Source organism: Brevundimonas sp. SH203, from assembly GCF_002157625.1.
Taxonomy (GTDB): Bacteria; Pseudomonadota; Alphaproteobacteria; order Caulobacterales; family Caulobacteraceae; genus Brevundimonas.
The window spans coordinates 275,505-333,175 of record NZ_BDMM01000005.1; the positions used below are offsets into that span (position 1 = coordinate 275,505).

Below are 57,671 nucleotides of genomic sequence, written 5' to 3' on the forward strand. Positions count from 1 at the left end.
GCCCCTATGCGGCAACGACCCAGGACTCAGGCCCTTCAAATGTCAGCCGAACGGCACTGGCGACTCCGCCAGCGGCATTCAGAGCTTCGATGAGGTTATGCCGACGCGATGGATCAGCCAGAAGCATGATGAATCCCCCCCCGCCTGCACCAGAGACCTTGCCGCCCCATGCACCATGCTCAATTGCCACCTCAATGATGTCATCGATGGTGCTATTGGTTATCGTCGATGCCGTATTCTTCTTGGATAACCACGCCTTCCGAAGAACATTGGCCGTTTCACGAACCTTCCCCGCAAGAAGAAGAGACTTCATCTCAGCTGCATGATGCTTTATCTCATGCATCGACTGCAATGTCTTCGCATCGAGCGCGTTCAATCCGGACACCTGATTCTTAATGATTTTAGCAGACTCCCGCGACTGACCGCTGAAGCAAATCACAAGCGAGGATTCAAATTCGTTCAAATATTCACGATGCAGACGAAGCGGGTTTACAATCACGCCAACATCATTGGGCAAAAATTCAATATAGTTGAAGCCGCCAAAGGCTGCGGCATACTGATCCTGCTTGCCACCCAACATACCGAGCCGCTCGCGCTCCAAATAATAGGCCAGTTCTGCCACGTCATAGGGACCAAGCGGCACACGCAAGGCTAGGGCGTAGGCTTCGATCAACGCAACCATCAACGCAGACGATGCTCCCAGACCGGAACCGGCCGGCACATCTATGGTGGTCGAAATCGACAACGACATGGGCTTTCCGTCGTTATAGCGTTCCATCATGTGCGCATAAGCCACACGGTGCAGCGAAAGACCCGAGCGAACATCAAAGTCCATGCTGCACGGCAGGTCATCAGCCTGCCCGAGATCGTCTGCCCTGAAACATAGCCGCCCTTCGGGATTCTTTGTCAGATGAGCGTATGCATACCTGTCAATAGTCGCATTCAGCACCGCTCCGCCATGTTCCATATAATAGGAATTAAGGTCAGTGCCTCCCCCGCCGAGCCCCAATCGCAGAGGCGCCCTGGCACGGACGTTATCGTGCTTAAGATTTTCAAACATGATTATATCCGTTCAACAAAGACGCTTTCGTCATAACTTGAGACGAAACAGACGCTTCCAGCCCTTCTTGCGTTTAGCCGGACGATCAGGAGTGGAATCCAGGAAAGGCTGAAGGCCAAACAGTTGCGATCCCTTTGATCGCCCCTCCTCACTCAGCGCCAAGCTTCGAACAACAGCTGGCTTGCCCTTACCCGACCGAAGCAAATTCAGATATGTGGCGAGACCGCCACCATCCGCCTCTCTGAGAAGAATTTTCTTGTAAGCCCTGCGCACGAAGTCCTCGCCGTCCAGCGCAAAAAGCTGCTCCAGAGAGGAGATGTCACCATCGGCATGCGCCTGAAGCTGAACATCAGGAACCTTGGCGGCCCCCTCATCCTTACCATTTTCGACACAGGCATCCGGTTCAGACCTCACAGTTCGGAACACCTGCCCGAACCGACGCGGCGCGGCTGCTTCCAGCGCAACCGACAAACGCTCGATCGCTTCCACCTCCGCCACCACCATAGCGGCCTCGTCGGCAACAGTACGCAGAGCCTCAGAGATATCCGCCAGTTCGCCAAGCCTAGCCCCCGTGACCAGAACCGCCAGACGCTTGACGCGGACATCCAACCCCTCGCCCTGCTCGGACAACACCAGAAGCTCTTCCGACGTCGCGGAACGGCCAAAGGCTGCGCGGAACTGTTCTGTCGAGCTTGCCGTCAAAAGGAGAGTCAAAGAACTCTTATCGCCAGCAGGACTATTCAACTGAGCGCCCGCCCAGTTCAACAAAGCCTCATTCCACTCCGCGCGCCCCGAAGCCATCAGCCAGAGCGTTGCAAATGCCACTGCCTGATCACGCTTGTCCTGCCGCTCAATCAAACGGCCAATACCGCCATCCCGTCCGACATCTCCGTCGTCAATCAGCATCCCCAGATCAAAGGGTTCGGATGACACTGAAGAACTCAACGCCCTGACCACATGGCCAGCCAACTGCAGCGCCGTCATCTTCTGGCGCGAAGCCAGGCCCGCTCGGCGAGCGACGTCATGCACCAATTCAAGATGAACCTGAGCGTCAATCACCTTTAAGAGGCAGGCGCGCGAGGTGAGCATTCCCAGCAACACACGGTAGCGCCCCTGCTGTGTGCTTGCCCACCCACGCCAAAGCAGCACCTGCTCTTGCGACGGCAACTGCGCCATCAAATCCAGACTCGCCGTCTCAATAAAGCTAAAATCATCTTCGATCAGCAGCGCACGATCCACCGCCACCTCATTCGCCAGTGACGTTAAGGCCCCCTTCATCCAAACGGTCGACTGCACTTCAACCCTGTCAAAATACCCATCTGGCGCGCGTTCCTGCGCCAAATGCGCCTGCCGGGTGGCGTACTCCTTACTGCCCAGGGCCTCCATCAGGGCCCGAAGTCGCGTCTGGGACATTTCGCTGTCTGGCAACTGGGCTTCCAACTCAGCGGCATCAGCGCTTCTTCCATGCAGGTCCGAGAAAATCCGCCCGACATAGAGTCGATACTCCGGCTCCCTGAGCAGACCTCTGAACCACGACTGCAGGCTGCGCCAATGATCCGGACGAAGCCCCTGTACAGCCAAATTAGATTGAACAGCCGCCTGAACAAATGCAGCCGGCATGGTTCCAGCCGGCATTTGGGCCGCCAGATTCAGAACGACATCGACATTCGTCCAGCCTACAGCCCTCGCCTCATCCTGGACGCGAGCGACCTGGATCCATCCGACATCAGGCTTCACAGCCTTCAAAATCGCTTTAATCAACCGATCACGAGAGATTTCCCTCATTTGTCCCAAAGCGCAAAGCAGGCTCAATGACTGTGCATAGCTCAGCGGCTGCTGATCATCACGAAGCGGCGCCCGCTCCTCAATCATTGCCACTATGCCATCGACAAATCCCTGCCATCGCGGCAGCGGTAGAGTTTCAATCTCTTTCTGCAGCGTCAGAACCGACGCATCATCAAGCAGCCCGCGCACGGCATCCACCAGAGCAGCGCCATCCTCAGGTTTTATGCGGACCTGACCATTCGCAGGCATGTCCAAAACGCTGGGAATAACTGCAGACACGATGCACGGCACGCCAAGCGCCAAACTTTCCACGGGCGGAGAGCCAAATCCTTCCGCCAGGGACAGATAGATGGTCGCACGACTGTTCTGCATCAGACTGCGCAAGGCTTCATCATCAGGTCCGTCGACCCAGCGCAGCCAAGGATAGGTTTCGAAAGCCTTCAGCAAACGCCGCCGGTCTTCCGCCGCCAACCACCCCATGCGCCCAGCAAAGCACAGGCTGGCGATATGGCCGTCCGAGTTCACTCTTTCGAACGCCTCCAGAATCTGGATCGGCTGCTTTCGCGGTTCAAGCGTGCCGACCACCACGAATTCGTCAGAAACCGGAACCTGTTGTCGATAGCTGCGTCCCAATCCGTCGGCACCTGGCGGAATAACATAATAATCCCGCCCATCTCCACGGTTTATGCGTGTGATATATTGTTCACGCATAGCAGTGGAAGTGAAAAAATTATTCCTATACCGACGTCTATTCTCTAAAGAGATAACAACATTGTCGGCATGATCCCATTTTATATTGAAGTGCTGCGCATGCGTCCAGGAAAGGAAATCATGGCAAAGATTGAAAATCTTTTCCGGCCTATACCGCGCAGCGAACGAATAAAAATCGAGATTAAGGGACTCCTCGAGCGAAATCACCGCCCGACAGACATCAAGCGCTATGTCCGCATCCACCTCGAACGCGATCCGGTTTTTGGCCGAAATCAACCCCAACCAACCGACATTCGGCTCCATTCCCAGAGTCGGACTTTCCGCCTGAACCCGTCGCAAAACCGGATCATCATGCTCGAACATGTTTCGGATATCCTCAAAGACATCCGGCGTCAGAATTCCAATTCTATCTGGGCCTAGCTCAACAAACGGAACCGTATTCCCAATATGCGGCCAGCGGGTGCAAAACTCGTAGCAAACTCGCTGAATCCCCGTACGCGCTGGCCATGCTACGAAGTTGTTGACATTGATGAGAAAACGCCCGTCAAGAAGCGCTTTTGCAAAGGCCCGGGCATTATTACCCGACATCTCAGCGACCCTCACGAGCCGGACCAAAAATCATGGCCAGAAGGTTGCGCGCATAGGCGCCGAAGTCATGCTTCACCGCAAACTCGCCCCACCCCAGCCCCGGCCGATCCTCATAGGCCCCAGAAGCAATCAGTTCTGCAAGTTGCTCCGCATAGATTGTCGGCGATGAGCCATCCGCCACACGCCGGATAAACTGCGGAGCCTCAATGGATCGAGCCAGATTTTCTGAAGCAACACCATGCATACCGGCAGAAACAGCATCAAGAAGCGCGCCAGAAACCTGCCCAAAAGGTATCTGCCTGATTTGAAGCACAATATCACCCGCCACCAAGTACCTAGCGTACTGTTCTTCAGAGACAGATCCTACAATTTTTACAAATTCATTCAGATCAAAGCGCTCAATATAACTATCCAACTCCGCCCTCAATTCAGGTCGAATAGGCCCGACGAACAGAAACTGGAAAGCTACCCCCCACGATTTCAACTCACTCAGGGCGAACAGACACTGTTTCGCTCCCTTCTGGAGATGGACCTCACCAAAAGAAATTATGCACGGAATCTGAGGATCGATTCCCGAACTGTATTTTGCGCTCAGCCGCTTATCGGCTGAGAGTTCTTCTTTTTTGAATGAATAAGGCATACCAACCGGAAAATATTCCACATGGCTATCATAGATTTCATCGATTACAGAGCACGCAATAGGACTATGAACGATTACGCCATCCGCCACCTCAACTATTGGGGACAGAAGAGGCCTGCCGAACTCAGACAAACGACCGATGAGCACCCCCACTTCATGCGCGGGATACAACTTACCAAGTTCCCGCTTCAGCAGTTGCTCCAATTCCTCGCGCCCTAGCAATACGTAAAGGAAGTCCAACATGTGGGCGTCATGCTGGATCACGACACCGCCATGACGACGCAACAGCATATAAATCGGCAAGTATAGTGGATGGTTGCCCAGTACGTAGACAATCTCATCATAACGATCCGCCGGGAATGAATCGCTGAGACGATACACGCCATGAACACGCTTGCGGTGCAGGGGCAGCATGTCGCTGTTGGTCCAGATATCCAACTCGCACAACTCGGTCAGCGCCATCGCCAGATCAAGCGACGAGTGCGGCGGCCCGCCCAGATCCGGGAACATCGGCGTCACCAAGGCGATTTTCGGTCTTGTCGGAACCGGCGGCGCTTCCTGATCAGACAATTCCTCCAGCGCCGTCAAAAACGCCTCTGGAACAGCCTCGCCGTCATCCCGATCCGCCTTGACCGCTCGCTCACAGAGCTCAGCCAGACTCTTGACGACATCGCCTGCCGCAATCTCCAACCAGGCGCCGCCCCAAGCTTCGACCTCCCAAGCGGCAACCACCGTCGGCTCTCCTCTTGGCAAGAGCACAAGTCCGGATCTGGAGACGAGTTCACGAACCCCCCCTTCATCCAGAAGGACATTCAGTACCTCTGGAGCCTCAACAACACTGCCCCCGTTCAGAGTGACAATGCGCGCATCAGTCCCCCTTACAGCCGCCACCAAATCCCGCATGACATCCTTGTTGGAGGCAACAGCACCATCAACAAGAACCAGCGATTTCGACACATTCTCGACCAGTTCAAGCTGAAGCTGATCCAGCTCTGAGACAACCACCACTGAACTCGCTTGGCGGCCCAGCGGAATTTCGGCAAGGCCCGCCCCACAGACTGCATAACCCGCACCAGATCCCACATCGTCCCGCCACACGACCGACAGGAGGCGCACGAATGGACGCATCTGGGGACGCAGATTTGTCGCCAAGTCCGTCGCATAGCACCCGGCCGAGATCAAGGTGAACGACCTGCGCTTCACCGGCAGAGCATAAACTACACGACCCGCCCTTTGCGACAGTCCCGCAGGAAGAGGTGATCCACGAGTGGCCAGCAACGTCACAGACCGGGTCTGCACCAGTTGCTGCGTCAACCCCAGCAGCGCACGCGCCAAGGGAGTTGAACGGCCAACCCGCTGCACCAGCCGCACGTCAATAATCAAATTGGCGATTTTCATTCTCAGAGCGCAACACGATTAAAGGAAGAAAGCCAAGCTCAGAAACGCTCTGAACGACAACAATTCTGGTCAAATGCTATAGCACCTACAACAGCAAGCGCCCCAGATCAAAGTGGCGGAACCCCGCCACACCAAACTCACCTCCTCGTCTTTCGGTCGCCGCTCTAGCCTGTTTTTCGCATGATCCCCCGAGTTCACAGCCACAATGCATTTGAAGGCTAGCGCCTTGCTCGCCCGCGACATACTCACACAATGTTGCAGCCACAATCATGAGGAGATCAGATCGAATCGCTAGATTTCTGAGTCTTTGATGCGAAACCGTGACGAATAGGCAAGCAGCCCCATTAAAAGGCTACCCCCACCCAAGACAGGCCTGAAATATGCCCCCCAATAATCTTATTTCTCATCGATTTTAAGAAATTTTCGCAAAAGCAAAAAATTCTGGAACCATCTATCAAAAATCTGATTTCACAGATAATTTTTTACCGCTTTCTCAATACAACACCTTTCTCATACTCGGAACCACCGCTATATAGCATTATTCATCAACCTGATCCAGAAAATTGACAGAAAGACTCACAATACCGATTCAAAAATTCAAATCCGAATTTTAGGTTTACTAATAAATGAACTATACACCAATGATAAGTGACAACTTCCAAGAGACCAAATCATGAAATGGCAAGACCTTTTCGACTTTGACCGACACGATATCAAATCTAATAATTGCCTTGTTGCGACATCTGGAATGTCGATATCAGAGGCATGGAGTCGATGGAGTTGTGAAACGAAAGTCAATCTTTCAATACCCAGAAACAAATTAGGTAGCCATGACGTGGCCATCATCATGGAACTAGTTCCACATATCGACAATCAATATCTGAAAAATCAAAAAGCAACCATATCACACAATGGCATTGTTATTGCCGACTGGGACATTTCCTACAATTGGTATAGATTACGAGGAATAACAATTGCAGAAAACCGCCTTTCCAACGAAAGAAGCACAGACCTTCACATAAATATTCCAAACGCAACAAGCCCGAAAGAACTAGGCGTAAACGAGGATTCTCGAAAACTATGGATCGGAATTAACAGAATCTGGGTCGCTAATATAAATGAATACTCTAGTGTCGCAGACAAGATCAATGAACTCGGCTCCCGCTTTGTAGGCGCAGAATCTAGAAAGACATGGGATATCAAACAGCTAAACGGCTTCTGAGATCAATTTATAACCGGCCCTAACGTTCTCGACATTGGTTTTTCCAGCTACGGCGACGCACGCGTCGTTCCTATAGTGCATGGCGCCATCGGAGTAGATATCGACTACCCTGGATATGATGGAAAGCACCTGCCATTTGACGATGATAGTCAAGACACAGTTTACTCTAGTCACTGCCTTGAACATATTTCAGACCCGCTGAGCGTTATTCAGGACTGGCACCGGGTCACCAAAATCGGCGGCCACATCATTATCGCCGTACCCAGCCGTGATCTTTTCGAACGACGCCGACGCCCCCATCATTATGGAACAAAGAATACCTCAGAATGTATATCTGCGCCTCGCTACTGACAGAAATAGAATTTGCACTAAGACCAAACAGCTTCAAAGTTCGATACCTATCATAGAAGGACTATTTGTTTGACTACACTCGCCGCCCTGAATTATCTCCTTACGGAAACTATAAAATTACAGTAGTAATAAAAAAATTAGCCCTCCAGAATGGTGCCTGATCGATTGATCTGATAGAAAGCGCCCTGAAATTCGATCACTCTGCAGGAATCCGTCGTATCCAATTCCTGCAGAGTGATCATGAATGACGCCTGAGGGGTTTTAGTGGGCATCTGGACGAGAATACGAAACGCCCTTGAACGGCGCCCCTCACCGTTGTGGCTGGAACGTGCGAAAATCCGGTGGAGTCGCACCGCAATCGCGTCCGGGCGTCGAGCACCACACGTCACGGGCTCGCGACGCCTGTTTATAGACGTCTCTGTCATTGCCAAGAATGACGCTGGCACTGGCATTCAACGCGTCGTACGTGGCATAGCTCTGCGCGAGGAACAGTTTCGTCGCGCCGGTTGGGACGTCTGGTTTGTATGCGCGACGCGAAAACGGCCTTACCATCGCATATCCTGGCCACACCCGGCTGAAAATGATCGCACACCGATTGAGGGCGGTCAGGGCGATGTTTTTCTGGGACTGGACTATGCGCTTGATACAGTGCGCTTCCAGGAACGGCAGTTACGAGATCTGGCGAAAAAAGGTGTACTTCAATGGTATCTGGTGCACGACCTACTACCCGTGCAAAGACCAGACTGGTTTCCATCAAGCGCAGGCCTGCGTTTTCATAAATGGCTTCGTGTTCTGGCGTCCGTAAGTGACGGTTATCTCTGCAATTCCCGGCAAACCGAGACTGACGTCAAACGCTGCCTTGGCGACCTTTTCGACGTCAATGACGGCTATGCCACACACGTCCTGCCCATGGGCACCGACATCAGGAACAGCCTGCACACCACTGGCTTGCCAGACGATTTCGAAGCATGGCTTCAAAGTCTCGACGCCCCCCTGATATTGACCGTTGGCACCATTGAACCGCGCAAAGGGCACGACGACCTTCTTGACGCATTCTCCAACTTATGGGCGCGCGGATATGGGGCCAAGCTTGTTCTGGTCGGTCGAGAAGGATGGAACGTTGAAGTCCTGATGGCCCGAATCCACTCCCATCCCGAGCTTGGGCGCAGATTATTCCACTTCAGTCAAGCCAGCGATGAAGCTCTCATACTGCTATACGAGACCTGTCAAGGCGTCATCATTCCCTCGCTCGCCGAAGGCTACGGCCTGCCGCTCATCGAGGCTCTGGGCTATCGCAAACCCGTCCTGGCGCGAGACATCGAAGTCTTCCGCGTTCACGAAAAATCTGGTGTTCGCTATTTCCCCGCAACCGCTTCGCCTCAAGTTCTGGCTGACAACATCCTGACATGGATGGCCGACGTCGCAGCGGGATTTGCCGAAGTCACCAGCGCCGACCCCGTCACTTGGGAAGACAGCGTCACTGCCCTTCTTGAAGTTCTTCAGTCTCAAGCGTCTTCGGTGAAACCGCACCCAGATACGTGACTACAGCGCCAGAGAACCTTACCTTGCCTTGAAAATGCGGCCTGGCGGATGTGATTGTCGCGATCATATGTCCGCCAGGCTGCCATTCAACAGACTGTACGATTGAATACAGTCCAGGCTGATTTATGGACTTCATAAAATCTTGCCCGCCCCACTGAAACAGAAGCTCGACAAAGCCGTCTTCCGGATCGACTTCAATCAGCCACTCAATCGACCACTGCCCCGAAAACAATGACATTGCCGGATCTGCAGCGACAGGCATCACACGGCCCGTAAGGTCCTGCCATCCCGAGGCAGAAATGCTCCGATCCTGCCCGTCGGCAAACAACGCGGCCCCCCAGTACGCCCGTCCGCCTGCAGCGAGATCGCTCCGGTACACTCCCAGGGCGGGATCAGCCGCCCGTAGTTCTCCAAGATCACCGGGCCGCTTCAAGGCTGCGAGACCAGCGACCTCAATCACGGTCGTTTCAGCATCAACTAAGCGCACCATTGATGAAGAAGCAGCAGCCTTGGACGCATTGACAAAAGCACTGGCGAACCACCGCGTTCCGTCAGGACTGGGCACCTCCTGTCCGTGAAACCGTTCAGACAACTGCACCGCGTCTAATCGTCCGAGATCAGCGGCAACAAAATCCGGACCCAAAACGAGCACATCCATGTCGCCAGCGGGGTCAGCGCTATCCGACGATAAAAGCCAGTCCGCTCGACCCGCGCTCGTCATTTCCGTTTCATCGCGTTCTACGACGCGCCAACCGTTCGATAACGCCTGTGCGACAATCTGATTAGCCCAGGCCCAGGCCGCAGATGTGGGTCCAGCGTGCAAAGCGAGCAGCATTGTTAGGCCGCTCGGAGCCAGGAATAGATATCGATCGCTTCTTCAATGTCATCAAAGCACTTCACCTTGCCCGACTCGATAATAAGCGCGCGATCACAGTGTTGAGAAATCAGGTGCATGTCGTGCGACGCCATAAGATATGCACGCCCCGAACGATGCTGGAACAGTTCTTCCTCGCACTTTCTTTGAAAACGCGCATCGCCCACAGCCACAAGTTCATCGATCAGATAACAGTCAAACTCGATGGCGAGAGAAAGGCCAAACGCCAGACGCGCCCGCATCCCCGATGAATAGTGTTTGACAGGGCGTTTCAGAGCCTCACCCAACTCAGCGAATTCATCGACCCGCAAAAGAACGTCGTGGTAGTCCCGGTCATAGAGGCGGGATAGGAAACGAACATTGTCCAGCCCGGACAGGCTGCCCTGAAACCCGCCGCCAAAACCGATAGGCCATGACGAAGTCATCCGCCAGTCTATGCTCCCGGCCGATGGCTTTAAGATTCCGCCAAGCATCTTGATGAGCGTCGACTTCCCTTGGCCGTTTCGCCCCAGAATCGCCAACCGCCCATTACGTGCAACATCGAATGACAACCCCCTGAAAAGAGGGGCCGATGCCGAGGCATAGGTTTTGCTTAGCTCCCTGACACGGAGCCCGATGCCATCATCCATTAGAACTGCTTATGTTCCCGGATACCTGCGTAAACCAACCAGCCGAGACCATAGGCTAACAGGCTCGAAAGCAGCACGCTGAAAATCCCAAACCAACGACGCGGCAGAATAGGCTGATCCGCCAGATTGGGATTCACAATCCGTTCCAGATAAAGATTCTGACGACGCGCCTCATTACGAGCCGAAATCACAGCGGCGGTGGACTGAGCCAGACGCTTGTCGGCTATCTCCTGCTCAACGAGAAGCTGTTGATAACCGGCGACTGACGACGCCAACGAGCCTGCAGCGCCTGCCATTCTCGCCCGCTCTGCGGTCAACTGACGCTCAAGCGCTGCAATGCGACCATTCATGCTGGCGAGTTGAGGGCTTTGAGGAGCGCCCGCCTGCAATTGGTCACGTTCGGCCTTCAAGCGGGCGATAGCCACCAGCAAATCTGACGAAACAGCAGAGCTTTCACGCGCAGAAAGCTCCGGGTCGACATAGCCTTGAGAATTGCGGAAAGCCGTCAGACGCTGGCGCACCAGAACAAGATCCGCCCGCGCCTCTTCTTCAGCCCGCTCTGCACCCTGGACCGCATCTCTAGCCGCCCGTTCATTAAGACGGTTCACCAGAGCCTCGCCTCCAGACAAGAGGGCGTTTGCAATAGCTTGCGCATCCTCTCCGCTGAAAGCCTTGACGCGCAGCGTGCTGATGCCCGTGCGGCCCTCGTAGCCAACGGTCACAAAGCGCTTATAGCCCTTGTACAGCCCTTCCACGCTGTCATCCTCGCCTAGACGCGGATAGCGCGTCCAGAAATCCGCCCCCGAACGCCCGATTTTTTTCCGCACATCCACGGTATTTTGGACGTAGGCTAGACCATCGCGAGACGTGACATATTCATGCACGGCGAAAGAATCATTCATCGCGCTCTGAATCCCTACGCCTTGCAGGGCTAAGCCCAGATTCGAAGGCTGCTGCTGATTGGGACTGCGCACGACGAAGCGCGCTTCAGATACATAAAGCGGCGACGCGATGACAAGATAGTAGAGCATCGCCAAGGCAGTCGGCAAAACGACCACTAAAAGAAATCCCAGAGGCAGACGAGACCACCACTGCCGATCAGAAGCTTCCCCTCCTGCCTTTTCCTTAAGGGCGCCTAGATACTTAAACTGCGTATCGTTCATATCAGCACGAACCAGAAACCGTCGATCAAAACATCAAGCATACTATTCGACCTCAATGCGATCTAATGAAGAATAAACCATCAACAACCCAACGATATTCATGATCGCACCCACAATGAGCGCGTATCCGAAATCGTAGTGTGTCTCAACAAACTCGCCGAAAATCGCCCCCCGAATAGCCTCTGTTCCATGAACAAAGGGGATGTACAGCATCACCTTCTGGGCTGACGGCGGCAGCCAGGCCACCATGAAGAACGCACCGGACACAGGCATAAGCAAATAGCTGATCAGGCCAACAACGCGCTCAACAATCTCATATCTCATCACCAGGCCAGTCATGATGAGCCCCAGTCCTGTAGCGCAGAATGCGATCAATCCCCAACCGGCATAAAGCAAAAGATAGTTTTCAGGAGGCTGAACCTGCTGAATGAACGCCAGGACGGCGTACAGAATGGCGAAAGACAGCGTCCCACCTGCGACTTCCAAGAGGACTCGCGTCGCCAGTATGTGCGCGGGGGTTACAAAGCGGTGATATAATAAGCCGACATTGGACTGAACCGCAGGTGTAAGGAGGCCGATAAGGCGCCGCATCAGAATAAGGCACATATAACCGGTCATTACGAAAGGAGCGAGACGAAGCCCGTGCTCACTGGCGAAGGTCGGCTTGACGACGCTCCACAAGGCTATGACGCCGACACAGAACAGCAGCGGTTCACCGACCAACCATAAAAAGCCGATCCCTTCGCGACCAAACCGCGTGGTCATCTCGCGCATCAGAAGCGCGCCGATAACTCGACTATGCTGCCGAAACTCCGCGACGATCATCGACATCCTTACTAAATGCAAGAAACACCGCGAACTTCCAACCTGTTCAGGTTCTGGCCGCGACGATTTGGTATGACATATGGCGCGTAACTAGCCTCAAGAAAACAACCTTCTCGTGGCCTCGCTGCGCGCCACCCTCATAAGCTCACAAATTCAACAGCGCCGGATCCCCGCCCTGCGCGGCGATGTTCACGCTGATCGCCTTCTCTGCGGCATAGCGGATCAGGCTGTTGGGACCGCCGGCTTTGGGCCCCGTTCCCGACAGGCCTTCGCCGCCGAAGGGCTGGACCCCAACCACCGCGCCGGTGATGGAGCGGTTGACGTAAACGTTGCCGGCCGGGACCAGGGAGACGACCTCGTCAGCGAAGGCTTCGATGCGGCTGTGGACGCCGAGCGTCAGGCCGTAGCCGCGCGCGGCCAGCTTGCCGGCGACCGTCTTCAGGTCGGACGGGGCGTAGCGGTGGATGTGCAGGATGGGGCCGAAGACCTCGCGTTCCAGGAAGTCGGGCGTGGGGATTTCGGCGATGGTGGGGGCGAACAGGTCGCCCTTTTCGGCGCCCATCGGCAAGGCGGCGCGGGCGATGATCTTCGCCTCTTTTGACAGGCGCTCGACGTGGGCTTCCAGGGCGCGGCGGGATTCCAGGTCGATGACGGGGCCGATGTCCGTCCCGGGGTCGGCGGGGTCGGCGACGGTCTGGACGGCCAGAGCGCCCTTCAGCCCCTCGATCAGGGCGTCGGCCGAATCCCTGGGCACATAGAGGACGCGCAGGGCCGAGCAGCGTTGCCCGGCCGAGCCGAAGGCCGACTGGATAACGTCGTCGATCACCTGTTCCTTCAGGGCCGTGGTGTCGATGAACATGCCGTTCAGGCCGCCGGTTTCGGCGATGAAGGGGATGATGGCGCCGGGGCGGGCGGCGATCGAACGGTTGATGGAGGCGGCCGTGTCGGTTCCGCCCGTGAAGGCGACGCCGTCGACGCCCGGATGCGTGACCAGGGCCGCGCCGACCGTCTCGCCGCGTCCGGGGACCAGCGCCAGCAGGTCGGGGTTCAGGCCCGCCTTGTGATACAGGCGCACGGCCTCGGCGGCGATCAGGGGCGTCTGTTCGGCGGGCTTGGCCAGGACGGCGTTGCCGGCGGCGAGGGCCGCGGCGATCTGGCCGGTGAAGATGGCCAGGGGGAAGTTCCACGGGCTGATGCAGGCGAAGACGCCGCGTCCGTGCAGGATCAACTGGTTGGTCTCGCCCGTCGGCCCCTTCAGGGTTTCGGGCGCCGAGAAGTCGCGTTCGGCCAACAGCGCGTAATAGCGGCAGAAGTCGGCGGCCTCGCGCACCTCGGCGACGCCGTCGTTCAAGGTCTTGCCCGCCTCGCGGCTGAGCAGGGCGACCAGACGGTCCATGTCCGCCTCAAGCGCATCGGCCATGGCGCGCAGGGTCACGGCGCGTTTGGCGCCCCCCTGACGGTCCCACTGAACCTGGGCGTTGGCGGCGGCTTCGACGGCGGCGTCGATGTCCGCGGCCTCAGCCTCGGACACATGACCCAGCACCTGCGAGCGGTCGAACGGATTGGTCACGTCCTGAGGATTGATCCCGGCGCGCAGCTTGCCGCCGACGATGGGGCCTGAGGTCAGCTTCTCGCGGTCGACTCCTTCGAGGGCCTTGGCGTGGGCTTCGCGGTCGGCGCTTTGCGAATAGTCGCGGCCGAGGGAGTTCTGACGATCGCCGTACATGTCTTTCGGAACCGGAATCTTGGGGTGACGGTCGGGCGCCTGCTCGACCAGGGAGATGGGATCGGCCGCGACCGCCGAGGCGGGCACGCGCTCGTCCAGCAGGGCGTGGACGAAGGAGGAATTGGCGCCGTTTTCCAAGAGGCGACGCACCAGATAGGGCAGCAGTTCCTCGTGGCCTCCGACGGGGGCATAGGCGCGCACGATCACCGTCTCGTCGGACCATTTGTCGATGGCGGCGTCGTACAAGGCCTCGCCCATGCCGTGCAGGCGCTGATGCTCGACCGTGACGCCGCGATCACGCGCCATGCGGCGCACGGCGGCAAGGGTGTGGGCGTTGTGGCTGGCGAACTGGCTGTAGATCGCAGGCGACTCCTCGATCATGGCCCTGGCGCAGACGAGGTAGTTCAGGTCGGTCGCCGCCTTGGTCGTGAAGACCGGATAGTCGGTGCGGCCGAAGACCTGGGCGCGCTTGATCTCCGTGTCCCAATAGGCGCCCTTGACCAGACGCACCATCAGGCGACGGCCCGAACGGCGGGCCAGGTCGGCGACCCGCTGGATCGTCTCCAGCCCCCGCTTCTGATAGGCCTGAACCGCCAGACCCAGCCCGGTCCAGCCGCCCAGCGACGGTTCGTGCGCCAGCCGGTCCAGCAGCTTCAACGACAGGGCCAGACGGTCCGCCTCCTCGGCGTCCATCGTGAAGTTGATGTCGTGTTTCGCCGCGATCCGGGCCAGCCGCAGGATGCGCGGATACAGATTGTCCCACACCCCGTCCTCGTGCGTCGCCTCATAGCGGGGCGACAGGGCCGACAGTTTCACCGAAACGCCGTGGCCGTGTTCCGGCCCCTGGCCCTTTGACGTCTTGCCCACCGCCTCAATGGCGTCGGCGTAGATGGTCTCGTAGCGATCCGCGTCGGCCAGGGTCCGGGCGCCCTCGCCCAGCATGTCGAAGCTGCACAGCCAGCCTTCCTTGTTCGACCGCTTCAGCGCCGCCTGGATGGTGCGGCCGACGACGAACTGTTCGCCCATGATCTTGACGGCGGTGGCCACGGCCTGACGGATCACCGGCTCGCCGATCCGGCCCGCGATCCGCTTCAGGAAGCCGGACAGGTCGGTTTTGGCCTCTTCATCGACGTCGATCAACTTGCCGGTCAGCATCAGGCCCCAGGTCGAGGCGTTGACAAACAAACTGTCGGACTGGCCCAGATGGCTGGCCCAGTCGGCGGAACCGATCTTTTCGGCGATCAGGCGGTCGCGCGTCTCCTCGTCCGGCACGCGCAGCAGGGCTTCGGCCAGACACATCAGGGCCAGGCCCTCGCGGGTGCCCAGCGAGAACTGCTGCAGGAAGCTTTCGACCACCCCCTGTTTCTTCTGGCTGCGGCGGGCGTGTTCGACCAGGGCCGTGGCCTCGTCCACCACGGCGCGGCGTTCGTCCGCGCTCAGGGGAATGCGGGCCAGGTTGGCGGCGACGGCCGCACGCTCGTCGCGGAACTTGTCGTGGTCCAGCCCGTCCCAGGCGGCCAGGCTAGAAGGCGTGAAGGCTGAAGCGGTCATGGCGGACAAATCCTGTGGATTCACCCCCTATATGTCGGAGTTCATCGAAGGTGCTTCGTATGATAGATCATCAAGCCGAAGATCATTCGTATTCAAGGCCTATTTTCCGATGATCGAAATTGACGCCATCGACCGTCGCATCCTGCGGGTTCTGCAGACCGACGCCCGCATCTCCAACGCCGAACTGGCCCGTCGATGCAACCTCTCGCCCGCGGCCTGTTTCGAACGGGTCAAACGGCTGCGGGAAAAGAACGTCATCACCGGCTACGCCGCCATGATCGACCCGGCCCAGGTCGGGCGCGACCTGTTGATCTTCGTCGAGGTGCTGCTGGACCGCACCACCGGCGACGTGTTCGACGGCTTCGCCGAGGCCGTCCGCACCCAGCCCGAAGTCCTGGAATGCCACATGGTCGCCGGCGGCTTCGACTATCTGATCAAGGCCCGCGTCGCCGACATGGACGCCTATCGCGCCTTTCTGGGCGACGTGCTGGTGCGGATGCCGGGTGTGCGGGAAACCCGAACCTATGCGGTGCTTGAAGAGGTGAAATCGACGACGGTGTTGCCGTTGTAAGCTACATCCAATCACCTCGGATTGCCTGATCTGCAGCTTCGACTTTCATGCCAGGTGACGAACGCATCCAGTTCGCCTAAGCGTCATGTCCCAATACACCGAGGGTCATCACCGCGCCGATGTCGGTCATCTTTCCTGTCATCATGTGCGGCGGCTCCGGCACGCGGCTGTGGCCCGCCTCGCGCCCTTCACGGCCCAAGCAGTTCATTCCCTTGGCGGGAAATCGGTCGCCGTTTCAGGAAACGGTCGAGCGTGTTGCCGACCTGGCCGGCGCCCAGGGACGCCTGATCGTCATCGGCGGCGTGGCGCATCGGCAGGCGATCTGTGAACAGCTGAAAGAACTGGGACGTGACGCCGTCGTCCTCTTGGAACCGCAGGCGCGCGATTCCGCCGCCGCCATGGCCGCCGCCGCCATCTGGACCAAGCGCCAGGACCCCGAGGCGGTGAATCTGTTCGTGGCGTCCGACCATCACATTCCAGATGGCGCGGCCTTCCGCGACGCCGTTTGCACCGCCGGCTTGGCCGCGTCGGCCGGCCGCATCGTGACATTCGGCGTCGTGCCTTCCGGTCCCTCGTCGGCCTATGGCTATATCGCGCCGCGCGGCGAGGGTCTGGCCGAGGTCGAGGCCTTTGTCGAAAAGCCCGACCTCGCCACTTCCGAACGCTATATCGGCGACGGCTATCTGTGGAACAGCGGCAACTTCATCGTCCGCGCCGATGTGCTGAAGGACGAGCTGCGCCAGACGACCGCCGGTTTGATCGAGGCCGTGACGGACGCGCTGGATTCCGCGCTGATGGACGGCGGCGCCCTCATCCTGGGACGCCGGTTCGGTGATGCACCCCGAATCTCGATCGACTACGCCGTCATGGAAAAGACCCGACGCGCCTCGGTGCTTCCGGTCGCCTTCGATTGGTCGGACCTCGGCGCCTGGGACGCTGTTCACAGGTCGGGGGAGGGCGATGTCGGACTGCATGTCTTCGAGGACGCCGAAAACTGTCTGGTGCGTGCTTGCGACGGCGTTCTGGTCGCCGCCGTCGGCGTGTCCGATCTCGCCATCGTGGTCGAGCGGGACGCCGTTCTGGTCACCGATCTGGCGCGAAGCCAGGACGTGCGAAAGGTCGTGAAACGACTGGAGGGCCTGTCGCCTCGCCATCTGGATTTCCCCCAGCCCCAGAAAGAAACGCTTGAGCAAGGCGCGGTCCGTTTCGCGGCATGGATGCGCCAATCGGCGCTGCCGACCTGGTGCACCCTGGGACAGAACGCCGAAGGCGGATTCGAAGAGTTGCTGACGCAGGACGGACGGCGACTTCAGACATCGCGTCGGGCCGTGGTGCAGGCGCGCCAGCTTCAGGTCTATGCCGAGGCAGGCCGCCTCGGCTGGTCAGGCCCGTGGCGTGCGACGATCTCGTCAGGCCTGGACTGGACCCGTCAACGTCTGATGAAGATCGACGGTCGAGTGCGGACCCGACTGTCTTCAGCCGGCGCGCCCGAAGACGAGACGACGGCCGTCTATGATCAGGCCTTCCTCCTGTTCGCCCTGGCCGGCGTCTCGGTCGCTGCGCCAACCGCGGATGTCGAGGATCGGGTGACCCGCCTTCGCGATTCGCTGATGGCGTCGATGGAAGCCGACGGCGGCGTGGTGGAGGTCGGCGCCCATCCCTACCAAGCCAACGCCCACATGCACCTGCTGGAAGCCGCTCTGGCCTGGGAGGACGCTGGCGGCGACGCCTCCTGGACGTCGCTGGCGGATCGGATCGTTCATCTGGCGCGCAGCCGGTTCATCGACACCCAAACCGGCACGATCAGAGAGTTCTTTTCGTCCGACTGGTCCCCGGCAAAGGGATCGGACGGATCGTTGGTCGAGCCGGGTCATCAGTTCGAATGGGCTTGGCTGCTGGCCCGGCACTCCAAATCCCGAGACGATGCCGAGGGATTGAGGGTTGCATGGCGGCTGTTCGAGGCGGGATTGAAAGGCGTCGACCCTGCGCGCGGCGTGGCGATCGACGCGATGGACCTGGACGGCTCGGTCCGCAGCGCCCGCGCCCGCCTGTGGCCCCAGACCGAATGGCTGAAGGCGTCGCTGATCCTGTCGTCCATGACCGACGACTGGCGGCGAGATCTATGTCTGATGCAGGCCGCCAGAGCGCAACGCGCCCTGTGGCGCTACCTGACGCCGGTCGGACTCTGGCATGACAAGATGCTGGAAAGCGGCGACTTCATCGACGAACCCGCGCCCGCCAGTTCCCTGTACCACATCATGGCCGCCTACAGTCAGGTCAGGGCCACGGTCGGGTCGCTTCGCCCTGACCTGGCTTCGGCCCTGGCCTTGTCGTGAGGCGCCACGACATCCGTCTCGCCATCGTCATGCGAACCGTCTAGAAGTTCCGCCCTTACTCAACGGCTCAGGGTCCGCCCGCCTCAATGCGCATCGTTCTGGCCACCGACGCCTGGGAACCTCAGGTCAATGGCGTCGTCCGCACCCTGACCCGCACCGTGGCGGAATGCCGGGCCATGGGGCACGAGGTCGAGGTCATCGAGCCCAGCCTGTTCAAGACCATCCCCTGCCCCACCTATCCGGAAATCCGGCTGGCGCTGGGGGCGGAGGAAGAGATTCGCGAGATGCTGCGCGCCTTCGAGCCGGAGGCGGTGCATATCGCGACCGAAGGCCCTATCGGCATCGCCACGCGCCGCATCTGCGTGGAATGGAAGCTGCCGTTCACGACCAGCTATCACACCAAATTCCCTGAATATGTCTCGGCGCGGTTCCCGATCCCGGTTCAGGTCGGCTACGCCTATATGAAATGGTTCCACAAGCCGTCGGGCCGGCTGATGGTGGCGACGCCGACGCTGCGCGACGAACTGGTCGAACATGGGTTCAAGAACGTCTCGCCCTGGTCGCGCGGCGTGGACACCCAGGTGTTCAACCCCGATCTGGAACGCATCTACGATGAACTGGGCGGTAAAGACTGGCCACGTCCGTTCTTCCTGAACGTCGGCCGGGTGGCGGTCGAAAAGAACATTGAATCCTTCCTGCAGCTGGACCTACCCGGCACCAAAATCGTCGTCGGCGACGGCCCGGCGCGCGCGGAGCTTCAGGAAAAATATCCCGAGGCCAAGTTCCTGGGCGCCAAGTTCGGCGACGACCTGGCCCGCTGTTTCCGCGACGCCGACGTCTTCGTCTTCCCCAGCTGGACCGACACCTTCGGCCTGGTGATCCTGGAGGCGATGGCCACGGGCACCCCCGTCGCGGCCTATCCGGCCCACGGTCCCATCGACATCATTCCGGGGTCGAATGCGGGGGCGATCGACAAGGACCTGCGAACCGCCTGTCTGGCCTGCCTCGATCTGGATCGAAAGGCCGTGCGCGCCTATGCGGAAAAGTTCAGCTGGCGCGCCTCGGCCGAGCAATTCGTCGAGAACCTGCAGCCCTATCCCGAGCCGGAACGTGGACGATTCTGGCGTCGCCTGCGCCGCATCGCCCGCATCCGCAAACGCGCGGCGGCCTGAAGCGCGCCGAATGCCCAAGCCTCGTCAAGATTTGACGCCGAACACGGCGGACTATGAAAATCTGCCCTTCGTGAAGCCGACGGGGTTCCGCGAGTACGATGCGCGCTGGATTCTGGAGAAGGAGATCAATCTCCTCGGCATTCAGGCGCTGGGCCTGGGTCTGGCGACCTATGTGCACGAGATCGGGGTCAAGCCCAGGATCGTCGTCGGTCATGATTTCCGCGGCTATAGCCTCAGCGTCAAACAGGCCCTGATCATCGGCCTGCTGGAAGGCGGGATGGAGGTTCTGGACGTGGGTCTGGCCCTGTCGCCCATGGCCTATTTCGGCCAGTTCGAACTGGACGCCCCCTGCGTCGCCATGGTCACGGCCAGCCATAACGAAAACGGCTGGACCGGGGTGAAGATGGGGGCGAACAAGCCCCTGACCTTCGGCCCCGACGAAATGGGCCGCCTGAAGGAGATCGTGCTGGGCGGCCAGGGCGTCGCCCGCGACGGCGGCAAGCTGGTGCGCATCGACGACTTCCGCGAAACCTATATCGCCGACGTGGCGTCCAAGGTTCAGATCAAACGTCCGCTGAAGGTGGTCTGCGCCTGCGGCAACGGCACGGCCGGCGCCTTCGCGCCCGAGGCCCTGCGCCGCATGGGCGTCGAGGTGATCGAGATGGACACCGACCTCGACTACACCTTCCCCAAATACAATCCGAACCCGGAAGATCACGCCATGCTGGTGCAGATGGCCCAGCGGGTGAAGGAGACGGGCGCCGACCTGGCCCTGGGCTTCGACGGCGACGGCGACCGCTGCGGCGTGGTGGACGACACAGGCGAAGAGATTTTCGCCGACAAGATCGGCTTGATGCTGGCCCGCGACCTGTCCAAGGTTCATCCCGGCTCGACTTTCGTCGTCGATGTGAAGTCGACGGGCCTGTACAAGACCGACGAGGTTCTGAAGGCAAACGGCGCAGAGGTCGTCTATTGGAAGACGGGCCACTCCTACATCAAGCGCAAAACCGCCGAACTGGGCGCCCTGGCCGGGTTCGAGAAGTCGGGCCACTTCTTCATGGCGGGCGATCTGGGCCACGGCTACGACGACGGCCTGGTCGCGGCCGGCGCCGTTCTGGCCATGCTGGACCGCAATCCTGGCAAAAAACTCTCGGAACTGAAGTCCGCCCTGCCCGACGCCTGGACCAGCCTGACCATGTCGCCGCACTGCGACGACGAACTGAAGTACGGCGTGCTGGACCGGATCGTGAAGGAATACTCGGACCTCGCCGCCGCCGGGGGCGAAATCCTGGGCCGCAGTATCGTCGAGGCCATCACCGTCAACGGCGTGCGCGTGCATCTGGACGACGGCTCATGGGTCCTGGTCCGCGCCTCGTCCAACAAGCCCGAACTGGTCGTGGTGGTCGAAAGCATGCGCAGCGAAGACGATATGCGCGACCTGTTCCGCAAGGAGATCAAGCCGCGCCTGGCCGCCTATCCCGAGATCGGCGCCTTCAATCAGGAAATCTGAGAACGATCAGTCCTCTATGCGACTGGGCCGCTGAACCAAACGGCGTCCCGGTCGCTTCCTCCCAAACCTCAAGGCGGGAGGATGGATTGCCACGGTATTTTTTCCATACCCAGAACGGCGACTGCGTTCGCGACGATCAGGGCGAAGACCTCAAGAGCGTGGACGCCGCGCGCGAGGAAGCGGTGGCGGTGCTGGGTGAAATCCTGCGCTATCGCGGGGCGTCCTTCTGGGACACGCGCGCCTTCAGCGTGATCGTCACCGATGCGGACGGGGAGACGGTGATCAGCATCACGGCCTCGGCCTCGGACACGGCGCCGGAGGGGTGGACCTTGCCGCGGGGCCTGCAATGACCACCGCCAGAAAAACCTCTCGCGTCGAAACCCTGGTCGACAAACTGTCCCTGCGCGACCGACTGTCGGCCGAGGAGGTCGCCGCTCTCGAAGCCGTGCTGGACGCGCCCAAAACCGTCGCGCCCGGCGCCGACATTGTGCGCGAACACACACGGCCGATGTACAGCACCCTGCTGATTTCCGGCTTCTCCGCCCGCTATTCGACGCTGGAGGACGGATCGCGCCAGATCACCGAGATCAACGTCTCGGGCGACTTCATCGACCTGCACAGCCTCTTGATGAAACAGATGGACCACGGCGTCGTGGCCCTGAGCGACTGCGTGATCGCAGAGACGCCGCACGCCGCCCTGATCGACATCACCGAACGCCATCCGCATCTGGGGCGGCTATTGTGGCTGGATACGATCATCGACGCGGCGATCCATCGCCAGTGGCTGGTGGCCATGGGGCGTCGCAGCGGCCTGGGCCATCTGGCGCATCTGGTTTGCGAACTCTACCTGCGCCTTCAGGCGGTGGGCCAGACCGGCGAGATGCGGTTCGACCTGCCCCTGACGCAGAGCGTGCTGGGCGACGCCCTGGGCCTGTCGTCGGTCCACGTCAGCCGCCTGATCACCGAGATGAAGAGCGAAGGCCTGGTGAACTGGTCGGGCGGCCGTATCGAGATTCTGGACTGGCGTCGTCTGTGCGAGATCGCCGAGTTCGACCCGACCTATCTCCGTCTGCAATGCGAGCCCGTCTGACGGCTTAACCCATGTTATCGCAGGGTGTGTCGGGCGCGGCCTAAGACGCCTCATGCACCCATCGACCCTTGCGCCCACCCTGTTGTCGTTGCTGGCGGTGCGGGGGGTTGATGCGGGCGATGCGATACCGGCGCAGGCCGGCCAGCGCACCACGGCCGCACGGAACGACGAGCCGCACATCACCCTGATCCTGAACGGCGTCGTGGCGCGGCTGGGCGCGGACCAGAGGCTGTGTAGAGGTCTGGCGGGCGGCGGCGAACTGATCAATCTGGACGCCGCGACAGAACAGACTGCAGACGAGACCGCCCTGTGGTTGACGCCCGGCCAGTTCGTCTCCGTGCCGGCCGCCTGGTTGGTTCGACATCTGGATGCCGAAACCCTCACCGAGGCGGTCCTGACCGATCTTCGCCATCGCAACGCGGCCCTTCAGACCGAGGTGGCTCGCCATGCGACGCTGAAGGTCACGCAGCGCCTGGCGGCCCTTCTGCTCGACATCGCCGAACGCGGCGGCGTCGAGCAGGTGTCCCTGCGCCAGAGCGATCTGGCCGACCTGATGGCCGTGCGTCGCGCCAGCATATCGGTCGCCTCGACGGAGTTGTGCGCCGCCGGCGCGATCCGGCTGCGCCGCGCGGCGATCCAGATCGTCGATGCTTACGCCCTGGCTGTCGCGGCGCAGGCCGTCGTGGCCCGGGCCGTCATTCGACCGTGACGGACTTGGCCAGGTTGCGGGGCTGGTCGACGTCCGTGCCCTTCTGGACGGCGGTGTAGTAGGCTAGCAACTGCACCGGCACCGAATAGATCAGCGGCGCGATCAGGGGGTGGCAGTCGGGGGCGTCGACGCGGCTGATGCCGGCGCCGTGCGGATCGGGCGCGGACTGCGGCGCGATCATGATGACCGGCCCGCCGCGCGCGGCGACCTCCTGCAGGTTGGAGGCGGTCTTTTCGAACACATCGTCCATGGGAGCCAGTGCGATGGTCGGGGTCGCCTCGTCGATCAGGGCGATGGGGCCGTGTTTCAGCTCGCCGGCGGCGTAGCCCTCGGCGTGGATATAGCTGATCTCCTTCAGCTTCAGCGCGCCCTCCATGGCCAGGGGGAACATGGCGCCGCGCCCCAGGAACAGCACGTCGTCGGCCTTTGACAGGTCCTGGACCACGGCGCGGATGCTATCGCCCATGGTCAGGGCCTCGGCGATCAGGCGGGGGCTTTCGAACAACGCCCTGACCAGTTCGGCCTCCTGGGCGGCGTCGATCCGTCCCCGCGCCACGCCGGCCGTCACGGCCAGGGCCAGGAGGGCGGCGACCTGGGCGGTGAAGGCCTTGGTCGAGGCGACGCCGATCTCGGGTCCGGCGTGGGTGGGCCACAGCACCGCCGCCTCGCGCGCCATGGACGAGGAATGGACGTTGACCACCGCCGCCGTCTGCAACCCTTGCGCCTTGCACCAGGTCAGGCTGGCCAGGGTGTCGGCGGTTTCGCCCGACTGGCTGACGGCGACCGCCACGGTGCGCGGCGACACGGCGGGCGAGCGGTAGCGGAACTCCGACGCGATCTCGACGTCGCAGGGCAGGCCCGCCAGCTTCTCGAAGGCGTAGCGGCCGATCTGACCGGCGTAGAAGGCGGTGCCGCAGGCGATGATCTGGATGCGGTCCACGGCGGCGAAATCCACACCCTGCGGCTTGGTCTTGCCCGTCACCAGATCCAGATATTCCGACAGGGTGTGCTGGACGCTGTCGGGCTGTTCGTGGATCTCCTTTTCCATGAAGTGGCGATATTCGCCCTTCTCGACCAGGGCCGAGGAGGCCGCGACCTGGATCACGGCGCGCTCGACCGGCTGGCCGGCGATGTCGAACATCCGGGCGCCGCGATGGGTCACGGCGACATAGTCGCCCTCTTCCAGATAGGAAATCTTCTGGGTGAACGGGCCGACCGCCAGGGCGTCGGAGCCCAGATACATCTCGTCCTCGCCCCAGCCGACGACCAGCGGGCTGCCGCGTCGGGCGCCCAGGATCAGGTCGTCCTCGCCGTCGATCAGCACCGCCAGCGCATAGGCGCCGGTCAGGCGGTCCAGCGTCGCCTTGAACGCCTCCAGCGGCGGGCGGCCGGTCCCGAGTTCGGCGTCCAGCAGGTGGGCGATGACCTCGGTGTCGGTCTGGCTTTCGAACACATGACCTTCGGCGGCCAGTTCGGCCTTCAGCTCGGCGAAGTTCTCGATGATGCCGTTGTGGACCAGGGTGACACGCCCGGCCTTGTGCGGGTGGGCGTTGGCGGTGGTGGGTGCGCCGTGGGTGGCCCAGCGCGTGTGGCCGATGCCGACCGTGGCCTTCATCGGGGCCTCGGCCAGCACGGCCTCCAGATTGCGGATCTTGCCTTGGGCGCGGCGGCGCTCGACATGGCCATCGACCACGGCGGCGACGCCGGCCGAGTCATAGCCGCGATATTCCAGCCGTTTCAGACTGTCGATCAGCCGGGGAACGACAGGTCCGTTGCCGGTGACGCCGATGATGCCGCACATTTGCGAAGGCTCCGAGAGGTCAGACAGGCCCGCCGCTTTGCACTGGCGACGTTCCGAGGCTAAGCCACAGGTCTAGCCCCAACGGCCGTCTATGCAATCTTGATGTGGACTGCATCAAAAATGGGGTTTCGGATCGTTACCCGAACGAAGGATCACGCCTTGGGCGACAGAAAATATTTCGGCACCGACGGGATTCGCGGGCGGGCCAACACCTATCCGATGACGGCCGAGGTCGCGCTGCGCGTCGGTCTGGCGGCCGGCAAGCTGTTTCGCACCGACGACGACCGGCGTCATCTGGTGGTGATCGGCAAGGACACCCGCCTGTCGGGCTATACGATCGAGCCGGCCCTGGTCGCGGGTTTCGCCTCGGTGGGCATGGACGTTCTGACCTTCGGCCCCGTGCCGACGCCCGGCGTGGCCATGCTGACCCGCTCGATGCGGGCGGACCTGGGGGTCATGATCTCGGCCTCGCACAACGATTACGCCGACAACGGGATCAAGCTGTTCGGGCCGGACGGCTACAAGCTGTCCGACGAAATCGAGCTGAAGATCGAGGCCATGATGGACCAGGGCCTGGACCAGGGGCTGGCGCCGTCAAACAAATTGGGCCGGGTCAAGCGGATCGACGACGCCCAGGCGCGCTATATCGAGATCGCCAAACAGGCCTTCCCCAAACGCCTCAGCTTGAAGGGGCTGCGTATCGCCGTCGATTGCGCCAACGGCGCCGGCTACAAGGTCGCGCCCACCGCCCTGTTCGAACTGGGCGCCGAGGTCTTCCCCGTGGGGGTCGAGCCGAACGGCACCAACATCAACGCCGAGTGCGGCTCGACCCACCCCGAGACCCTGTCGGCGGCCGTCAAACGCTATCGCGCCGACATCGGCATCGCCCTGGACGGGGACGCCGACCGTCTGATCGTCTGCGACGAGAAGGGGCAGGTGGTGGACGGCGATCAGATCATGGCCCTGGTCGGCCTCGACTGGGCCAGGCGCGGCCTCCTGACCGGCGGCGGCGTGGTCGCCACCGTCATGTCGAACCTGGGGCTGGAGCGACGCCTGAAGGCCGAGGGCCTGACGCTGGAGCGGACCAAGGTCGGCGACCGCTACGTCATGGAGCGGATGCGCGAGGGCGGCTTCAACATCGGCGGCGAACAGTCGGGCCACATCATCCTGCACGACCACGCCACGACCGGCGACGGCCTGATGGCGGCGCTGCAGGTGCTGGCCGTCCTGGTCGAATCCGCCAAGCCGATGAGCGAACTGGCCCGCCAGTTCGACCCCGTGCCCCAGCTGCTGGAAAACGTCCGCTTCACCGCCGACAAGCCGCTGGAGACCGACAAGGTCAAGGCCGCCATCGCCGAGGCGGAAGCCGCCCTGAACGGTCAGGGCCGGCTGCTGGTCCGCCCCTCGGGCACCGAAAAGCTGATCCGCGTCATGGCCGAGGGCGACGACGAGGCCTTGGTCAAACGGGTGGTGGCCGAGGTTGCGGCGGCGGTGCGAACGGCGGGCTGACGCCTCAGGATTTGCACTCGGCCGGCGGATTTCCGTCGCGCGCCCACAGTTTGCAGGATCGGTCGATCTCGCCCTGGATCAGGTCGCACGGATTGGCGGCGTTGCAGGGCGGATGGGTGGCCGGGCTGACCTGGATGCAGCGTTCCACCAGCCGGGCCGCCGCGCTCGCGCCAATGGCGTCGCGACAGGGAACCTCGCTGACGGGCGTGCGGACCGGCGCCATATCCGGTCCCTCGGGAATGCTCGCCTGCGGGTCTTCTGTCGGCGCCGTCTCTTCCGGCTCGGCCTTGGGCGCGGGGGTCTGGGCTGGCGCAGCGGGTGCGGGCGCATCCGTCGTCAGGGGTGTCGCCTCAATGATGTCGCCGCCGCCCGCCGAACCGCTCGCGGACGCCGGCTCGGCGGGACCGGCGCGCTGACACCCGGCCGCGACCAGGGCGCAGACGACCAGCGAAAGCCAGGGGGATCGACGCATAAGACCTGCTCCATTCAGGATCGACGCGCCGACGATGCCCCAAAGGCGTCGCCCGGCGAAACCCCTTATCGCTTCGCCGCCGCCAGCGCCGCCTTCTGCAGGGCGAACAGTTCGGTGCAGCCGCCCTCGGCCAGCGAGAACAGCCGGTCGAACTCGGCGCGCGAGAAGCCGCGTTTCTCGCCGGTGGCCTGAACCTCGACGATCTGGCCCGATCCGGTCAGGACGAAGTTGGAATCCGCCTCGGCCTCCGAATCCTCCTCATAATCCAGGTCCAGCACCGGTACGCCGTCGCAGACGCCGCAGGACACCGCCGCCACCTGATCCAGGATCGGATCGGCCTTCAGCACGCCCTCTTCGCGCAGATAGTTCAGCGCCAGGCTCATGGCGACCCAGGCGCCGGTGATGGAGGCGGTGCGGGTGCCGCCGTCGGCCTGGATCACGTCGCAGTCGATCAGCACCTGACGCTCGCCCAGGGCCTTCAGGTCGACCACGGCGCGCAGGGACCGGCCGATCAGACGCTGGATCTCCTGGGTGCGGCCCGACTGTTTGCCGGCGGCGGCCTCGCGACGCCCGCGCGTATGGGTGGCGCGCGGCAGCATGCCGTATTCGGCCGTGACCCAGCCCTGGCCCGAGTTGCGCATCCAGCCCGGCACCTTGTCCTCGATCGAGGCCGTCACCAGAACCTTGGTGTTGCCGAAGGTGATCAGGCACGAGCCCTCGGCGTAGCGATTGACGCCGGTCTCGATGGTCACGGGACGCAGTTGGTCGTCGGTGCGTTGCGAATGGCGCATGGAGATTGATCCCTTGGAAGCTGTGGCGGCGGTGCTTATCCTGAAACCGTGAGCCTGTATGCCCCGAAAAGCCCGCCGTTCGACGCGGGCCAGTCCCTCGCCGGGCTGGCCGGGCTGGATGCGCGCGCCCGCGACATCTTTCGGCGCATCGTCGAGAGCTATCTGGAGACCGGCGAGCCGGTCGGGTCGCGCACCCTGTCGCTGGGCGGGGTGGCCCTGTCGCCCGCCTCTATCCGCAACACCATGCAGGATCTGACGCTGGCGGGGTTGCTGGCGGCGCCCCACACCTCGGCGGGGCGGATTCCGACCCATGCGGGCCTGCGCCTGTTCGTGGACGGCCTCCTGGAAGTCGGCGACCTGACCGCCGAGGAGCGGCGCGAGATCGACGGGCGTCTGGCCGGGCGCGGGCGCAACTTCGATTCCGCCCTGGACGAGGCGTCCAACCTGCTGTCGGGCCTGGCGGGCGGCGCGGGCGTGGTGTCCAGCCCCGTGCGGGATGCGGGGGTCAAGCACGTCGAGTTCGTGGCCCTCGGCCAGGATCAGGCCCTGGCGGTCATCGTCGCCGACGACGGCACGGTCGAGAACCGGATCATGGCCCTGTCGGCGGGCGTCACCCCCTCCACCCTGGCCGAGGCCTCAAACTTTCTGAACGCCCGTCTACGCGGCCGACCCTTCGCCGACGCCAGACGCGAAATGACCCGGGAGCTTCAGGCCGCGCGGCGCGAACTGGACCAGACCGCCGCCCGCCTGGTCGAGGATGGTCTGGCCGCCTGGTCCGGCGGCCCGGACCGCGAACGCGCCCTGATCGTGCGCGGCCGCGCCAATCTGTTGCAGGACCGCGAAGGGCTGGCGGATCTGGAGCGTGTGCGCGTCCTGTTCGACGATCTGGAGCAGAAGGAACAGCTGATCGGCCTGTTGGACGGGGTCGATGCGGCGCAGGGCGTGCGCATCTTCATCGGGGCCGAAACACGGTTGTTTTCACTTTCGGGTTCCGCCGTGATCGCGGCGCCCTATATGAGCGGCCGACAGCGGGTTCTGGGCGCCATCGGCGTCATCGGCCCCGCGCGACTGAACTACGCCCGTGTCATTCCGTTGGTGGACTATACCGCCCGGGTGCTGGGCCGGATGCTGGACGGGAACGAGACGTGAGCGACAAGCCCCTTAACGACGACATCAACGCCCTAGACGCCGAGGCGGCCGAAACCAACGCCGAACATGGGCTGGACGCCCATCCTGCCAAGGATGGCGGCGACGACCTGGCCCCGCTTGACGCCGTGATCGCCGAGCGTGACGAGTGGAAGGACCGCGCCCTGCGCGTCGCCGCCGACATGGAGAATCTGAAGCGCCGCGCCGAGACGCAGCAGAACGACGCCCGCGCCTTCGCCATCCAGCGCTTCGCCAAGGACCTGCTGGGCGTCGCCGACAATCTGGAACGCGCCCTGATGGCCGCGCCCAAGGACGCGGACGGCCCTGCCGCCGGCCTGGTGACGGGACTGGAGCTGACCCAGAAGGCCTTGCTGCAGGCGTTCGAGACCAACGGCCTGAAGCGCGTGGCGCCGGAAGCGGGCGAGGCCTTCAATCCGCACCTGCATCAGGCCATGATGGAACAGCCGTCCGACACCGTGCCCGGCGGCACGGTGATCCAGACCATGCAGTCCGGCTTCGAACTGTTCGGCCGCACCGTGCGCCCCGCCATGGTGGTCGTCGCCGCCAAGGGATCGGGCGCCCAGGCCCCCAATCCCTACGGATCGGCCCCCGCCTCGGACGGCCAGGCCTTCGACGGCAAGGCCTGATCCGGCGATCAACGGGCGGCGTCGGTCAGAACCGGCGCCGCCATCCTCCGATCAGGGCGAACTCCGGCGCGGCGTCGGCGACATGGCGCGGCTCGTGGCTTGCCACGGCCTGGAGCGTCACGCTGGAGCCGTCCCACAGATAGCGTTCGCCGCCTATGACGAAGTCGATCTGGCGACCGCTGGGCGCCGCCGAGAAGCTGCGTCGCGAATAGGTCAGCGGGTCGAAATAATCGGCCGGCACATCCGCCAGATAGGCCGAGAAGGCGCCGCTCTCGATCCGCAGCGGCTGGGCCAGGGTGAAGCTGATCCGGTCGCACAGGATCGAACAGCCGGTCAGCAGCCCCAGCCGCCAGTTCGAACTGATCGCCGCCCGGTCCATCGACAGGAACCGCCCCTCGATCCGCGTCGATCCCAGGCCCGCCTCTCCGATCAGGCGCAGGCCCGGCGTCACGGTCCAGTCGCCGCCCAGGGCGTAGAAGGCCGTCCGCGACGGCAGGGCGAAGTCCGATCCGCCGGGCAGGAAGGCGCCCAACGGCCCCAGCCGCTCGTCCAGGGCGCCGACGCTGAACGACAGGCCGCCGTCCGCGCCGCGCCAGCCGATGGAAGCCCGGCTGTAGGTGGAGGCGTCCTGCTCGACCCGCCGCAACGGCATCCGCCGATCCCCGCCCCCGCTTTCGGCCGAGACCGTCACCGCCCCGAAGCGCATGGCGCCGCGCACGGCATGGTCGGCCTGGGCCAGGGCTGAGAAACCGTCGCCGGCCGCGCCGCCGAAGGGCGAAGCCGCCCCACCCCGACCCTGCCAGGCCGAGAAGCTCAGCCGGCCGCTCTCCAGGTTCAGCATGGCCTCCTGGCGCGGTTCGTCGCCCATCCAGGGGGCGTTGTAGAGGTCGTGACGTGGCGCGATGGGCTCCGGCGTCGGGCCCGGCTGGGCCGCTACAAGGTTCAGCCGCCCGCCGCCGGGCAGGGTCAGGCTGGTGGTCGCCGTCTGGTTCTGTTCGAACGGCGCCGGTTGATAGGACCGGCTGGGCGCCGTCGGATAGGCCCCGCCCAGCTGGACGGCGAACATCCGATCATAGGCGTCGTAAAGCACGGTGTTCAGCGCGGTCTGTCGGCCGAAGGCGTCCCCGAAGGCGCCGCCTATGAAGCCGCCCGGCTCGATGGCGGTCTTGATCGCGCCTCCATCCGCCATCGGCGTCGAGGTCGTTCCCGTCGGCCGGAAGGCGTTGGCCAGGTCCAGCAGGCCGCGCCCATAGACGATGTCCGTTCCCGGATCGCCGGCGTCGCGCGCCGTATCGACCAAAATGGCCAGGGCCTGTCGCGCGCTCAGATTGGGAAAGGCCTGCATCAGCAGGGCCAGGGCGCCGGACACGTGCGGGGCCGAAAAGGACGTGCCGCTGACCCGCCAGCACGACGTGCCCTCGCAGCCGGTGACGATCTCCTCGCCCGGCGCGGAGATATAGGCCGTGGCGGTGTCGCCGGCCTTGTTGGAGAAGCTGGACATGACGTCGGTGGAGCCATGCGACCCCACGGCGATGACGCCGCCGGCGAAGCGCGGATCGACGGCGTAGCGCGCCGGCCAGCCCGGATTGGCCTCTCCGTCGTTGCCGGACGACGCCACGATCACCGCGCCCGAACTGACCGCACGCAGCAGGGCGGCCTCGAAGGCCGAGCCCAGCCGCCCGTCCCCGCCCAACGACATATTGATGATCTTCACCCCATTGGCGACGGCGTAGTCGAGCGCCCGCACCAGATCCGAACTGGTGAAACAGACCTTGTCGTCCTTGTCCTTGCAGTCGGAAATGTCGGCGCGGATCGACAGTATGGTCGACTGATAGGCCACCCCGATCGTGCCGAAGCCGTTGAAGTTGGAGGCGATGACGCCCGACACCCGCGTGCCGTGGCTGCTGGACTCCACATAGGGGGTGTTGCGACCCGAGACGACGTCGGTCGAGGCGCTGGAAATCCGCCCTTCAAGCTCGGGCAGGGTGTTGGCGATGCCGGAATCGACCACCGCGACCGTGACCCCCGACCCCGTCGCACCCGACGACCACGCCGACTGAACCTTGATGTCGGCCAGGCCGTAGTTGCGGAGATATTCGCTCGACGAAACAGACGGCGGGGGTGGCGGCGGCGGGGGAGGAGGAGGCGGTGGGGGCGGTGGAGGGGGAGGCGGCGTGATCGTGCCCCCGCCGGTTCCACCACCGCCTCCTCCTCCACCGCCGCCGCACGCGGCCAGCGGCAGCACCATCAGACCCAAGCCCAGAACAAGCGCCGCCCGGCGCCGCAATCCGATCATCGCCCGACCCTCCCGCTCACGGCCGCCCTCCGCAGCCGTCGTCCAGTAACGCCCTAATTCTTTAACGCTTTATCGAAGGTCTCCAGCAGCTTGGACCAGCCGTCGCGGGCGTCCGCCTCGACGTAGCTTGAGCGATAGTCGGCATGGAAACCGTGCGGGGCGTCGGGATAGACCACGATCCGGCTGCCGGTCTGGCCGGCGCGCGTCAGGGCCTGACGCATCCGTTCGACGCTGTCCATCGGGATGCCCTGGTCCTGACCGCCGTACAGGCCCAGCACCGGCGCCTTGAGGTCGTCGGCCAGATCGACCGGCCACGGCTGGCCCGCCGAGACCTGGGCCGGGGTCGCGTCGGGGGCGGGCGCCAATCGACCGTACCAGGCCACGCCCGCGCCGATGACGCTGAACCGCGCCGCCGCCTGCCACACCACCTTGCCGCCCCAGCAGAAGCCGGTGATCCCGACCTTTCCGTCCCTGGCCCAGCCCTGCTGGCTGACCCATTCCAGCGTCGCCGACAGGTCGCCCATCACCTGTTCATAGCCGGCCGCCCCGACGATCTGCATGATCCGCTGCATGTCCGACAGGGGCGCCGGGTCCTCGACCCGGTTGAAGAAGGCGGGCGCGATGGCGGCGTAGCCCTGTCTGGCCAGCCGGCGGCAGATGTCGCGGATGTATTCGTGAACGCCGAAAATCTCGGACACCACCACGACCACGGGGAAGGGCCCCGCCCCTTGCGGCCGCGCGACATAGGCGGGCAGATCGAACCCGTCGGGCGCGGCATAGGTCACGGTTTCCGTGGTCAGGCCCGCCGCATCGGTCGTGATCGGCCTGGCCTCCTTGGCCAGGGCCGCGACCGCATAGCCGGAGAACAGCAGCCCCCCCAGCGCCCCCAGGCTTCGTCGACTCAGCTTCAGATCGTCGGCGGTCTGGCCTTCGGGACGGATCAGGATGGTCATGGGCGGACGCTCCAACGGGAAAGCCGTCAGAGCATCACGACCATGGCCGAGCGTCCAGTCACGTTAAGGCGCGTGGAATCGGCAAGATGGGCGCTCAAGCAGCGAGACGCCGCGCGTCGAGCGGTAGCGCCCCTCTTGCCCGGCGTCAGTGCCGGAAAACGCGCACCCCGGTGAAGGCCATGGCGACGCCCTTCTCGTCGGCGGCGGCGATGACCTCGGCGTCGCGCAGGGAGCCGCCGGGCTGGATCACCGCCGTCGCGCCCGCCGCGACCGCTTCCAGCAGACCATCGGCGAAGGGGAAGAAGGCTTCGGACGCGCAGGCCGACCCTTCGGCCAGCGAATGAGCCAAGCCCTTGGCCTCGCCCGCCTCCTTGGCGCGGATGGCGGCGATGCGGGCGCTGTCGCGGCGGTTCATCTGACCGGCGCCGATGCCCGCCGTCTGGCCGTCCTTGGCATAGACGATGGCGTTTGACTTGACGTGCTTGGCCACGGTGAAGGCGAACAGCATGTCCTGAATTTCGGTCGGCGTCGGCTGGCGCTTCGTCACGATCTTCAGGTCCGAAGGCTTGATCAGGCTTCGGTCGCGCGACTGCACCAGGAAGCCCCCGGCGACCGAACGGAACACCTCGCCCGCGCCGTGCGGATCGGGCAGGCCGTCGGTGATCAGCAGGCGCAGGTTCTTCTTGGCGGCGAAGACCGCCTTGGCCTCCTCGTCCGCGCCAGGCGCGATGACGACCTCGGTGAAGATGCCGGTGATGGCGCGGGCGTCTTCACCGTTCAGCGGACGGTTGACCGCGATCACCCCGCCGAAGGCCGAGACCGCATCGCATTCCAGCGCGCGGGCGTAGGCTTCCGACAGGTCCTTGCCGACCGCGACGCCGCAGGGGTTGGCGTGTTTGACGATGACCACGGCCGGCTGCTCGAACTCGGCGACCAGTTCATAGGCGGCGTCGGCGTCGGCGATGTTGTTGTAACCCAGCTCCTTGCCCTGCACCTGTTCGGCATAGGCCACGCCCGGACGGCGCTCGCCGGTGCGATAGAAGGCGCCCGTCTGGTGCGGGTTCTCGCCATAGCGCAGGGTCTGGGCCAGCGATCCGGCGATGGACTTGCGCGCCGGGGCCGCATCTTCAACCTGACCGGCGAACCAGCCCGAGACGGCGGCGTCATAGGCGGCGGTGCGGGCGAAGGCGCGGGCGGCCAGACGCTTCCTCAGCGCCAGATCGGTCGATCCGTTCGCCTTCAGCGCTTCCAGGATCAGGCCGATGGACTCGCCGTCCACGGCGACCGCGACATAGCCGTGGTTCTTGGAGCCGGAGCGGATCATGGCCGGGCCGCCGATGTCGATGTTCTCGACCGCCGCCTCGAACGATCCGCCGGCCGCGACGGTGGATTCGAACGGATAGAGATCGATCCAGACGATATCGATGCCGCCGATGCCGTGGTCGGTCATGGCCTTGGCGTGGTCGGCGGCGTCGCGAACGCCCAGCAGACCGCCGTGGACCACGGGGTGCAGGGTCTTGACCCGCCCGTCCATCATCTCGGGGAAGCCCGTCAGATCGGCCACGTCCTTGACCGGCAGGCCCAGTTTCTCGATCGCCGCGCGCGTGCCGCCGGTCGAGACCAGTTCGACGCCCAGATCGTGCAGGGCGCGCGCCGTATCCTCCAGACCCGCCTTGTCGGACAGGGAGATCAGGGCGCGTTGCGGCTTCACCTGATCGGGCGCGGGCGGAAAGTCGGGAGCGGCGGGCATGAAGCGGCGTCCGTGAAGGCTGGAGGAGGATGGCGGGGCCTCTAGCGCCAATCGCCCCTCTCGTCACCCCTTTGCCCGTCGCGCGGGTCCGTTCAGCCCGGATCGCCGCTCGCGCCCGCCGGACTCAGCTTCCAGCGAATCTTGGTTTCGCTGTCGGTGCGGGCCGAACCGCGCACCACGATCTGCAGCGAGCGTCGGGTCAGGCCGGCGTCGACATGGACGCTGGGTTCGACGGCCACGTCGGGACCATCGGTCCTGAACCACCAGCCCCGGCCCGACGCGCCGCGCAACAGGATCGAGCGGCGGTCGCGCGCCAGCGAGGCCTGCACCCCCGGCTCCAGATGGAAGCGGATGGCGTAGGGGGCCGCGATCTGGCGCACCATCTCCTTGCGGCCCGGCGTGGGGAACACCCGCTCCTCGGCGCGCAGTTCGTCCAGCCGCTGGTCCAGATAGAGCCGGCGTTGATGATTGAGGCCGAACAGTTCGGTCCAGCCGTCGTGTTCCATCTCCAGCCAGACGGCCCCCTCGCCTTCGCGCCGGTCTGCCGTGACGTGGATCGGCGGCCCGACCAGGCGCGGACCCAGCAGATCGCCCTTCCAGCCGCTGAGCGGCTCGTTCAGCGAGCGTTCGCCCAGGGTCAGGGTCGAATGGGCCGGCGTCAGGCGCAGGGCCTGGCGATCAGTGGCGGCCGGGGTCCAGCCCGAACCCGTGACCAGACGGTCCTTGCCGCAGGCGATCTCCAGCGCCAACGGCTGGGCGCAGGCGGACGCGCCCCAGGCCCCGGCGGCGGGCGAGGCCGTATCGGCCATCACGGTCAGCAGCGGGCTGGCGATGCGGGTCAGGCCCCCGACCTTGCCGACCGGCGACGGCTCTGCGCCCTCCTCGTCATGGGCGCGGGCGGCGGCGACCCGTTCGGCGCTGGACGCGCCCCCGCCCTGGAAGCTGGCCAGCCGCCCGTCGGGCAGGGTCAGGACGCGCAACCCCTTGGTCAGACGGGCGATGCCGGCGGAAACGCCCTCGGGCGTCGGCTCGGACAGTTGCGACAGGGCGTCGTCCAGCGTCAGCAGGTCCAGCAACAGCTCCAGCCCCGCCTCGGGGCTGCGCGAGGCATGGCCGCCGTCGTCCTGAACCGTGGTCTTCAGCGCACCGTCCAACGCGCTCAGGGCGCGACGGCGCAAGCCTTGGCCCGCCGGTCCCGCCAGGACGCAGCCGCCGATGGCCGCCGCCGTCAGCCGCTCGGCCCGGCTGGCCAGTCCGCCGGGCGGACGCAGCAGCTGCCGCGTCTGTCGCGCCAGGCTGTCGGCCAGGATCAGGCGTTCGGTCTCGGTCGCGACCGCCCCCATCCGCCGCGCCGCGCAGGCCAGATTGACGACCCGGCGCGCCAGGATTTCCGGCCCCCAGGCGAAGGGCGACCAGCGCGCGAAGGCGTTGGTCCAGGCCAGGGTCAGACGCAGGGCCTCGCGCGCGCCGCGATCCCCCTGGGCCATCAGCCCCGGCAGCCAGGCGAAGGCGTGCAGTTCGACCGCGAAGGGCCGGGACGGGCTGGGCCGGTTCCACGGGTCGCCCGAGGGCTCCACCTCCATCGCGGCGCCGGCCAGCATGAACCGTCCCGCCAGCACATTGCGGCCCGGCGCGGGATCGTGCGGGCGGAAGTCGCGCGGCGTGGCTGCGAAGGCGCTGACCTTGCGCCCCTTCAGCGTCAGCCCATAGCCCGGCAGGCCGTAAAGCTCGATCCACAGCTGGCGCGTCGCCAGCCGTCCGGCGATGGCGGGCCACAGGCCGGGAGCGGCCGTCGTGTCGCCCGCGCGCACGGGCGTCCGCACGGGCGCGCCGGGCAGGCCGGGAATCTGGCCCGAGGCGACGTCCAGACCGGCGTCCGAGCCGCGCGGGGCGAAGGGACCGAGCGGGCTCATGCGCGTTCCGGCGCGGCCTTCAGGGCGGCGATACTGGCCGCATAGTCGCCCTTGAACACGAAGGAGCCGGCGACCAGGGCGTCGGCCCCGGCGGCGACGCAGGCCCCGGCGTTTTCCGAGGTCACGCCCCCGTCCACCTGCAGATGCGCCGCCGATCCGGCCCGGTCCAGAATGGCCCGCGCGCCCGCGATCTTGCGCAGGGAACTGTCGATGAACTTCTGCCCGCCGAAGCCGGGATTGACCGACATGATCAGCACCAGATCGACCAGATCGACCACCTCTTCCAGGATCGACAGCGGCGTCGCCGGATTGAACACGACCCCGGCCCTGGCGCCCAGCTGACGGATGCGGCCCAGCGTGCGGTGCAGGTGCGGCCCGCTTTCCGGGTGGACCGTCAGGATGTCGGCACCGGCGTCGCGGAACGCCTCCAGCCACGGATCGACCGGCGCGACCATCAGATGCACGTCGAACGGCAGGGTCGTATGCGGCCGGATCGCCTTCACGATGTCCGGCCCCAGGGTGATGTTGGGCACGAAATGCCCGTCCATCACATCCACATGCACCCAGTCGGCGCCCGCCGCCTCCAGCGCACGGACTTCTTCACCCAGCCGCGAGAAGTCGCTGGCGAGGATCGACGGACAGATCAGAGGGGTAACGGCCATGGCCCTCGGGATAAGGCTCAGCGCGGGCGCGAGCAACCGGCTTGGCGACCCGGCGACAACATGTTCTACTCTTGTTCTCGCCAAACTTGCGCAGGAAGTCCTGATGTCGATGCAAGACCCGTCCGCCGCCGAGCCTGTTCAGGTGTTCGAAGACGGCTCCGGCGACCGCTTCCTGATCTATGGGGTCGATGACGGCGCCAGGGTCGAAATCCGCTTCGACGGCGATGCGCTGTGGATGAGCCAGGCTCAGATCGCGAGCCTGTTCGGGCGGGATGTTTCCGTCATATCAAGGCATATCGCCGCCATTCTGGAAGAGGGCGAGTTGGGTGACGCCGCCGATTTGCATTTTCTGCAAATTAAGGGTCCCGCTGATCGAACCGTGAGAGCCTACAGCCTCGATATGGTGATCTCGGTCGGCTACCGGGTCAGTTCGGCGCAAGCGACGCTGTTCCGTCGCTGGGCGACCGCCGTGTTGATCCGCTTCGCCACACGCGGCTTCGTCGTTGAAGCGGAGCGGATGAAGGCGGGCGGCGAGCAGGATCGCATCCGCGAACTGCGCGACATCATCCGCGACATCCGCAGCGAGGAAGCCAACCTCTATGCCGAAATCCGCCAGATCTGCAGCCTGTGCTAGGATTACGACCCCCGGTCGGACGCCTGGCGAACATTCTATCGCAACACCCAGGCCAAGCTCTGCTACGCCGTGACCAACAACACGCCGGCGGAGGTGCTGATGGCGCGCGCGGACGCGGCGGAACCCGACATGGGCCTTCGGACCTGGAAGGGCGATCGGATCGCGGCGGCCGACGTGACCGTGGCCAAGAACTTCCTCGCACCCTCGGAAGTGCGCGAGTTGAACCGTCTGACCGACCTGTTGCTGACCATCTTCGAAGACCAGTTGGAAACGGGACGCCTGACGACGATGGGCGAGGCGACACGTCTCCTGGACGCACAGCTGCAGGGTCTCGGCCGCGTCGTGCTGTCGAATGGCGGGCGCGTGTCGAAGGAGGACGCCGACCGTCACGCCAAGGCGGCCTACAAGGCCTTCGACACCCAGCGGCGGACGCTTGAAAAAGCACGGGTGGATCAGGAATACGCCGAACTTCGAAAGGCGGCCGCAGACCTGCCGACCTCGAACCGGGCGTCCAGAAAGACCTAGCCCGCCCGTTCCAGCCTGGCGGCGAAGAAGCCGTCGAGGCCGCCTTTTTCGGCCCACATGGACGGCAGGATGCGTAGCCAGCCTTCGGGCGTCAGGGCCTCGGGCGGGGCGCCGACGGCCACGGGATCGGCGGAAACGGTGCGGAAGGCCGGGTTGCGGCGCAGGAAGGCGATGATCTGGGTCTCGCCCTCCTCGCGCTCCAGAGAGCAGGTGCAATAGACCAGACGGCCGCCCGGCTTGACCCGTTCGGCGGCGGCGTCGAGCAGGCGGTGCTGGACGTCGGCCAGTTTGGCGACCTCGGCGGGCCGGGTGGCGCGCAGGACTTCGGGATTGCGGCGGAAGGTGCCGGTGGCGGTGCAGGGGGCGTCCAGCAGGACCGCGTCGAAGGTGCGGGCGTCGTCCCAGTCCTCGGCCGGGACGGCGACGACCTCGGCGGTCAGGCCCGTGCGTTCCAGATTCTGGGTCAGGCGCTTCAAACGCGGGGCGGAACGGTCCAGGGCTGTGACCTGACCGCCGGCGGCGGCCAGTTGCAGGGTCTTGCCGCCCGGCGCGGCGCACATGTCCAGAACCGTCTCGCCGGACTTCACGCCCAGCAGGCGGGCGGGCGCGGCGGCGGCCGCATCCTGCACCCACCAGTCACCGTCATCGAATGTCGGCCACGACGCAACATCGCCGCGACGGCCCGTGCGGACCGTGCCGCCCGGCAGGGCCTCGCCCTCCACGGCGGCGGCGATGGCGGCGGGATCGACGCCGGGCTTGAGGCTGAGGTCGGTCGCCGGCTCCTCGCGGGCCGCCAGCGCCAGTCCGACCAGCGCCGCCTCGCCATAGGCCGCCTTCCAGCGCGCGGCGATCCAGTCGGGCAGATTGCTCTCGGCGGTCGTCAGGCCGGGACCATCGCGGCCCACGCCGCGCAGCACCGCATTGACCAGGTTCTTGTAGGGCCGGGTCTTGGGATCGCGTTCGGCCAGCTTCACCGCCGTCGAGACGGCGGCGAAGGCGGGGGTTTCCAGCACCAGGGTCTGGGCCAGGGCGATGCGCATCAGGGTGCGCACCGCCTCGGGCGGCGACTTCTGCAGGCGGCGATCCAGAATCTGGTCGATCTCGCCCAGACGGCGCAGGGCCGCCATCGCGACCGCACGGGCGAAGGCGCGGTCCACCGGCGCCAGGGCGCGGGCGGCGGGTTGGGACAGGGCCTCGTCCAGACCGTTGCGCTTCTCCAGCGCGGCGTTCAGCAGGAGGCCGGCGACCACGCGGGCCTCGACGCCGATGTCGTCCTGAACCGGCGCGGTTTCGGTCGAGGCCGGACGCGGCCGGCCCTTGGTCGCCATCCGGCGGCCGCGCGCCTCGGAACTGTGACCCGGCTTCATACGGCCACCTGCGCGCCCAGCTCGACCACGCGGCCGGGCGGGATGTGGAAGAAGTCGGTCGGATTGGCGGCGTTGCGCATCAGGAAGATGAACAGCCGGTCCTGCCACAACGGCATGCCCTGACGCGCCGAGGGGATCAGCGAGCGGCGCCCCAGGAAGAAGCTGGTCGACATGATGTCGAACTTCAGTCCCTTCTTGCGGCACAGGCCCAGCGCGCGCGGCACGTTCGGCGTCTCCATGAAGCCGTAGGTCACGGTGACCTTCTTGAAGTCGTCATTGATCGGCTCCATCCGCACGCGGTCGGCCTCCTTGACACGCGGCCGTTCCGAGGTGCGCACCGTCAGGATGACGTTCTTCTCGTGCAGCACCTTGTTGTGCTTGAGATTGTGCATCAGGGCGACGGGGGCCACGTCGGGGTCCGAGGTCAGGAAGATGGCCATGCCGGGCGCGCGGTGCGGCGGCCGTGCCTGAAGCATCTCGATCAGGTCGGTCAGCGGCAGGCTGTCCTTGCGCGTCTTGGTCGTCAGGATCTGGGTGCCGCGCACCCAGGTCCACATCACCACGACCAGAAGGGCGCCCAGCACCAGCGGCATCCAGGCGCCGTCGGGAATCTTCAGCAGGTTGGAGGTCAGGAAGACGCTGTCGATGAAGGCGAACGGGATCAGGGTTCCGGCCACGGCCCACATCGGCCATTTCCAACCCTTGCGGATCACCGAATAGGCCATCAGCGTATTGACCAGCATGGTCCCCGTCACCGCCACCCCATAGGCGGCGGTCAGATTATGCGAGCTCTGGAACACCACCAGCAGCACCAGAACGCCCACCATCAGGAAGGTGTTGACCGCCGGCACGAAGATCTGGCCGGCCTGGGTCTCGGAGGTGTTCTTGATGTCGATGCGCGGCAGGAGGCCCAGCTGCACCGCCTGCTGGGTCACGGAGAAGGCGCCGGTGATGACGGCCTGCGACGCGATGACGGTGGCGGCGGTCGCCAGGATCAGCATGGGCCAATAGGCGACCTGGGGCACCATGCTCCAGAATGGATTCTGGGCCGCATCGGGATTGTCCAGGATCAGGGCGCCCTGGCCCAGATAGTTCAGCGTCAGGCAGGGCAGGACGAAGGCCAGCCAGCCCATGCGGATCGGCGCCTTTCCGAAATGGCCCATGTCGGCATAGAGGGCCTCGGCCCCCGTCACCGCCAGGAAGACGCTGCCCAGGATGATGAAGCCCAAGAAGCCGTCGTGCAGCAGCAGGCTGACGCCGTAATAGGGCGACAGGGCGCGCAGGATGGTGATGTCGTCGAAGATATGGACCAGGCCCAGCGCCCCCAGGCTCAGGAACCAGACCGCCGTGATCGGGCCGAAATATTTGGCCAGCCGGGCCGTGCCGCGCGACTGGACCAGAAACAGGGCGATCAGGATGCCGGCCGAGATCGGCACGATGAAGGGGTCCAGCTTGCCCGACAGACCCGGCGCGTCCTGAAGTCCCTCGACCGCCGACAGCACCGAAATGGCGGGGGTGATGATGCCGTCGCCGTAGAACAGGGCCGCGCCGCAGACGCCGAGAATGAAAATCCAGGCGCTGCGCCGACCGACCGCGAACTGGGCCAGGGCCATCAGCGACAGGGTGCCGCCCTCGCCCTTGTTGTCGGCGCGCATCAGGAAGAAGACGTATTTGAACGTCACCACGACCATCAGGGCCCAGAAGGCCAGGGACACGACGCCCACGATGGCCAGGTCGCCGCCGACGCCGCGCTGGGCGTGGCCGATGGCTTCGCGAAGCGCATAGAGCGGGCTGGTGCCGATGTCGCCGAACACCACGCCGATGGCGCCCAGCGTCAGCGCCCACAGACCGCCGTGCTTGGCGATCCCGCCCTGGGCTGGGTCGCCCGGAACATGGGATTCCGGGCCCGTGACGGGGGTGGACGTTTCCGGCGTATGCGACGCGGGCGAGGGAGCGCTCGCGTCGTGGGGAGTATCCCCGGCCATTGGTATCCTCCGGGGCGCCGACGCCCAGTCGGTCCCTTCAAAGCGGCGAGCCTTTAGGCTCATTCCGCGCGGTCTTCAATCGCGCCTGGAAGGATTCGGTTTCGCCGTTCCGCGAGCGATTTGTGATTTGGCGCTCAAGCGCCTATTTTCGCATCAGGAACAGAACCATGTCAGACAGCCAGCGCTTTCCCGTCGCCGCCCACGCCCTGGCCTATATGGCCCACAAGGGCGCCTACGGGCCTGCGCAGGCCGCGCCCAGCGGCGTCCTGGCCTCGTCCATCCCGACCAACCCCGTCGTCGTGCGTCGCGTGACCGCCCTGTTGGCCAAGGCCGGGCTGATCGCCACACGGCCGGGCGCGACCGGCGGCTCCTGGCTGCTGCGCCGGCCCGAGGACATCCGGCTGGACGAGGTGCTGAAGGCGGTGAACGGCTGCGCCCACATCGGCTCCCCGCCCGCCGGCGCCAAGGGCTGCCCCATCAGCGAACACATCCCTCGCCAGGTGGCCAAGGCCCTGACCGCCGCCGACGAGGCCGCGACCGAGGCCCTGTCCAAAATCACCATAGCCGACCTGCTGGCCGAAAACCCCGCCTCTCTGGCGGCCTTCACCGTCCACCCGTCCTGCCCCGTCGCGGCCTGAGCCTCGCGTGCGCCGGACGGTCCTGATCACCGGCGCCTCGGCCGGCATCGGCGCGGCCCTGGCGCGAGTCTATGCGTCGAGGGGCTGGGACCTGATCCTGACGGCGCGTCGCCAAGACCCGCTGCAGGCGCTGGCGGATGAACTGACCACCGCCCACGGCGTCGTCGCGACCGTGATCCTAGAGGATCTGGGCGACCCGGCCGCGCCCGAACGGCTGGTCGCCGCCATCGCCGCGCGCGGCCTGACCGTCGACGGTCTGGTCAACAATGCGGGTTTCAGCCGCGTGACCGGCTTTCTGGACACGGACCTGGACGCCCACCGGGCCATGATCCAGGTCATGCTGACCGCGCCGATCGCGCTGTCGCGCCTGTTGCTGCCCGGCATGATCCAGCGTCGCTTCGGCCGGGTGCTGAACGTGGCGTCGCTGGCCGGACAGATGCCCGCGACCGGCGGCGACACCCTGTACGGGCCGATCAAGAGCTTCCTGATCAAGGCGTCGCAGGGCCTGCATCTGGAGACGCTGGGAACCGGCGTCCACGTCACGGTCCTGAACCCCGGCTACACCCTGACGGAGTTTCACGACGTCAACGGCTCGCGCGATCAGGTGTCCCGCGCCTATCCGCCGTGGATGTGGATGGACGCCGCCCGCGTCGCCCGCATCGGCGTCGACGCCAGCGAGGCCAACCGCCCCAGCGTCACCCCCGGCGTGATGAACAACGTCATGGCCGGCCTGGCGCGGTTCCTGCCCGACGGCCTGGCCCTGCGGATGGTGGCCAACCACGCCAGGCGGCTGGAGCGGCTGTAAGGCCGCCACACAGGTCAGATGTGGATGGCGTGACCCAGCGCACGCAGCGACGCCTCATGGAAGGCCTCGCCCAGGGTCGGGTGGACATGGATGGTCCCGGCGACGTCCTCCAGCACCGCCCCCATCTCCAGCATCTGGGCGAAGCTGTTGGACAGTTCCGACACATGCTGCCCCACCGCCTGCAGGCCCAGGATGCGATGATCGGCCTTGGACGCGATCACCCGCACGAAGCCGCCGTCCTCGCCCGCCTCGATGGCCAGCGCCCGGCCGATGGCGGCGAAGGGGAAGACCGACTGGATCACGTCGTCGCGGCCCTCCACATCGTTCGGCCCCAGGCCCGCCGAGACGATCTCCGGCTCGGTGAAACAGACGGCGGCGATGGTGACCGGATCGAACACCCGGTCATGGCCGGCGATGATTTCCGCGACCATCTCGCCCTGGGCCGACCCCTTGTGCGCCAGCATGGGTTCGCCGGTCAGGTCGCCGACGGCCCAGACGTTCTTCATCGAGGTGGCGCAGCGCTGGTCGATCTTCACGAACGGCCCGGCCATGGCCACGCCCATGTTTTCCAGCCCCCAGCCCTGGGTGCGCGGCCTGCGGCCCACCGTGACCAGCACCTTGTCGGCCTCAAGCTGCAGAGGCTCGCCGTCCATCGTGGTGACGTTCAGCCGGCCGCCGCCGAACCCGCCGGCGCGGGCGCCCAGGTGCAGCTCGACCCCGTGCTTCTCCAGCCATTTGGCCACCGGATCGGTCAGGGCCTTGTCGTAAAGCGGCAGGATCCGCTCGGCCATTTCGACGATGGCCACCTCGGCGCCCAGCTTGCGATAGGCGATGCCCAGCTCCAGCCCGATATAGCCGCCGCCGACCACGACCAGCTTCTTGGGAACCTCCGACAGGCTCAGCGCCTCGGTTGAGGAGATGACGTCGCCGCCGAACGGCAGGAAGGGCAGTTCGACCGGCTCGGACCCCGTGGCCAGGATGACGTGTTCGGCGGTGATCCTCACCTCGCCGTCGTCGGTCTTCACCACGCAGGTCTTGGCGTCCTCGAAGTTGGCCCAGCCCTTGATCACCTTGACCCTGGCCTTCTTCAGCAGGGCCGCGACCCCGCCGTTCAGCTTACGGACGATGCCGTCCTTCCATTCGACCGTCTGTTTCAGGTCGATGGCGGGCGCCGCCGCCGTGATGCCCAGCGTCCCGCCGCCGGCCGCCCTGGCCACCGTCTCGAACTTGCCCGCTGCATGGATGATGGCCTTGGACGGAATGCAGCCGACGTTCAGGCACGTCCCGCCCAGCCCGTCGCCGCCGTCCACCAGCACGGTGTCCAGGCCCAACTGGCCGCAGCGAATCCCCGCGACATAGCCGCCGGTGCCCGCGCCGATGATCAGGACTTTGGTTTTCAGGGTCTGGGTCATTCGATACCTGTGGGCTCAACACGGCCCAGCAACTGCAGTTCGGACAGCGTTGCGACCACGTCAGCACCAGACGCATCGCGCAAGCCAACAACATCGCCCGTTGAAGTTCGCTCCGCCTGAACAACAATCACGCGGTGGCGAACGCCCTTTTCGTCAGTCCAAAGGGCGTACTGAGGAATATTGATCGCCAGTGGTGCGCGGGAAGAGGCCATAGGCACCGTAAAGACGGCGCGCCCCTCCTTCATATCCGTCTCATTGGCAATCCGTCTGGACACAAAAGCCTCGGTTGGAAGTGCAGGCCACTCAGCCTCTTGGATAGAGGACCCAGATACTGATTCTGGACGTTCTTGTCCGCACCCGCCAACCAGAACCGCAACCAAACCTGCGAGCTTTCCAATCATCACCTCACCCCATCCATAAGGTCGCGGGGTTTTCCAGCAGCCCCTTGATCCGCTGCACGAAGACCGCCGCGTCATGGCCGTCGACGATGCGGTGGTCGAAGCTGGAGGACAGGTTCATCATCTTGCGGACGACCATCTGGCCGTCCTTGACCACGACCCGTTCGGCGATCTTGTTGGGGCCGACGATGGCGACCTCGGGGTGGTTGATGATCGGGGTGTGGACCACCCCGCCCAGCGTGCCCAGCGAGGTGATGGTGATGGTCGAGCCGCTCAGCTCCTCGCGTTTGGCCGTCCCGTCCTTGGCCGCGCCCGAGACGCGGGTGATCTCCAGCGCCGTGTCATAGGGGTCGCGCGCCTCGGCGTGGCGGACCACCGGCACCATCAGGCCGTTCGGCGTCTGGGCGGCGATGCCCAGATGGACCGGGGCGTTCTGGGTCAGGACGCCCGCCTCGTCGTCATAGGTGGCGTTGATCTGAGGCTGATCCTTCAGGGCGACCACGATGGCGCGGGCGATGAAGGGCAGGACGTTCAGCTTGGGCTGGTCCTTCTGTTTCGTCGCGTTCAGGTGGGCGCGCAGCTCCTCCACCGCCGTCATGTCGATTTCCTCGACATAGGTGATGTGCGGGATGCGGCGCACGCTCTCGGCCATCTTCTCCGCGATCTTGCGACGCAGGCCGATGATGCGGACCTCGGTCGTCCCCTCCGCCCTGGCGTAGGTCGATCCACCGCCGGACGGCGCCGCCGCGGGCTGAACGCCGCCCCGGGCGATGAAGCCGTCCAGGTCTTCGTGGGTGATGCGTCCGGCGGGGCCGGAACCGGGCACGAAGGTCAGGTCCACGCCCAGGTCGCGCGCGCGATTCCGCACGGCGGGCGAGGCCAGCGGACGTTCGCCGGCGGCGCGTCCGGTCAGGGCGGGAACGGGCTTGGACGGGATCGTCATCGACGTCTTCGAAATCCCACGCCCCGTCGTCGAAGTCACAGCGGAATTCGTCGTCGAATTCTCCGCCGGTTTCGAGGCGGTTTTGGGGGCCGAAACCGGCGTCGGGACATTGCCCTGCCCCTCGACCTCGAAGGCCACCAGCGGGCCGCCGACGGGCACGGACTTGCCCGCCTCGCCATACAGGGCGACGACCGTTCCGGCGACCGGCGAGGTGATTTCGACCGTCGCCTTGTCGGTCATGACATCGGCCAGGATCTGGTCTTCCTCGACCGCATCCCCGACCTTGACGTGCCAACCGACCAGCTCAGCCTCGGCCGTGCCTTCGCCCACGTCGGGCAGTTTGAAGACGTAGTTGCCGGACGTCGGCGCTTCGACAGGGGCGACAGGCGCGCTCTCGACCTTCGGCGCATCGGCGACCACAGGCGCAGGGGCCGGCTTGGCGACGGCGGCCGGCGCCGGGGCGTCATCCGCATTGCCCGCCCCCTCGACCTCGAACTCGACCAGAGGGCCGCGCACGGGGACCATGGCGCCGGGTTCGCCGTGCAGGGCCGTGACCTTGCCGGACACGGGGGCGGTGATCTCGACCGTGGCCTTGTCGGTCATGACGTCGGCGACGATCTGGTCCTCGGCGACCGTATCGCCGACCTTGACGTGCCAGGCGACCAGTTCGGCCTCGGCGGTGCCTTCGCCCACGTCGGGCAGTTTGAAGACGAAACGACCCATCTTATCGACCTCCCGACATGACGGCGTTCAGGGCGTATGCGACCCTTTGTGGTCCGGGGAAATATTCCCATTCGAAAGCATGGGGATAGGGGGTGTCCCAGCCGGTCACGCGCGCCACGGGCGCCTCCAGGTGATAGAAGCAGCGCTCCTGAACCAGGGCCGACAGCTCGCCGCCGAATCCCGAGGTCTTGGGCGCCTCATGCACGATGACGCAGCGGCCCGTCTTCTTGACCGAGGCCTCGATGGTCTCAATGTCCAGCGGGACCAGGGTGCGCAGGTCGATGACCTCGGCGTCCACGCCCGCGTGTTCGGCGCCCGCCAGCGCGACCCAGACCATGGTGCCATAGGCCAGGATGGTGACGTCGTTCCCCTCGCGCATCACGCGCGCCTTGCCGATGGGTTCGACGTATTTGGCCGTTGGAACCTGGGCCAGGTCCTGCGTCTTCCACGGCGAGACCGGCTTCTCGTGCCAGCCGTCGAACGGGCCGTTGTAGAGGCGTTTCGGCTCGAAGAAGACGACCGGATCGTCGTCCTCGATGGCGGCGGTCAACAGGCCCTTGGCGTCATAGGGATTGGACGGAATGACGACCTTCAGGCCCGCGATATGGGTGAACAGGCTTTCCGGCGACTGGCTGTGCGTCTGGCCGCCGAAGATGCCGCCGCCATAGGGGCTGCGCACCACGATGGGGCTGGTGAACTGACCGCCCGAGCGATAGCGCATCTTGGCCGCCTCGGAGACGATCTGGTCATAGGCCGGATAGATGTAGTCGGCGAACTGGATCTCCACGACCGGGCGCAGGCCATAGGCGCCCATGCCGATGGCGGCGGCGACGATGCCGCATTCGCTGATCGGGGCGTCGAAGCTGCGGGTCAGGCCGTGCTTCTGCTGCAGCTTGTCGGTGACGCGGAAGACCCCGCCGAAATAGCCGGCGTCCTCGCCGAACGACAGGACATTGGCGTCCTCGGCCATCTTGACGTCGATGGCCGAGTTCAGGGCCTGGATCATATTCATCGGCACGACGCCCGCGCCGGACGCCTGGGAGGCGGGGGCGGCGTTCTGATCGACCATGTCGGGCTCGACGCCGTCGTTGCGGTCGGCTTGGCTGAAGGTCTCGCTCATCGGGAAACACCCTCCGCATTCATCGTCATCCTCGGGCTTGACCCGAGGATCGGAGGCGGGGTCTGGCAATGCTTGAAGCGTGTGGCGGAGAGGGCGGCATTCGAACCCTCGCGGACGAGCGGCTGAACGCCCGGCCCTCGGGTCAAGCCCGAGGGTGACGGAGTTTGAGGCAAGAGGCTCATCGTCAGACCCCCACCTCGCGGCGCTGTTCGACCAGCCGCCAGTCCTCGGTCGCATAGACCTCTTCGAACATCGTCTTCACGCTGGGCCGCGATTGGCCCAGGGTGCCGATGGCCTCGGCCTCCTTGCCGGCGGCGCGGACCTGTTCCACGGCCTCTTTCAGCGCGGCCGTGTGGCGTTCGTCGTCCCATTCGCCGATCACGGTCAGGTGCTGGCGCAGCCGCTCCAGCGGATCGCCCAGCGGCCATTTGTCGTGTTCGTCGCCGGGGCGATAGCGGCTGGGGTCGTCGGAGGTGGAGTGGGGGGCGCCGCGATAGGTGAACAGCTCGATCACCGTCGCGCCCTGGTTCGACCGCGCACGCTCCTCGGCCCACTGGGTCGCCGCCCAGACGGCCAGAAAGTCGTTGCCGTCCACCCGCAGGGCCGGCAGGCCATAGCCGATGGCCTTGGAGGCGAAGGTCGTCTCAAGACCGCCCGCGATGCCCATGAAGGACGAAATGGCCCACTGGTTGTTGACCACGTTCAGGATGACCGGGGCGCGATAGACGGAAGCGAAGGTCAGGGCGTTGTGGAAGTCGCCCTCGGCCGTGGCGCCGTCGCCGATCCAGCTGATGGCGATCTTGTCGTCGCCCTTGTAGGCGCTGGCCATGGCCCAGCCGACCGCCTGCGGCACCTGGGTGCCCAGATTGCCGCTGATGGTGAAGAAGCCGTAGTCCTTGGCCGAATACATGATCGGCAGCTGGCGGCCTTTGATCGGGTCCGCCGCGTTGGAATAGATCTGGTTCATCATATCGACCAGCGGATAGCCGCGCGCGATCAGCAGCCCCTGCTGGCGATAGGTGGGAAAGCCCATGTCCTCGCGGCTGAGCAGCATCCCCTGGGCGACCGCGATCGCCTCTTCGCCGGTGCATTTCATATAGAAGCTGGTCTTGCCCTGGCGGTGGGCGCGATGCATCCGGTCGTCGAAGGCGCGGGTCAGGATCATGGCCTTCAGGCCGCGACGCAATGTCTCGGGGTCAAGGCGCGGATTCCATGGGCCGACCGCCTGGCCCTCGTCGTCCAGAACGCGAATCAGGCGGAAGGCCAGGTCGCGCATGGCGTAGGGCGTGGACCCGACCTCGGGCCGCTCAACCACGCCGGCGGGGTCCATCTTCAGATGGCTGAAGTCCGGCGCGTCGCCGGGACGGCCGGACGGTTCCGGCACGTGCAGCGACAGGGGCTGGCTGTTCTTTTTGCTCATTTTGTCGTTCATGCGGGCGTCCATGTCCGTTCGGGGGTCCGTCCGTGTTTCCTCTGGACGTTTGATAACACGGCCCCTAAGCAGGCGCTCGCTCAAATTGACCTTGCTAAATCCCGATTTCGGGTATTTTATTTCGCCATAATCATAATCGGAGAAACGCCTTGGCGGACGAACTCGATCCCATCGACGCCCGTATCCTGGATATCCTGCAACAAGACGCCGGGCTGTCGGTCGCAGAGGTCGCGGATCGCGTCGGATTGTCGGCCTCGCCCTGCTGGCGACGGATCAAACGGCTGGAGGATTCCGGCCTGATCACCAAGCGCGTCACCCTGCTGAACGCCAAGCTTCTGGGCCTGGACTTCGAGGTGTACGCCATCGTCAAGCTGATGCTGCCATCCTCGGACAATCTGAACGTCTTCGAGGCCGCCGTGGCCAAATGGCCGGAGGTGGTGCAGTGCGCCACCATCACCGGGCGCGAGGACTATGTGCTGCGCATCATCACCTCGGACATGCACGCCTTCGACCTGTTCCTGCGCGAGAAGCTGCTGGCGCTGGGCATCGTGTCGGACTGTGAAAGTCACATCGTCACGCGCGGCGTGAAGAATGTGACCGCCCTGCCCCTTGGCATCATCACGCCTCACGTCGGATAAGGTTTCTCGGGCGGCGCCGACCGCCGTGGGAGCCGACACATGATCGAACTGGTGATCGACGCGCGCCGCAAGAACCTGGGCGGGTTCGAGGTCGGGCGCGTCCTGCCCTTCCATGCGCGCCGGATGGTGGGGCCGTTCATCTTCCTGGACCAGATGGGGCCGGCCGAGTTCGCACCGGGATCGACCGCCATCGACGTGCGGCCGCACCCCCATATCGGCCTGTCGACCCTGACCTATCTGTTCGAGGGTCAGATCATGCACCACGACAATCTGGGCTACGATCAGGCGATCCGGCCGGGCGAGGTCAACTGGATGACCGCCGGCAAGGGCATCGTCCATTCCGAGCGCACCGATCCCCTGACCAGGAGCCGGGGCGGGCCGATGCACGGGATGCAGGCCTGGGTCGCCCTGCCCGCCGAGGCCGAGGAGATCGATCCGTCCTTCGCTCACCTGGGCGAGGACGCCCAGCCCGCCTATGAGAACGGCGGCCTGTTCGCGCGGCTGGTGGCGGGCGAAGCTTACGGCGCCAAGGCCGAGGCGCCCGTGTCGTCGCCGCTGTTCTACATCCATTGGGAGCTTCAGCCCGGCGTGCGCACCGCGCCGCCCGCCGCCAGGGGCGCCGGCGGCATGAGCGAGCGCGCCCTCTATGTCGCCAGGGGGTCCATCGAGGTCGGGGACCGCACCTTCCACGAGGGGCAGATGGTCGTGCTGTCGCCCAGCGCGGAGCCGACCGTCAAAGCCCTGACCCAGGCGACGGTCATGGTTCTGGGCGGCGAGCCGGTGGGCGAGCGGCTGATCTGGTGGAACTTCGTCGCCTCCAGCCAGGATCGGATCGACCAGGCCAAGGCCGACTGGAAGGCGGGACGGATGAAACTGCCCGACGCCGACGACCTGGAGTTCATCCCCCTGCCCGACGAACCCGCCAGGGCGCAAGGCGCCCCCGCGCCCGTGGAACCCAAGCCGACCGATCCGGTCTGAGCGGCGACACGATATGAGGATGAGGGTGAAATGTCCGAAGCCGTTTCAGCTTGAAGCCTCGGGTTCTCAAGGAGTCTACACGCTTCGTTTTGAACCGATTGACGATTGGGGCGGGCTGTTTGTCGTTGATGGATTTTCAAAGGCCATGCGTTGGCCCGTTCTATCCATCGAGCAAAGCGAACCAGACGCGCTTATCCTGTCTGGAACGACGGAAGGCAGCGCTATCCTTTGGGATGACGAGTATTGGTACGAGGTGGTCATCGCTCCTGAACGCGCCAACCTATCTTTTTGGGGCGACCGCGTTCTGATCCGCACCGATGAGGCATCGGCTATAGGCACGATCCCCGCAACCCGCTAACGCCTGCGCCATGAACTTCGATTTCGACGCCCAGGTCACCGCCGCCCTGTTCGACAACACCGGCGCCGTCTTCGCCCTCGGCGACGGCTCGGTGCGGTTCGAGGATCGAACGCGGGTCGAGGCCCATGACGGGGCCGTGCTGTGCGCCTGCGTCCATCCGTCCGGCGACGGCGTCGTCACGGGCGGCGACGACGGCCGGGTGGTCTGGACCCGCCGCGACGAGGAAGCCGTCGTCCTGGCGACGGCCAAAAACCAGTGGATCGACGCCATCGACGCCTCGCCCGCTTCGGGCCTGATCGCCTTTTCCTTCGGCCGCACCCTGTCGGTGATCGACCCCAAGGAGGTCGGTTTCCGCCGCGACTTCCAGCACGAGCGCACCGTCTCGGGCGTCGCCTTCGAGCCCAAGGGCCGGCGCATCGCGACCTCGACCTATGGCGGGGCGGCGCTGTGGTATGCGCGGATCGAGAAGCAGCAGCCGGTCAGGCTCGCCTGGGCCGGGTCGCACACCGGCGTCGCCTTTTCGCCCGACGGCGCCTTCGTCGTCACGACGATGCAGGACAACCAGATGCACGGCTGGCGCATCAAGGACGCCAAGAACCTGCGGATGGGCGGCTATCCGGGCAAGGTGCGGTCGATGGCCTTCCTGGCTGGCGGGCAGTTGATGGCGACTTCGGGCGCGCAGGGCGCGGTGCTGTGGCCCTTCGTCGGGGCGAACGGGCCGATGGGGCGCGAGGCGACCGAGATCGGCTATGACGACACCACCCTGGTCAACCTGGTCTCGGCCCGCGCCGATCAAGGGCTGCTGGCCGCCGGGCTGCTGGACGGTCGGGTCTGGGTCGCCCATCCGGCGGCGCAGGGGCTGAACTTCGTCAAGGCCGAGAAGGGGGCGGCCATCGTCGCCCTGTCGCTGAGCCCCGCCGTGGACAAGGTCGCCTGGGCCGACGAGGACGGCCGGGCCGGCGTGATCGTCCTCTGATGGGCAAGGGACGCAAGCGGGGGCGTCGGGTTCTGCTGATCGTGCTGGCGATCGTGGTGCTGTTCCCGATCGCCGGCGTGCTGATCGTGGCGGTCGTGCCGCCGCCGCCGACCCTTCTGATGCTGCGCCAGGCCGTGCGGGGCGAGGGGGTGGATTATCAGTGGCGCGGGCTGAACCGCATCTCTCCCAACCTGGTCAACGCCGCCATCGCCGCCGAGGACGCCCGGTTCTGCAGCCACCACGGCTTCGACATGGACGCCATCCAGAAGGCGCTGGACCACAACGCCGAGGGCGGGCGCATCCGGGGCGGTTCGACCATCAGCCAGCAGACGGCCAAGAACGTCTTCCTGTGGCCCGGCCGCGACTGGGTCCGCAAGGGGCTGGAGGCGGGCTACACCGTGCTGATCGAGGCGGTCTGGTCCAAGCGGCGGATCATGGAGGTCTATCTGAACGTGGTGGAATGGGCGCCCGGCGTCTATGGCGCCCAGGCCGCGTCGCGTCACTGGTTCGGCAAGGATGCGGCGGACCTCAGCCCGCGCGAGGCGGCGCGTCTCGCCGCCATCCTGCCCGCCCCGCGCCGCTATGAAGCGGCCGATCCCGGCCCCTATGTGCGTCGCCGGGCCGCGCGCGTTCAGGCGGCGATGGGAGCGGTGCGGAACCAGGGCCTGAACGCCTGCGTCGTCGGCCGGGGCTGAACCGCCGCGCTTGACGCGCGACCGGGCCTCGCCTCTCCTGCGCGCGCTGTTCAGGAGATCCATCATGAAGCGTCAGATGATGACCGCCGTCGCGGTCTGCGCCCTCGCCTTCGCCGCCGGCTGCGCCAGCACCCCCGAGACCGAAGCGCGCGCCGCGGGCGCCGAGCAGACCGCCTCGACCCCGGCCGCGCCCGCCGTCGGCGGCCTGCGCGCCGACTATCCGATCACCGCCGAGGGCGCGACCGCCTTCATCGCCGACGCCGAAACCAGGATGGCCGAGGTCAGCGAATATGTCGCCCGCATCCAGTGGGCGCGCGCCACCAACATCACCTTCGACACCATGTGGCTGGAGTCCAAGGCCAACGCCGAGGCGACCGAGCTTCAGGTCCGAATGGCCAACCAGGCCGCCAGGTTCAACGCCGTTCAGGTCGATCCCGTCGTGCGGCGCAAGCTGGACCTGCTGCGGCTGGGGCTGGTGCTGCCGGCGCCCAACCGGCCGGGCGCGGCGAACGAACTGGCGCAGCTGACCACCCGTCTGGATTCGACCTATTCGACCGGCAAGTTCGACTTCAAGGGCCGCAAGATCACCCTGGACGAGGCCTCGCTGATCCTGGCCGACAGCCGCGATCCCGAAGAGACCAAGGCGCTGTACGAAGGCTGGCGCACCATTTCGCCGGTCATGCGCGACGACTACGCCCGGATGGTCGAGATCGCCAACGAAGGCTCGCGCGAGCTGGGCTTCGCCGACACCGGCGCCCTGTGGCGGTCGGGCTACGACATGCCCGCCGACGATTTCGCCGCCGAGACCGACCGACTGTGGGAACAGGTCAAACCCTTCTACGAGAACCTGCACTGCTATGTGCGCGCCCGGCTGAACGCCAAATATGGCGATGCGGTCCAGCCGGACCACGGCCCGATCCGCGCCGACCTGTTGGGCAATATGTGGTCCCAGCAGTGGGGCAATATCTATGATGTGGTGGCCCCGGCGACCGGCGGCGCCTCAAGCTACGACCTGACCGAACTGCTGAAGGCCGCCGATTACGACGCGACCAGGATGGTCAGGACGGGCGAGGGCTTCTATGTCTCGCTGGGCCTCGATCCCCTGCCCGAGACCTTCTGGGAGCGCAGCCAGATCACCCGTCCGCGCGACCGCGAGGTGGTCTGCCACGCCTCGGCCTGGGACCTGGACAACGCCGACGACATCCGCATCAAGATGTGCACCAACGTCAATGGCGACGACTTCTACACCGTCCACCACGAACTGGGTCACAACTACTATCAGCGGGCCTACAAGAACCAGCCGATGCTGTTCAGGAACGGAGCCAACGACGGCTTCCACGAGGCCATCGGCGACTTCGTCGGCCTGTCGGCCCTGACGCCGACCTATCTGAACCAGATCGGCCTGTTGAAGACCACGCCGGGCGACGACGAGGACATTCCCTTCCTGCTGAAGATGGCGCTGGACAAGATCGCCTTCCTGCCGTTCGGCCTGATGGTCGACCGCTGGCGCTGGGACGTCTTCTCGGGCCAGACGACGCCGGCCCAGTACAACACCGCCTGGACGGCCGACATGCTGCAGTACCAGGGTCTGGTCCCGCCCGGCCCGCGTCCCGCCAACGCCTTCGATCCCGGCGCCAAATACCATGTGCCGGGCAACACGCCCTATACACGCTACTTCCTGGCGGCCATCTATCAGTTCCAGTTCCAGCGCGCGGCCTGCAAACAGGCGGGCTGGACCGGGCCGCTGCACCGCTGCTCTGTCTATGGCAACAAGCCGGTGGGAGAGCGTTTCAACGCCATGCTGCAGATGGGCCAGTCGCGCCCGTGGCAGGAGGCGATGAAGGCCTTCACCGGCGACGACGGCAACGACGCCTCGGCCATCGCCGACTATTTTGCGCCGCTGAACGTCTGGCTGGAGCAGCAGAACCGCGGTCATCAGTGCGGATGGAGCGCCGCCTGACCGACGGACGCCGTTAACCCTTCCCCATGAGCGTTACCTTAACCGCCCGGCGCCAGACTGCCGGCTGATCGGGCGGTCATGCGGCCGGCCGCGCCCATGGGGATGATCTTGGCGAACGCTTCCACACTGATCGGCCGAAGCCTGCGCGGGCTGCGCGACCTGGCGTCTCGTCTGGGCGCGGATCGCGGCGGCAATGTCGTGATGATCTTCGCCCTGGTCATGCCGGCCCTGGTCATGATCACCCTGGGCGGGATCGACCTGAACCGCATCACGACGGTCAAGGCGCGGGTGCAGGACGCGCTGGACGCAGCGACCCTGGCGGCCGCGCGGTCGTCCTATACGGACCCGAGCGACCTTCAGAAGGTGGCCGTGGTCGCCCTCAGGGCCAATCTGCGCGGCGCCTCGGTCGAACCCTTCGCCGACAGCGACGTCAAGATCGTGCTGACCAAGGATCAGGTGGTCATCGCCGACATGCGGGTGCAGGTGAAGACCCTGGTGGCCAATATCGTCCTGCCGCCCTACGGCAAGCTGATGGACGACACCCTGCCGGTCAACGTCCACTCCGAGGTCAATCGCTCGTCCAAGGACATCGAGGTCTCGCTGGTGCTGGACATCACCGGGTCGATGGGCGGGAACCGCATCCGCGACCTGAAGAACGCCGCCAACCAGTTGATCAAGCTGGTGGTGCAGCCGGCGGATAAGCAGACGCCCTATTATTCGCGCATGGCCATCGTGCCCTATTCGATCGGGGTCAATCTGGGGTCATGGGCCGACGGCGCCAGGGGCGCGCCGATCGACGACACCGCCATCACGAACGCCTCCTGGGCGGCGGCGGCGGCCAAGTCGATCAGCGGCGTCACCCGCGCCACGCCCGGCGTCGTCACCGCCAACGGCCACGGCCTGACGACCAACGACTATGTCTGGATCAGCGGCGTCGGCGGCATGACCCAGATCAACGATCGCGCCTATCGCGTGGTGCGGATCGACGCCAACCGCGTCTCGCTGCAGTATCAATCCGGCGGCGCCTGGTACACGCTGAACACCAACAGCGGCTACAGCAGCTACAGCTATGGCGGCCAGATCCGCAAATGCACGCGATCCGACTGTTACGTGACCCTCACCTCGCGCAATCACGGCCTGTCCGAGGGCGAGGGCGTGGACATCTCCGACGTCAGGGGCATGACGGCGCTGAACAACACAAACAACGGCCTCTACGAAGTCTATGAGCGGCCCAGCACCGACACCTTCGTCCTGCCCGTGGGCGGCGCAGCCTATGCCGACTATTCGGGCGGCGGATCGGTGCAATGCGGCCGGGACGGCTGCGCTATCCGCATCTTCCGCGACGCCCAGTACAACCGTCTGACGGTTTTCCAGAACACCACCTGCGTCAGCGAGCGCGCCGGATCGGCCGCCTATACCGACGCGGCGCCGGGTTCGGGGAGCTATGTCGGCCGCAACTATGCGTCGCCGCGCAACCCCTGCCCGTCGGCCACGATACAGCCGCTGACCTCCAACATCGGCACCCTGACCAATCTGGTGAACGGCCTGTCGGTGACGGGATCGACGGCGGGCCAGATCGGCCTGGCCTGGGGCTGGTATGCGATCTCCGATCGGTTCAACCGGCTGTGGCCCTCGAACACGGCGGCGGCCTATGAGCCGACCAAGGTGTTGAAGGCGGTGATCCTGATGACCGACGGGGAGTTCAACACCCCCTATTGCGGCGGCGTCATCGCGCGCGACGCCGGGTCCGGCTCGGGCAACTATTACGACAAGATCGCCTGCGACGCGACCAACGGCGACCCGTTCGACCAGGCCGCAAAGCTGTGCGACGGCATCAAGGCCCAGGGCGTGATCGTCTATACCGTCGGCTTCTCGATCAATCAGGGCAGCGACGCGGCCCGCATCCTGAGCAGCTGCGCCACCGACAAGGACAAGGCCTTCCTGCCGCAATCGGGCGCGGACCTGTCCAGCAACTTCCAGGCCATCGGCCGCGACATCACCCGGCTCAGGATCTCGCGCTGATCCGTCAGAGCAGGCGGATTTCGCGCAGCCGCTCGGTCAGATAGTCCTCGGCCAGGATGGTCTTTCCGGCATAGCGGTCGGGATTGTCCGGCGTGATGGCGCTGGGCAGGGTCTCGATCGGGAAGTCCGGGTTGAAGTGCAGGAAGAAGGGCGTGGAATAGCGGGCGAAGCCGCGCCGTTCCGGGGCCGGATTGACCACCCGGTGCGTCGTCGACGGCAGGACGTGATTGGTCAGGCGCTGCAGCATGTCGCCGATATTGACGACGAGCGCGCCGGGCGGCGGGGCGATGTCCAGCCAGCTGCCGTCCTTTTCCTTCAGCTGCAGCCCGGCCTCTTCGGCGCCCAGCAGCAGGGTGATGACATTGATGTCCTCGTGCGCGCCGGCCCGCACGCCCGGCGCATCGGCCGGCACGGGCGGATAGTGCAGCATCCGCAGCACGCTGTTGCCCATCTCGACCTTGTCGGCGAAGAAATCGTCGCCCAGCTTCAGATAGCGGGCGATGGCGCGCAGAATCCTGGCCCCCAGGGCGTCCAGATCCTCGAACATGCCGTAGAGATGGTCCCGGAAGCCCTCGATCTCGGTCGGCCAGACATTGTCGCGCATGTAGCGGCGGTAGGGGTGCCCCTCAGGCAGCTCGCGGCCGACGTGCCAGAACTCCTTGAGATCCA

Annotated in this window: 46 protein-coding genes and 1 pseudogene (1 of these 47 only partly in view); 23 read left to right on the top strand and 24 right to left on the bottom strand. The window is 64.8% G+C overall.

The window, feature by feature from the left end; all coding sequences use genetic code 11:
* Positions 1-4: 4 nt before the first annotated feature.
* Genes SH203_RS12550 through SH203_RS15365 form a run of 3 tightly spaced genes read right to left on the bottom strand, consistent with a single transcriptional unit; the run spans position 5 to position 6,182 of the window.
* On the bottom strand, positions 5-1,060 hold the full coding sequence (locus SH203_RS12550) for a dehydrogenase (protein ID WP_087121272.1): 1,056 nt from the start codon (positions 1,058-1,060) through the stop codon (positions 5-7).
* A gap of 30 nt (positions 1,061-1,090) precedes the next feature.
* Positions 1,091-4,144, bottom strand: coding sequence for a glycosyltransferase (locus tag SH203_RS12555; protein WP_143275729.1), 3,054 nt, complete (start codon positions 4,142-4,144; stop codon positions 1,091-1,093).
* Position 4,145: 1 nt separating this feature from the next.
* On the bottom strand, positions 4,146-6,182 hold the full coding sequence (locus SH203_RS15365; protein ID WP_143275730.1) for a glycosyltransferase: 2,037 nt from the start codon (positions 6,180-6,182) through the stop codon (positions 4,146-4,148).
* 673 nt (positions 6,183-6,855) lie between these two features.
* Between SH203_RS15365 and SH203_RS15370 the strand changes: the two genes are divergently transcribed.
* The 3 genes from SH203_RS15370 (at position 6,856) to SH203_RS15375 (ending at position 9,297) form a co-directional block, all read left to right on the top strand.
* Positions 6,856-7,404, top strand: a complete 549-nt coding sequence (locus tag SH203_RS15370) for a hypothetical protein (RefSeq protein ID WP_143275731.1) — start codon at positions 6,856-6,858, stop codon at positions 7,402-7,404.
* A gap of 33 nt (positions 7,405-7,437) precedes the next feature.
* Complete coding sequence (locus tag SH203_RS15980) at positions 7,438-7,755, top strand: methyltransferase domain-containing protein (RefSeq protein WP_375600726.1); 318 nt, start codon at positions 7,438-7,440, stop codon at positions 7,753-7,755.
* Between the two features lie 264 nt (positions 7,756-8,019).
* Complete coding sequence (locus SH203_RS15375) at positions 8,020-9,297, top strand: glycosyltransferase family 1 protein (RefSeq protein ID WP_143275732.1); 1,278 nt, start codon at positions 8,020-8,022, stop codon at positions 9,295-9,297.
* Here the strand turns inward: SH203_RS15375 and SH203_RS15380 are convergent.
* From SH203_RS15380 to putA, 5 genes are all read right to left on the bottom strand, one after another.
* Positions 9,233-10,132, bottom strand: a complete 900-nt coding sequence (locus SH203_RS15380) for a hypothetical protein (protein WP_143275733.1) — start codon at positions 10,130-10,132, stop codon at positions 9,233-9,235. The two genes, SH203_RS15375 and SH203_RS15380, sit on opposite strands and share 65 nt — an antisense overlap.
* A gap of 2 nt (positions 10,133-10,134) precedes the next feature.
* The gene (locus SH203_RS12585; RefSeq protein ID WP_087121279.1) at positions 10,135-10,800 is read right to left on the bottom strand and encodes an ABC transporter ATP-binding protein; all 666 of its coding nucleotides are present in this window, start codon (positions 10,798-10,800) and stop codon (positions 10,135-10,137) included.
* On the bottom strand, positions 10,800-11,963 hold the full coding sequence (locus SH203_RS12590; RefSeq protein ID WP_143275734.1) for a chain-length determining protein: 1,164 nt from the start codon (positions 11,961-11,963) through the stop codon (positions 10,800-10,802). The genes SH203_RS12585 and SH203_RS12590 overlap by 1 nt, the downstream gene beginning before the upstream one ends.
* A 42-nt stretch (positions 11,964-12,005) precedes the next feature.
* On the bottom strand, positions 12,006-12,788 hold the full coding sequence (locus SH203_RS12595) for an ABC transporter permease (protein WP_200808924.1): 783 nt from the start codon (positions 12,786-12,788) through the stop codon (positions 12,006-12,008).
* 145 nt (positions 12,789-12,933) lie between these two features.
* Positions 12,934-16,065: a bifunctional proline dehydrogenase/L-glutamate gamma-semialdehyde dehydrogenase PutA gene (gene putA, locus SH203_RS12600; protein ID WP_087121337.1), complete on the bottom strand. Its 3,132-nt coding sequence runs from the start codon at positions 16,063-16,065 to the stop codon at positions 12,934-12,936.
* A 109-nt stretch (positions 16,066-16,174) separates the two neighbouring features.
* Between putA and SH203_RS12605 the strand changes: the two genes are divergently transcribed.
* The 7 genes from SH203_RS12605 to SH203_RS12635 all read left to right on the top strand — a co-directional run bounded on the left by SH203_RS12605 (position 16,175) and on the right by SH203_RS12635 (position 23,453).
* Positions 16,175-16,636 (top strand): Lrp/AsnC ligand binding domain-containing protein, encoded by a 462-nt coding sequence (locus SH203_RS12605; protein WP_087121280.1) that lies wholly within the window; start codon positions 16,175-16,177, stop codon positions 16,634-16,636.
* A 119-nt stretch (positions 16,637-16,755) separates the two neighbouring features.
* The gene (locus SH203_RS12610) at positions 16,756-18,972 is read left to right on the top strand and encodes an AGE family epimerase/isomerase (protein ID WP_234989492.1); all 2,217 of its coding nucleotides are present in this window, start codon (positions 16,756-16,758) and stop codon (positions 18,970-18,972) included.
* Between the two features lie 86 nt (positions 18,973-19,058).
* Positions 19,059-20,144 carry a glycosyltransferase family 1 protein gene (locus SH203_RS12615; RefSeq protein ID WP_087121281.1) on the top strand — a complete coding sequence of 362 codons (1,086 nt, stop codon included), beginning with the start codon at positions 19,059-19,061 and terminating at the stop codon, positions 20,142-20,144.
* Between the two features lie 10 nt (positions 20,145-20,154).
* Entirely contained in the window at positions 20,155-21,654 is a 1,500-nt protein-coding gene (locus tag SH203_RS12620) for a phosphomannomutase/phosphoglucomutase (protein ID WP_087121282.1), read from the top strand.
* 86 nt (positions 21,655-21,740) lie between these two features.
* Positions 21,741-22,004 (top strand): DUF6894 family protein, encoded by a 264-nt coding sequence (locus SH203_RS12625; RefSeq protein WP_087121283.1) that lies wholly within the window; start codon positions 21,741-21,743, stop codon positions 22,002-22,004.
* The gene (locus tag SH203_RS12630; RefSeq protein ID WP_087121284.1) at positions 22,001-22,744 is read left to right on the top strand and encodes a Crp/Fnr family transcriptional regulator; all 744 of its coding nucleotides are present in this window, start codon (positions 22,001-22,003) and stop codon (positions 22,742-22,744) included. Before SH203_RS12625 ends, SH203_RS12630 begins: the two co-directional genes overlap by 4 nt.
* Positions 22,745-22,796: 52 nt before the next feature.
* Positions 22,797-23,453: a Crp/Fnr family transcriptional regulator gene (locus SH203_RS12635; protein WP_087121285.1), complete on the top strand. Its 657-nt coding sequence runs from the start codon at positions 22,797-22,799 to the stop codon at positions 23,451-23,453.
* On the opposite strand, the gene glmS is transcribed toward SH203_RS12635, so the two are convergent.
* Positions 23,440-25,254 carry a glutamine--fructose-6-phosphate transaminase (isomerizing) gene (glmS, locus tag SH203_RS12640; RefSeq protein ID WP_087121286.1) on the bottom strand — a complete coding sequence of 605 codons (1,815 nt, stop codon included), beginning with the start codon at positions 25,252-25,254 and terminating at the stop codon, positions 23,440-23,442. The two genes, SH203_RS12635 and glmS, sit on opposite strands and share 14 nt — an antisense overlap.
* A 159-nt stretch (positions 25,255-25,413) precedes the next feature.
* Here glmS and glmM point away from each other — a divergent pair, with 159 nt between their 5' ends.
* Positions 25,414-26,763, top strand: a complete 1,350-nt coding sequence (gene glmM / locus SH203_RS12645) for a phosphoglucosamine mutase (RefSeq protein WP_087121287.1) — start codon at positions 25,414-25,416, stop codon at positions 26,761-26,763.
* Between the two features lie 4 nt (positions 26,764-26,767).
* Here the strand turns inward: glmM and SH203_RS12650 are convergent, their stop codons facing one another.
* On the bottom strand, positions 26,768-27,235 hold the full coding sequence (locus SH203_RS12650) for a hypothetical protein (protein ID WP_087121288.1): 468 nt from the start codon (positions 27,233-27,235) through the stop codon (positions 26,768-26,770).
* A gap of 65 nt (positions 27,236-27,300) precedes the next feature.
* Positions 27,301-28,026: a ribonuclease PH gene (gene rph / locus SH203_RS12655; RefSeq protein ID WP_087121289.1), complete on the bottom strand. Its 726-nt coding sequence runs from the start codon at positions 28,024-28,026 to the stop codon at positions 27,301-27,303.
* A gap of 54 nt (positions 28,027-28,080) precedes the next feature.
* Here rph and hrcA point away from each other — a divergent pair, with 54 nt between their 5' ends.
* Positions 28,081-29,175, top strand: a complete 1,095-nt coding sequence (gene hrcA / locus SH203_RS12660) for a heat-inducible transcriptional repressor HrcA (RefSeq protein WP_087121339.1) — start codon at positions 28,081-28,083, stop codon at positions 29,173-29,175.
* Between the two features lie 71 nt (positions 29,176-29,246).
* A complete protein-coding gene (gene grpE, locus SH203_RS12665) occupies positions 29,247-29,819 on the top strand; it encodes a nucleotide exchange factor GrpE (protein WP_375600727.1) in 573 nt (190 codons plus the stop codon).
* Positions 29,820-29,844: 25 nt separating this feature from the next.
* Here grpE and SH203_RS12670 read toward each other — a convergent pair whose 3' ends face one another.
* The 5 genes from SH203_RS12670 to rpe form a co-directional block, all read right to left on the bottom strand.
* A complete protein-coding gene (locus tag SH203_RS12670; protein ID WP_375600728.1) occupies positions 29,845-31,896 on the bottom strand; it encodes a S8 family peptidase in 2,052 nt (683 codons plus the stop codon).
* A gap of 272 nt (positions 31,897-32,168) precedes the next feature.
* The gene (locus SH203_RS12675; RefSeq protein ID WP_087121291.1) at positions 32,169-33,068 is read right to left on the bottom strand and encodes a dienelactone hydrolase family protein; all 900 of its coding nucleotides are present in this window, start codon (positions 33,066-33,068) and stop codon (positions 32,169-32,171) included.
* A 145-nt stretch (positions 33,069-33,213) separates the two neighbouring features.
* Complete coding sequence (gene purH / locus SH203_RS12680) at positions 33,214-34,818, bottom strand: bifunctional phosphoribosylaminoimidazolecarboxamide formyltransferase/IMP cyclohydrolase (RefSeq protein ID WP_087121292.1); 1,605 nt, start codon at positions 34,816-34,818, stop codon at positions 33,214-33,216.
* A gap of 92 nt (positions 34,819-34,910) precedes the next feature.
* Entirely contained in the window at positions 34,911-36,731 is a 1,821-nt protein-coding gene (locus tag SH203_RS12685) for a heparinase II/III family protein (protein ID WP_087121293.1), read from the bottom strand.
* On the bottom strand, positions 36,728-37,393 hold the full coding sequence (gene rpe, locus SH203_RS12690; protein ID WP_087121294.1) for a ribulose-phosphate 3-epimerase: 666 nt from the start codon (positions 37,391-37,393) through the stop codon (positions 36,728-36,730). The genes SH203_RS12685 and rpe overlap by 4 nt, the downstream gene beginning before the upstream one ends.
* Positions 37,394-37,628: 235 nt before the next feature.
* Here rpe and rhuM point away from each other — a divergent pair.
* Positions 37,629-38,552, top strand: a pseudogene (gene rhuM, locus SH203_RS12695) (RhuM family protein).
* Here the strand turns inward: rhuM and SH203_RS12700 are convergent.
* Together SH203_RS12700 and SH203_RS12705 are read right to left on the bottom strand one after the other, a co-directional pair.
* Positions 38,549-39,919, bottom strand: a complete 1,371-nt coding sequence (locus tag SH203_RS12700; RefSeq protein WP_234989494.1) for an RsmB/NOP family class I SAM-dependent RNA methyltransferase — start codon at positions 39,917-39,919, stop codon at positions 38,549-38,551. The pseudogene rhuM and the gene SH203_RS12700 sit on opposite strands and share 4 nt — an antisense overlap.
* Positions 39,916-41,904 (bottom strand): potassium transporter Kup, encoded by a 1,989-nt coding sequence (locus SH203_RS12705; RefSeq protein ID WP_087121296.1) that lies wholly within the window; start codon positions 41,902-41,904, stop codon positions 39,916-39,918. Before SH203_RS12705 ends, SH203_RS12700 begins: the two co-directional genes overlap by 4 nt.
* Before the next feature lie 167 nt (positions 41,905-42,071).
* On the opposite strand from SH203_RS12705, the gene SH203_RS12710 reads away from it, so the two are divergent.
* Together SH203_RS12710 and SH203_RS12715 are read left to right on the top strand one after the other, a co-directional pair.
* Positions 42,072-42,542 (top strand): Rrf2 family transcriptional regulator, encoded by a 471-nt coding sequence (locus SH203_RS12710; RefSeq protein WP_087121297.1) that lies wholly within the window; start codon positions 42,072-42,074, stop codon positions 42,540-42,542.
* Between the two features lie 7 nt (positions 42,543-42,549).
* Positions 42,550-43,347: an SDR family oxidoreductase gene (locus tag SH203_RS12715; protein WP_087121298.1), complete on the top strand. Its 798-nt coding sequence runs from the start codon at positions 42,550-42,552 to the stop codon at positions 43,345-43,347.
* A gap of 14 nt (positions 43,348-43,361) precedes the next feature.
* Here SH203_RS12715 and lpdA read toward each other — a convergent pair whose 3' ends face one another.
* From lpdA to SH203_RS12735, 5 genes are all read right to left on the bottom strand, one after another.
* On the bottom strand, positions 43,362-44,759 hold the full coding sequence (gene lpdA, locus SH203_RS12720; protein WP_087121299.1) for a dihydrolipoyl dehydrogenase: 1,398 nt from the start codon (positions 44,757-44,759) through the stop codon (positions 43,362-43,364).
* Entirely contained in the window at positions 44,756-45,163 is a 408-nt protein-coding gene (locus SH203_RS15545) for a hypothetical protein (RefSeq protein WP_159457568.1), read from the bottom strand. Before SH203_RS15545 ends, lpdA begins: the two co-directional genes overlap by 4 nt.
* 1 nt (position 45,164) lies before the next feature.
* A complete protein-coding gene (locus SH203_RS12725; protein ID WP_087121300.1) occupies positions 45,165-46,823 on the bottom strand; it encodes a 2-oxo acid dehydrogenase subunit E2 in 1,659 nt (552 codons plus the stop codon).
* Between the two features lies 1 nt (position 46,824).
* Positions 46,825-47,892 carry an alpha-ketoacid dehydrogenase subunit beta gene (locus SH203_RS12730; protein WP_087121341.1) on the bottom strand — a complete coding sequence of 356 codons (1,068 nt, stop codon included), beginning with the start codon at positions 47,890-47,892 and terminating at the stop codon, positions 46,825-46,827.
* Positions 47,893-48,127: 235 nt separating this feature from the next.
* Positions 48,128-49,363 (bottom strand): 3-methyl-2-oxobutanoate dehydrogenase (2-methylpropanoyl-transferring) subunit alpha, encoded by a 1,236-nt coding sequence (locus tag SH203_RS12735; protein ID WP_234989495.1) that lies wholly within the window; start codon positions 49,361-49,363, stop codon positions 48,128-48,130.
* Positions 49,364-49,524: 161 nt separating this feature from the next.
* Here SH203_RS12735 and SH203_RS12740 point away from each other — a divergent pair, with 161 nt between their 5' ends.
* The 7 genes from SH203_RS12740 (at position 49,525) to SH203_RS12770 (ending at position 57,002) form a co-directional block, all read left to right on the top strand.
* Positions 49,525-50,013, top strand: a complete 489-nt coding sequence (locus SH203_RS12740; RefSeq protein ID WP_087121302.1) for an Lrp/AsnC family transcriptional regulator — start codon at positions 49,525-49,527, stop codon at positions 50,011-50,013.
* Positions 50,014-50,052: 39 nt separating this feature from the next.
* Positions 50,053-50,991, top strand: coding sequence for a pirin family protein (locus tag SH203_RS12745; RefSeq protein ID WP_087121303.1), 939 nt, complete (start codon positions 50,053-50,055; stop codon positions 50,989-50,991).
* Between the two features lie 25 nt (positions 50,992-51,016).
* Positions 51,017-51,349, top strand: a complete 333-nt coding sequence (locus SH203_RS15390; RefSeq protein ID WP_143275736.1) for a hypothetical protein — start codon at positions 51,017-51,019, stop codon at positions 51,347-51,349.
* Positions 51,350-51,359: 10 nt separating this feature from the next.
* The gene (locus tag SH203_RS12755) at positions 51,360-52,325 is read left to right on the top strand and encodes a WD40 repeat domain-containing protein (RefSeq protein WP_087121305.1); all 966 of its coding nucleotides are present in this window, start codon (positions 51,360-51,362) and stop codon (positions 52,323-52,325) included.
* On the top strand, positions 52,325-53,020 hold the full coding sequence (gene mtgA / locus SH203_RS12760) for a monofunctional biosynthetic peptidoglycan transglycosylase (protein ID WP_087121306.1): 696 nt from the start codon (positions 52,325-52,327) through the stop codon (positions 53,018-53,020). Before SH203_RS12755 ends, mtgA begins: the two co-directional genes overlap by 1 nt.
* A gap of 64 nt (positions 53,021-53,084) precedes the next feature.
* Positions 53,085-54,980, top strand: coding sequence for a M2 family metallopeptidase (locus tag SH203_RS12765; protein WP_087121307.1), 1,896 nt, complete (start codon positions 53,085-53,087; stop codon positions 54,978-54,980).
* A 108-nt stretch (positions 54,981-55,088) separates the two neighbouring features.
* Complete coding sequence (locus SH203_RS12770; RefSeq protein WP_159457569.1) at positions 55,089-57,002, top strand: TadE/TadG family type IV pilus assembly protein; 1,914 nt, start codon at positions 55,089-55,091, stop codon at positions 57,000-57,002.
* Between the two features lie 4 nt (positions 57,003-57,006).
* Here SH203_RS12770 and SH203_RS12775 read toward each other — a convergent pair whose 3' ends face one another.
* Positions 57,007-57,671, bottom strand: the 3' portion of a protein-coding gene (locus SH203_RS12775) for an isopenicillin N synthase family oxygenase (RefSeq protein ID WP_200808941.1). The gene runs 247 nt beyond the window's last position; 665 of the gene's 912 nt are visible here — the last part of the coding sequence; its start codon lies beyond the right edge, outside the window; it ends in the stop codon at positions 57,007-57,009.

What these genes read in the sequence shown, in the direction of transcription:
- SH203_RS12650 (WP_087121288.1), bottom strand. Translation starts at nt 27,235, where the DNA reads ATGCGTCGATCCCCCTGGCTTTCGCTGGTCGTCTGCGCCCTGGTCGCG.
- SH203_RS12555 (WP_143275729.1), bottom strand. Translation starts at nt 4,144, where the DNA reads ATGTCGGGTAATAATGCCCGGGCCTTTGCAAAAGCGCTTCTTGACGGG.
- SH203_RS15370 (WP_143275731.1), top strand. Translation starts at nt 6,856, where the DNA reads ATGAAATGGCAAGACCTTTTCGACTTTGACCGACACGATATCAAATCT.
- mtgA (WP_087121306.1), top strand. Translation starts at nt 52,325, where the DNA reads ATGGGCAAGGGACGCAAGCGGGGGCGTCGGGTTCTGCTGATCGTGCTG.
- SH203_RS15380 (WP_143275733.1), bottom strand. Translation starts at nt 10,132, where the DNA reads ATGCTGCTCGCTTTGCACGCTGGACCCACATCTGCGGCCTGGGCCTGG.
- SH203_RS12735 (WP_234989495.1), bottom strand. Translation starts at nt 49,363, where the DNA reads ATGAGCAAAAAGAACAGCCAGCCCCTGTCGCTGCACGTGCCGGAACCG.
- SH203_RS12585 (WP_087121279.1), bottom strand. Translation starts at nt 10,800, where the DNA reads ATGGATGATGGCATCGGGCTCCGTGTCAGGGAGCTAAGCAAAACCTAT.
- SH203_RS12755 (WP_087121305.1), top strand. Translation starts at nt 51,360, where the DNA reads ATGAACTTCGATTTCGACGCCCAGGTCACCGCCGCCCTGTTCGACAAC.
- SH203_RS12620 (WP_087121282.1), top strand. Translation starts at nt 20,155, where the DNA reads ATGCCCAAGCCTCGTCAAGATTTGACGCCGAACACGGCGGACTATGAA.
- SH203_RS12675 (WP_087121291.1), bottom strand. Translation starts at nt 33,068, where the DNA reads ATGACCATCCTGATCCGTCCCGAAGGCCAGACCGCCGACGATCTGAAG.
- SH203_RS12635 (WP_087121285.1), top strand. Translation starts at nt 22,797, where the DNA reads ATGCACCCATCGACCCTTGCGCCCACCCTGTTGTCGTTGCTGGCGGTG.
- SH203_RS12630 (WP_087121284.1), top strand. Translation starts at nt 22,001, where the DNA reads ATGACCACCGCCAGAAAAACCTCTCGCGTCGAAACCCTGGTCGACAAA.
- SH203_RS12730 (WP_087121341.1), bottom strand. Translation starts at nt 47,892, where the DNA reads ATGGTCGATCAGAACGCCGCCCCCGCCTCCCAGGCGTCCGGCGCGGGC.
- glmS (WP_087121286.1), bottom strand. Translation starts at nt 25,254, where the DNA reads ATGTGCGGCATCATCGGCGTCACCGGCAACGGACCTGTCGTTCCCCGG.
- lpdA (WP_087121299.1), bottom strand. Translation starts at nt 44,759, where the DNA reads ATGACCCAGACCCTGAAAACCAAAGTCCTGATCATCGGCGCGGGCACC.
- SH203_RS12610 (WP_234989492.1), top strand. Translation starts at nt 16,756, where the DNA reads ATGTCGGTCATCTTTCCTGTCATCATGTGCGGCGGCTCCGGCACGCGG.
- rpe (WP_087121294.1), bottom strand. Translation starts at nt 37,393, where the DNA reads ATGGCCGTTACCCCTCTGATCTGTCCGTCGATCCTCGCCAGCGACTTC.
- SH203_RS12685 (WP_087121293.1), bottom strand. Translation starts at nt 36,731, where the DNA reads ATGAGCCCGCTCGGTCCCTTCGCCCCGCGCGGCTCGGACGCCGGTCTG.
- SH203_RS15365 (WP_143275730.1), bottom strand. Translation starts at nt 6,182, where the DNA reads ATGAAAATCGCCAATTTGATTATTGACGTGCGGCTGGTGCAGCGGGTT.
- SH203_RS12725 (WP_087121300.1), bottom strand. Translation starts at nt 46,823, where the DNA reads ATGGGTCGTTTCGTCTTCAAACTGCCCGACGTGGGCGAAGGCACCGCC.
- SH203_RS12765 (WP_087121307.1), top strand. Translation starts at nt 53,085, where the DNA reads ATGAAGCGTCAGATGATGACCGCCGTCGCGGTCTGCGCCCTCGCCTTC.
- SH203_RS12550 (WP_087121272.1), bottom strand. Translation starts at nt 1,060, where the DNA reads ATGTTTGAAAATCTTAAGCACGATAACGTCCGTGCCAGGGCGCCTCTG.
- purH (WP_087121292.1), bottom strand. Translation starts at nt 34,818, where the DNA reads ATGCCCGCCGCTCCCGACTTTCCGCCCGCGCCCGATCAGGTGAAGCCG.
- putA (WP_087121337.1), bottom strand. Translation starts at nt 16,065, where the DNA reads ATGACCGCTTCAGCCTTCACGCCTTCTAGCCTGGCCGCCTGGGACGGG.
- SH203_RS12700 (WP_234989494.1), bottom strand. Translation starts at nt 39,919, where the DNA reads ATGAAGCCGGGTCACAGTTCCGAGGCGCGCGGCCGCCGGATGGCGACC.
- SH203_RS12595 (WP_200808924.1), bottom strand. Translation starts at nt 12,788, where the DNA reads ATGATCGTCGCGGAGTTTCGGCAGCATAGTCGAGTTATCGGCGCGCTT.
- rph (WP_087121289.1), bottom strand. Translation starts at nt 28,026, where the DNA reads ATGCGCCATTCGCAACGCACCGACGACCAACTGCGTCCCGTGACCATC.
- SH203_RS12605 (WP_087121280.1), top strand. Translation starts at nt 16,175, where the DNA reads ATGATCGAAATTGACGCCATCGACCGTCGCATCCTGCGGGTTCTGCAG.
- SH203_RS12710 (WP_087121297.1), top strand. Translation starts at nt 42,072, where the DNA reads ATGTCAGACAGCCAGCGCTTTCCCGTCGCCGCCCACGCCCTGGCCTAT.
- SH203_RS12590 (WP_143275734.1), bottom strand. Translation starts at nt 11,963, where the DNA reads ATGAACGATACGCAGTTTAAGTATCTAGGCGCCCTTAAGGAAAAGGCA.
- SH203_RS12615 (WP_087121281.1), top strand. Translation starts at nt 19,059, where the DNA reads ATGCGCATCGTTCTGGCCACCGACGCCTGGGAACCTCAGGTCAATGGC.
- SH203_RS12745 (WP_087121303.1), top strand. Translation starts at nt 50,053, where the DNA reads ATGATCGAACTGGTGATCGACGCGCGCCGCAAGAACCTGGGCGGGTTC.
- SH203_RS12705 (WP_087121296.1), bottom strand. Translation starts at nt 41,904, where the DNA reads ATGGCCGGGGATACTCCCCACGACGCGAGCGCTCCCTCGCCCGCGTCG.